66 protein-coding genes, 1 other RNA gene, 1 pseudogene and 1 riboswitch (1 of these 69 running past the window's edge) are annotated in these 53,665 nt (G+C 52.4%); of the genes and pseudogenes, 13 read left to right on the forward strand and 55 right to left on the reverse strand.

From position 1 onward, the window contains the following. The 26 genes from NNL38_RS16385 to NNL38_RS16510 all read right to left on the reverse strand — a co-directional run. A protein-coding gene (locus NNL38_RS16385) for an SGNH/GDSL hydrolase family protein (RefSeq protein WP_255391501.1) crosses the window boundary here: on the reverse strand, window positions 1-1,041 show its 5' portion. It extends 3,075 nt beyond the left edge of the window; the window shows 1,041 of its 4,116 coding nt (coding positions 1-1,041); the start codon lies at window positions 1,039-1,041; the stop codon falls past the left edge of the window. Continuing rightward, window positions 1,038-1,508, reverse strand: a complete 471-nt coding sequence (locus NNL38_RS16390) for a hypothetical protein (RefSeq protein WP_255391502.1) — start codon at window positions 1,506-1,508, stop codon at window positions 1,038-1,040. The genes NNL38_RS16385 and NNL38_RS16390 overlap by 4 nt, the downstream gene beginning before the upstream one ends. Then, window positions 1,505-4,423: a tape measure protein gene (locus NNL38_RS16395; RefSeq protein ID WP_255391503.1), complete on the reverse strand. Its 2,919-nt coding sequence runs from the start codon at window positions 4,421-4,423 to the stop codon at window positions 1,505-1,507. Before NNL38_RS16395 ends, NNL38_RS16390 begins: the two co-directional genes overlap by 4 nt. After that, window positions 4,416-4,745, reverse strand: coding sequence for a hypothetical protein (locus NNL38_RS16400; RefSeq protein WP_255391504.1), 330 nt, complete (start codon window positions 4,743-4,745; stop codon window positions 4,416-4,418). Before NNL38_RS16400 ends, NNL38_RS16395 begins: the two co-directional genes overlap by 8 nt. 5 nt (window positions 4,746-4,750) lie before the next feature. Next, a complete protein-coding gene (locus tag NNL38_RS16405; protein WP_255391505.1) occupies window positions 4,751-5,083 on the reverse strand; it encodes a hypothetical protein in 333 nt (110 codons plus the stop codon). A gap of 47 nt (window positions 5,084-5,130) precedes the next feature. Then, window positions 5,131-6,048 (reverse strand): hypothetical protein, encoded by a 918-nt coding sequence (locus NNL38_RS16410; protein ID WP_255391506.1) that lies wholly within the window; start codon window positions 6,046-6,048, stop codon window positions 5,131-5,133. Then, window positions 6,038-6,475: a phage tail terminator protein gene (locus tag NNL38_RS16415; RefSeq protein WP_255391507.1), complete on the reverse strand. Its 438-nt coding sequence runs from the start codon at window positions 6,473-6,475 to the stop codon at window positions 6,038-6,040. The genes NNL38_RS16410 and NNL38_RS16415 overlap by 11 nt, the downstream gene beginning before the upstream one ends. Continuing rightward, entirely contained in the window at window positions 6,475-6,903 is a 429-nt protein-coding gene (locus NNL38_RS16420) for a gp436 family protein (RefSeq protein ID WP_255391508.1), read from the reverse strand. Before NNL38_RS16420 ends, NNL38_RS16415 begins: the two co-directional genes overlap by 1 nt. A gap of 11 nt (window positions 6,904-6,914) precedes the next feature. Beyond that, window positions 6,915-7,346: an HI1506-related protein gene (locus tag NNL38_RS16425; RefSeq protein WP_255391509.1), complete on the reverse strand. Its 432-nt coding sequence runs from the start codon at window positions 7,344-7,346 to the stop codon at window positions 6,915-6,917. 73 nt (window positions 7,347-7,419) lie between these two features. After that, window positions 7,420-8,319: a Mu-like prophage major head subunit gpT family protein gene (locus NNL38_RS16430; protein ID WP_255391510.1), complete on the reverse strand. Its 900-nt coding sequence runs from the start codon at window positions 8,317-8,319 to the stop codon at window positions 7,420-7,422. 6 nt (window positions 8,320-8,325) lie between these two features. Continuing rightward, window positions 8,326-8,712, reverse strand: a complete 387-nt coding sequence (locus NNL38_RS16435; protein ID WP_255391511.1) for a hypothetical protein — start codon at window positions 8,710-8,712, stop codon at window positions 8,326-8,328. A gap of 2 nt (window positions 8,713-8,714) precedes the next feature. Beyond that, window positions 8,715-9,878, reverse strand: a complete 1,164-nt coding sequence (locus tag NNL38_RS16440) for a phage protease (RefSeq protein ID WP_255391512.1) — start codon at window positions 9,876-9,878, stop codon at window positions 8,715-8,717. A gap of 60 nt (window positions 9,879-9,938) precedes the next feature. Next, the gene (locus tag NNL38_RS16445; protein ID WP_255391513.1) at window positions 9,939-10,961 is read right to left on the reverse strand and encodes a hypothetical protein; all 1,023 of its coding nucleotides are present in this window, start codon (window positions 10,959-10,961) and stop codon (window positions 9,939-9,941) included. Window positions 10,962-11,164: 203 nt separating this feature from the next. Next, window positions 11,165-11,623 carry a phage virion morphogenesis protein gene (locus NNL38_RS16450; RefSeq protein ID WP_255391514.1) on the reverse strand — a complete coding sequence of 153 codons (459 nt, stop codon included), beginning with the start codon at window positions 11,621-11,623 and terminating at the stop codon, window positions 11,165-11,167. Next, window positions 11,623-11,814, reverse strand: a complete 192-nt coding sequence (locus NNL38_RS16455) for a hypothetical protein (RefSeq protein ID WP_255391516.1) — start codon at window positions 11,812-11,814, stop codon at window positions 11,623-11,625. Before NNL38_RS16455 ends, NNL38_RS16450 begins: the two co-directional genes overlap by 1 nt. A 4-nt stretch (window positions 11,815-11,818) precedes the next feature. Beyond that, window positions 11,819-12,046 (reverse strand): hypothetical protein, encoded by a 228-nt coding sequence (locus NNL38_RS16460; RefSeq protein ID WP_255391517.1) that lies wholly within the window; start codon window positions 12,044-12,046, stop codon window positions 11,819-11,821. 8 nt (window positions 12,047-12,054) lie between these two features. Next, complete coding sequence (locus NNL38_RS16465; protein ID WP_255391518.1) at window positions 12,055-13,485, reverse strand: phage minor head protein; 1,431 nt, start codon at window positions 13,483-13,485, stop codon at window positions 12,055-12,057. Continuing rightward, entirely contained in the window at window positions 13,485-15,056 is a 1,572-nt protein-coding gene (locus NNL38_RS16470) for a DUF935 domain-containing protein (protein ID WP_255391519.1), read from the reverse strand. Before NNL38_RS16470 ends, NNL38_RS16465 begins: the two co-directional genes overlap by 1 nt. A 12-nt stretch (window positions 15,057-15,068) precedes the next feature. Continuing rightward, entirely contained in the window at window positions 15,069-16,634 is a 1,566-nt protein-coding gene (locus tag NNL38_RS16475; RefSeq protein ID WP_255391520.1) for a terminase large subunit domain-containing protein, read from the reverse strand. After that, window positions 16,634-17,215: a DUF3486 family protein gene (locus tag NNL38_RS16480; protein WP_255391521.1), complete on the reverse strand. Its 582-nt coding sequence runs from the start codon at window positions 17,213-17,215 to the stop codon at window positions 16,634-16,636. Before NNL38_RS16480 ends, NNL38_RS16475 begins: the two co-directional genes overlap by 1 nt. Window positions 17,216-17,319: 104 nt before the next feature. Then, complete coding sequence (locus tag NNL38_RS16485) at window positions 17,320-17,616, reverse strand: VpaChn25_0724 family phage protein (protein WP_255391522.1); 297 nt, start codon at window positions 17,614-17,616, stop codon at window positions 17,320-17,322. Beyond that, the gene (locus tag NNL38_RS16490) at window positions 17,616-17,930 is read right to left on the reverse strand and encodes a DUF2730 family protein (RefSeq protein ID WP_255391523.1); all 315 of its coding nucleotides are present in this window, start codon (window positions 17,928-17,930) and stop codon (window positions 17,616-17,618) included. The genes NNL38_RS16485 and NNL38_RS16490 overlap by 1 nt, the downstream gene beginning before the upstream one ends. Then, entirely contained in the window at window positions 17,914-18,144 is a 231-nt protein-coding gene (locus NNL38_RS16495) for a TraR/DksA C4-type zinc finger protein (RefSeq protein WP_255391524.1), read from the reverse strand. The genes NNL38_RS16490 and NNL38_RS16495 overlap by 17 nt, the downstream gene beginning before the upstream one ends. Window positions 18,145-18,152: 8 nt before the next feature. Further along, window positions 18,153-18,701, reverse strand: a complete 549-nt coding sequence (locus NNL38_RS16500; protein ID WP_255391525.1) for a hypothetical protein — start codon at window positions 18,699-18,701, stop codon at window positions 18,153-18,155. A gap of 45 nt (window positions 18,702-18,746) precedes the next feature. Then, window positions 18,747-19,169: a DUF5675 family protein gene (locus NNL38_RS16505; protein ID WP_255391526.1), complete on the reverse strand. Its 423-nt coding sequence runs from the start codon at window positions 19,167-19,169 to the stop codon at window positions 18,747-18,749. A 323-nt stretch (window positions 19,170-19,492) separates the two neighbouring features. Then, window positions 19,493-21,060, reverse strand: a protein-coding gene (locus tag NNL38_RS16510) for an IS3 family transposase (protein ID WP_255387610.1) whose coding sequence is annotated in 2 segments (ribosomal slippage) — window positions 19,493-20,607 and window positions 20,607-21,060 — 1,569 coding nt in all. Because the reading frame shifts where the segments join, the coding sequence is not laid out codon by codon here. A 269-nt stretch (window positions 21,061-21,329) separates the two neighbouring features. Between NNL38_RS16510 and NNL38_RS16515 the strand changes: the two genes are divergently transcribed. Beyond that, window positions 21,330-21,683 carry a hypothetical protein gene (locus NNL38_RS16515; protein ID WP_255391527.1) on the forward strand — a complete coding sequence of 118 codons (354 nt, stop codon included), beginning with the start codon at window positions 21,330-21,332 and terminating at the stop codon, window positions 21,681-21,683. A gap of 140 nt (window positions 21,684-21,823) precedes the next feature. Here the strand turns inward: NNL38_RS16515 and NNL38_RS16520 are convergent, their stop codons facing one another. The 15 genes from NNL38_RS16520 to NNL38_RS16585 form a co-directional block, all read right to left on the reverse strand. Beyond that, entirely contained in the window at window positions 21,824-22,234 is a 411-nt protein-coding gene (locus NNL38_RS16520; RefSeq protein WP_255391528.1) for a Mor transcription activator family protein, read from the reverse strand. A gap of 309 nt (window positions 22,235-22,543) precedes the next feature. Further along, a complete protein-coding gene (locus tag NNL38_RS16525; RefSeq protein ID WP_255391529.1) occupies window positions 22,544-22,732 on the reverse strand; it encodes a hypothetical protein in 189 nt (62 codons plus the stop codon). Window positions 22,733-22,746: 14 nt separating this feature from the next. Beyond that, window positions 22,747-23,331 carry a gp16 family protein gene (locus tag NNL38_RS16530; RefSeq protein ID WP_255391530.1) on the reverse strand — a complete coding sequence of 195 codons (585 nt, stop codon included), beginning with the start codon at window positions 23,329-23,331 and terminating at the stop codon, window positions 22,747-22,749. Further along, a complete protein-coding gene (locus tag NNL38_RS16535; RefSeq protein WP_255391531.1) occupies window positions 23,324-23,476 on the reverse strand; it encodes a hypothetical protein in 153 nt (50 codons plus the stop codon). The genes NNL38_RS16530 and NNL38_RS16535 overlap by 8 nt, the downstream gene beginning before the upstream one ends. Then, window positions 23,469-23,936: a hypothetical protein gene (locus NNL38_RS16540; RefSeq protein WP_255391532.1), complete on the reverse strand. Its 468-nt coding sequence runs from the start codon at window positions 23,934-23,936 to the stop codon at window positions 23,469-23,471. The genes NNL38_RS16535 and NNL38_RS16540 overlap by 8 nt, the downstream gene beginning before the upstream one ends. A gap of 50 nt (window positions 23,937-23,986) precedes the next feature. After that, window positions 23,987-24,057, reverse strand: an RNA gene (locus NNL38_RS16545) — hammerhead ribozyme type II. Beyond that, window positions 24,058-24,246, reverse strand: a complete 189-nt coding sequence (locus tag NNL38_RS16550; RefSeq protein WP_255391533.1) for a hypothetical protein — start codon at window positions 24,244-24,246, stop codon at window positions 24,058-24,060. Between the two features lie 9 nt (window positions 24,247-24,255). Then, window positions 24,256-24,885: a DUF3164 family protein gene (locus NNL38_RS16555; protein ID WP_255391534.1), complete on the reverse strand. Its 630-nt coding sequence runs from the start codon at window positions 24,883-24,885 to the stop codon at window positions 24,256-24,258. A 13-nt stretch (window positions 24,886-24,898) separates the two neighbouring features. Further along, the gene (locus NNL38_RS16560) at window positions 24,899-25,297 is read right to left on the reverse strand and encodes an ArsR/SmtB family transcription factor (RefSeq protein ID WP_255391535.1); all 399 of its coding nucleotides are present in this window, start codon (window positions 25,295-25,297) and stop codon (window positions 24,899-24,901) included. 2 nt (window positions 25,298-25,299) lie between these two features. Further along, window positions 25,300-25,536 (reverse strand): Kil protein family, encoded by a 237-nt coding sequence (locus NNL38_RS24870; RefSeq protein ID WP_500797083.1) that lies wholly within the window; start codon window positions 25,534-25,536, stop codon window positions 25,300-25,302. Further along, window positions 25,533-26,060 (reverse strand): hypothetical protein, encoded by a 528-nt coding sequence (locus tag NNL38_RS16565; protein WP_255391536.1) that lies wholly within the window; start codon window positions 26,058-26,060, stop codon window positions 25,533-25,535. Before NNL38_RS16565 ends, NNL38_RS24870 begins: the two co-directional genes overlap by 4 nt. Continuing rightward, window positions 26,057-26,581, reverse strand: coding sequence for a hypothetical protein (locus NNL38_RS16570; RefSeq protein WP_255391537.1), 525 nt, complete (start codon window positions 26,579-26,581; stop codon window positions 26,057-26,059). The genes NNL38_RS16565 and NNL38_RS16570 overlap by 4 nt, the downstream gene beginning before the upstream one ends. Before the next feature lie 4 nt (window positions 26,582-26,585). Further along, window positions 26,586-27,293 (reverse strand): AAA family ATPase, encoded by a 708-nt coding sequence (locus tag NNL38_RS16575; RefSeq protein WP_255391538.1) that lies wholly within the window; start codon window positions 27,291-27,293, stop codon window positions 26,586-26,588. A gap of 50 nt (window positions 27,294-27,343) precedes the next feature. Beyond that, window positions 27,344-29,572 carry a DNA-binding protein gene (locus NNL38_RS16580; RefSeq protein ID WP_255391539.1) on the reverse strand — a complete coding sequence of 743 codons (2,229 nt, stop codon included), beginning with the start codon at window positions 29,570-29,572 and terminating at the stop codon, window positions 27,344-27,346. Beyond that, complete coding sequence (locus NNL38_RS16585) at window positions 29,565-29,792, reverse strand: helix-turn-helix domain-containing protein (protein ID WP_255391540.1); 228 nt, start codon at window positions 29,790-29,792, stop codon at window positions 29,565-29,567. The genes NNL38_RS16580 and NNL38_RS16585 overlap by 8 nt, the downstream gene beginning before the upstream one ends. Before the next feature lie 185 nt (window positions 29,793-29,977). On the opposite strand from NNL38_RS16585, the gene NNL38_RS16590 reads away from it, so the two are divergent. After that, window positions 29,978-30,724 carry a S24 family peptidase gene (locus NNL38_RS16590; RefSeq protein WP_255391541.1) on the forward strand — a complete coding sequence of 249 codons (747 nt, stop codon included), beginning with the start codon at window positions 29,978-29,980 and terminating at the stop codon, window positions 30,722-30,724. A 309-nt stretch (window positions 30,725-31,033) separates the two neighbouring features. Here the strand turns inward: NNL38_RS16590 and NNL38_RS16595 are convergent, their stop codons facing one another. Both NNL38_RS16595 and NNL38_RS16600 read right to left on the reverse strand, forming a co-directional pair. Continuing rightward, window positions 31,034-31,981: a S1 family peptidase gene (locus tag NNL38_RS16595; protein ID WP_255391542.1), complete on the reverse strand. Its 948-nt coding sequence runs from the start codon at window positions 31,979-31,981 to the stop codon at window positions 31,034-31,036. A 267-nt stretch (window positions 31,982-32,248) separates the two neighbouring features. Continuing rightward, window positions 32,249-32,767 (reverse strand): hypothetical protein, encoded by a 519-nt coding sequence (locus NNL38_RS16600; protein ID WP_255391543.1) that lies wholly within the window; start codon window positions 32,765-32,767, stop codon window positions 32,249-32,251. A gap of 237 nt (window positions 32,768-33,004) precedes the next feature. Here NNL38_RS16600 and NNL38_RS16605 point away from each other — a divergent pair, with 237 nt between their 5' ends. Beyond that, complete coding sequence (locus NNL38_RS16605) at window positions 33,005-33,577, forward strand: PhnA domain-containing protein (RefSeq protein WP_255391544.1); 573 nt, start codon at window positions 33,005-33,007, stop codon at window positions 33,575-33,577. A gap of 59 nt (window positions 33,578-33,636) precedes the next feature. Here the strand turns inward: NNL38_RS16605 and NNL38_RS16610 are convergent, their stop codons facing one another. Further along, a complete protein-coding gene (locus tag NNL38_RS16610) occupies window positions 33,637-34,284 on the reverse strand; it encodes an N-acyl amino acid synthase FeeM domain-containing protein (RefSeq protein ID WP_255391545.1) in 648 nt (215 codons plus the stop codon). 383 nt (window positions 34,285-34,667) lie between these two features. Between NNL38_RS16610 and NNL38_RS16615 the strand changes: the two genes are divergently transcribed. Then, window positions 34,668-36,236 carry an FAD-binding oxidoreductase gene (locus NNL38_RS16615; RefSeq protein ID WP_255391546.1) on the forward strand — a complete coding sequence of 523 codons (1,569 nt, stop codon included), beginning with the start codon at window positions 34,668-34,670 and terminating at the stop codon, window positions 36,234-36,236. 34 nt (window positions 36,237-36,270) lie between these two features. On the opposite strand, the gene NNL38_RS16620 is transcribed toward NNL38_RS16615, so the two are convergent. Then, window positions 36,271-36,630, reverse strand: a complete 360-nt coding sequence (locus tag NNL38_RS16620) for a VOC family protein (protein WP_255391547.1) — start codon at window positions 36,628-36,630, stop codon at window positions 36,271-36,273. A gap of 214 nt (window positions 36,631-36,844) precedes the next feature. Next, window positions 36,845-36,942: riboswitch (TPP riboswitch) on the forward strand. Between the two features lie 72 nt (window positions 36,943-37,014). Here NNL38_RS16620 and thiD point away from each other — a divergent pair. The 5 genes and pseudogenes from thiD (at window position 37,015) to tenA (ending at window position 41,126) form a co-directional block, all read left to right on the forward strand. After that, window positions 37,015-37,848, forward strand: coding sequence for a bifunctional hydroxymethylpyrimidine kinase/phosphomethylpyrimidine kinase (thiD, locus tag NNL38_RS16625; RefSeq protein ID WP_255391548.1), 834 nt, complete (start codon window positions 37,015-37,017; stop codon window positions 37,846-37,848). Next, a complete protein-coding gene (locus NNL38_RS16630; RefSeq protein ID WP_439651420.1) occupies window positions 37,848-38,618 on the forward strand; it encodes an ABC transporter ATP-binding protein in 771 nt (256 codons plus the stop codon). Before thiD ends, NNL38_RS16630 begins: the two co-directional genes overlap by 1 nt. Window positions 38,619-38,730: 112 nt before the next feature. Further along, window positions 38,731-39,459 (forward strand): annotated as a pseudogene (locus NNL38_RS16635) (ABC transporter permease); the annotation flags it as partial. Between the two features lie 28 nt (window positions 39,460-39,487). Further along, window positions 39,488-40,429, forward strand: a complete 942-nt coding sequence (locus tag NNL38_RS16640) for an ABC transporter substrate-binding protein (RefSeq protein WP_255391551.1) — start codon at window positions 39,488-39,490, stop codon at window positions 40,427-40,429. Between the two features lie 31 nt (window positions 40,430-40,460). Then, window positions 40,461-41,126, forward strand: a complete 666-nt coding sequence (gene tenA, locus NNL38_RS16645) for a thiaminase II (protein ID WP_255391552.1) — start codon at window positions 40,461-40,463, stop codon at window positions 41,124-41,126. 158 nt (window positions 41,127-41,284) lie between these two features. Here the strand turns inward: tenA and NNL38_RS16650 are convergent, their stop codons facing one another. From NNL38_RS16650 to NNL38_RS16670, 5 genes are all read right to left on the reverse strand, one after another. After that, on the reverse strand, window positions 41,285-41,941 hold the full coding sequence (locus tag NNL38_RS16650; protein WP_255391553.1) for a YdcF family protein: 657 nt from the start codon (window positions 41,939-41,941) through the stop codon (window positions 41,285-41,287). A gap of 82 nt (window positions 41,942-42,023) precedes the next feature. Continuing rightward, window positions 42,024-42,569 (reverse strand): YaeQ family protein, encoded by a 546-nt coding sequence (locus NNL38_RS16655; RefSeq protein WP_255391554.1) that lies wholly within the window; start codon window positions 42,567-42,569, stop codon window positions 42,024-42,026. A gap of 146 nt (window positions 42,570-42,715) precedes the next feature. Next, the gene (locus NNL38_RS16660; RefSeq protein WP_304414206.1) at window positions 42,716-43,042 is read right to left on the reverse strand and encodes a GIY-YIG nuclease family protein; all 327 of its coding nucleotides are present in this window, start codon (window positions 43,040-43,042) and stop codon (window positions 42,716-42,718) included. 80 nt (window positions 43,043-43,122) lie between these two features. Further along, window positions 43,123-43,788, reverse strand: coding sequence for a YceH family protein (locus NNL38_RS16665; RefSeq protein ID WP_255391555.1), 666 nt, complete (start codon window positions 43,786-43,788; stop codon window positions 43,123-43,125). A 174-nt stretch (window positions 43,789-43,962) separates the two neighbouring features. Next, a complete protein-coding gene (locus NNL38_RS16670) occupies window positions 43,963-44,910 on the reverse strand; it encodes a GGDEF domain-containing response regulator (RefSeq protein ID WP_255391556.1) in 948 nt (315 codons plus the stop codon). A gap of 276 nt (window positions 44,911-45,186) precedes the next feature. Here NNL38_RS16670 and NNL38_RS16675 point away from each other — a divergent pair, with 276 nt between their 5' ends. The 3 genes from NNL38_RS16675 (at window position 45,187) to NNL38_RS16685 (ending at window position 49,165) form a co-directional block, all read left to right on the forward strand. Continuing rightward, the gene (locus NNL38_RS16675; RefSeq protein ID WP_255391557.1) at window positions 45,187-45,639 is read left to right on the forward strand and encodes a DUF3069 domain-containing protein; all 453 of its coding nucleotides are present in this window, start codon (window positions 45,187-45,189) and stop codon (window positions 45,637-45,639) included. 227 nt (window positions 45,640-45,866) lie between these two features. After that, on the forward strand, window positions 45,867-48,251 hold the full coding sequence (locus NNL38_RS16680) for a fatty acid cis/trans isomerase (RefSeq protein ID WP_255391558.1): 2,385 nt from the start codon (window positions 45,867-45,869) through the stop codon (window positions 48,249-48,251). Window positions 48,252-48,493: 242 nt separating this feature from the next. Continuing rightward, window positions 48,494-49,165: a cytochrome b/b6 domain-containing protein gene (locus NNL38_RS16685; protein ID WP_255391559.1), complete on the forward strand. Its 672-nt coding sequence runs from the start codon at window positions 48,494-48,496 to the stop codon at window positions 49,163-49,165. A 242-nt stretch (window positions 49,166-49,407) separates the two neighbouring features. On the opposite strand, the gene NNL38_RS16690 is transcribed toward NNL38_RS16685, so the two are convergent. Beyond that, a complete protein-coding gene (locus NNL38_RS16690) occupies window positions 49,408-49,857 on the reverse strand; it encodes a c-type cytochrome (RefSeq protein ID WP_255391560.1) in 450 nt (149 codons plus the stop codon). A gap of 323 nt (window positions 49,858-50,180) precedes the next feature. Between NNL38_RS16690 and NNL38_RS16695 the strand changes: the two genes are divergently transcribed. After that, a complete protein-coding gene (locus NNL38_RS16695) occupies window positions 50,181-50,996 on the forward strand; it encodes a DUF2797 domain-containing protein (RefSeq protein ID WP_255391561.1) in 816 nt (271 codons plus the stop codon). A 90-nt stretch (window positions 50,997-51,086) separates the two neighbouring features. Here the strand turns inward: NNL38_RS16695 and NNL38_RS16700 are convergent, their stop codons facing one another. The 4 genes from NNL38_RS16700 to NNL38_RS16715 form a co-directional block, all read right to left on the reverse strand. Further along, entirely contained in the window at window positions 51,087-51,707 is a 621-nt protein-coding gene (locus tag NNL38_RS16700; RefSeq protein ID WP_304414213.1) for a putative ATP-dependent zinc protease, read from the reverse strand. Between the two features lie 96 nt (window positions 51,708-51,803). After that, window positions 51,804-52,697 (reverse strand): phosphotransferase, encoded by an 894-nt coding sequence (locus NNL38_RS16705; protein ID WP_255391562.1) that lies wholly within the window; start codon window positions 52,695-52,697, stop codon window positions 51,804-51,806. 189 nt (window positions 52,698-52,886) lie between these two features. After that, window positions 52,887-53,123: a DUF3389 domain-containing protein gene (locus NNL38_RS16710; RefSeq protein WP_255391563.1), complete on the reverse strand. Its 237-nt coding sequence runs from the start codon at window positions 53,121-53,123 to the stop codon at window positions 52,887-52,889. After that, window positions 53,120-53,569: a hotdog fold thioesterase gene (locus NNL38_RS16715; RefSeq protein WP_255391564.1), complete on the reverse strand. Its 450-nt coding sequence runs from the start codon at window positions 53,567-53,569 to the stop codon at window positions 53,120-53,122. Before NNL38_RS16715 ends, NNL38_RS16710 begins: the two co-directional genes overlap by 4 nt. Window positions 53,570-53,665: the final 96 nt, after the last annotated feature.

The following is a 53,665-nucleotide window of genomic DNA, read 5'->3' on the forward strand; positions in this document are numbered from 1 at the left end:
GCACTCGTATTGATAGTATTTCCCTGCTTGAACTGGCTCGCTGTCCGGCAATGTTTCATAAAGCCCATCACTGTCATTTTTGATGGTCATTCTGTTGCCATGCGTGTCATCATCGACAGTAAAAACAACCAATCGATAACGGTGTTTCACCTGGAGCAAAGAAAACGCGTGGCAAATGAAATGCTTCATCCACTTCCGGTCATAGCTCTCCGTTGGTTTGTAGAGGTCGAGATTCGGCTCCAGGCAACCGCGCATCAAATCTAACTTATTGACGGCCCCCAGAGTCTCTACGCTGTAATGCAACCAGGCATTGGAAAACCCTAGCGCCGGAGAGCCGCCGTTCCAAAGCAAACCCGTTGGCAACTCTCGGTAGTCAATCAGGACATCAATAAACTGGTTGAAACTGGTAAATGTGTTCAAACGAACCCAAACAGGGCCGTTTTCCCACCCTTGCGGTCGTACTTCAGGATCTAATCTGTAGTTCGTGCCCGACTCATCCCGGATATAAAATCGGTCGTTATAAACGCTATCGTTGCTGGCCAGGATCCATAAATAATGAGCCTGGGTTGGGTTGACCAGATTGTTTGCTTTTACATCTTTAATTGCCCTGACAATCACCGAACGATTTTGCTCATTTTCCACGATAGTAGGCCCAAGATCTTGGTACCACATGTTTGACTGAGAGTCAGACAGTCGCCGGATCTGTTGGTACAAATCATAATCCGAGCGCACCCAGCTGGCACCATTCCAGCCATAAAGACCGTTATTGTCACCATCATTCCAGACTTCAGCTAAGTATTTGTCTGCAGGCGGATGACCTGAAGCGATTAAGTCAGAATAACTTTGAAATGCCTGACGTCCCTGAATTAACGAATTAATAGCTGAAAATGAATCCTTAATATGTTTTGTGATACTAGGCTTCTCTACACCATCAATGATGACAGAGTCATTTTCCCCACCTTTAAGTATTAAATTCAAAAAGCCCAACAATTGGCGGTGAAGCTCAGCGATTTCCCACGGATTTCCACTGTAATCTGTCATTTCCAACTCTCCGTGTAATAAGTGCTCATATCGATGGCTTGAACGAATTCCTCGTAGGTGTGCGGGTACATCACCGCATCCAGGGTTTCAATGGCTGTCATGGTTGCAAAATCTTCTATCTCTACTTCAGCGCTGTATTCCCAGTACAGTCGGGATATCGGCTTACGACGGCTGAGTGGGTTCGTAATGAATCTCACTGTATGCTCTCTGAACCCTAACGGGGTATGAACCTTATCCCGAAAGCTCCGGGCCCCGTCGTCCAGGGCGTGGCGAATGAAGCCTTCGAATATCGCTGCCTGGCTCTTGTGGATCCGGTATACGGCCTGTTTCACCGTGGGCGGGTTCAGGCTGACGCGGCGCAGGCGGGTGTAGCCGGACGCCATCTTGGTTTTCAGGACATTGTCGGCCTGAGCGTAACTGAGGTCGCGCAATGTCGGGCGAGGAAGCCTCTCTGGATAAACGATCATTGGCCTCTCCTCTTCCAGCCGTACTTGGATTCGCCTTCCTGGGAGATCGGGCCGCCATTACGCAGGTCATCCACCACGGACTCCCTGGCCGCCGCCAGCCAGACTTTGAATTTCTGGCCGTCCTCGGTTGGCTGCTGTTCAACCTGGGCGATGGCCATGCTCTCGCCGCCCTGGTTAATGATGTCGAAGTAAATCGCCGCCTTGCCGGAACCAGCACTGGAAACGCCAGCAGCCTGGGCTGCCTGCATATTTCGCATCTGCTCCATCATCGAGACCATCCAGCGGAAGTTATCGGCCTGGTCGGTGTTGAGCACCATCTCGTTGGCTTTCAGCAGCCAGGTGCCCTCGTTCGAAGTCGGGACGCGATCAATCCCGTCGTGGGCCTGGCCCAGAATGCCTGCAGAAGCGGCAGCCGTTGCCGAGGCAGCCATCGGCATGGTGACGGATAACGCGGTTGCCATCGCCCCCGGCGCTGCCGCCGGGCCAACCACCGGAATCGCCGCCGTCGATTTGAAGGCATGGATACCGGCAAGCATGGCGGCAGACTGACCCTCAGCGGCCACTTGGGCCACCTGACTAGTTGCCTCCCCGGCCATAATGGTTTTCTCCAGCGCCCACATCACTAGGCGTTGGGCCATGATTTTACCGAGGGCAGCCAGCATCGAGTGGGCCAGCCCGGCGGCCATGCTGGTAAAGGCATCTTCCAGGCTCTTGCTTTGCATCACCGCATCCGCGAACGCATTGCCAAAGCCGGTACTGAAGTTATCGAAGGTCTGCCGCCACAGCTCATCGGTACTTTCGGCGGTCAATTTCATCGAGTCGTAGTAGCGCTGCCAGAATGCCTGGCCGGACTGGTCATCCTTGAGCCGGTCCAGCCGCTCTGCTTCCATGATCAGGGTTTTGGCCAGCTCTTCATTGACGCCCCGCAGCGCGCCGTGCTCCAGCTCCCAGCGAACACGGGCCGCTTCGCCGGTCTGGCCATAGAGCGCGATCTGGCTTCGCATCTGCGCCAAGCGATCTTCAGCCTGCTTGCGCTTCGCCTGAACCTGCTCTTCCACTCGGGCAGCCGCTTTTTTCTTGTCGATGTTCTGCGCTTCGAGGATCAGCTTATCGGCCAGTTCTTTGTTGATGCCCTTGAGCGCCCCGTGCTCGATGTCGTAGCGCACCTTGGCCGCTTCCGAGGTTTGCCCGAACAACGCCACCTGGCGCTGCATCAGGGCAAGCTGCTTTTCAGCCTTATCATCCTCATCACTGCCCCCGGTGCCATTTGATGAAGACTTCGGCTTATCCGGATCCACCCAGTTATCCGGCATGCCGTCATTAAATATGGCCGTCTGCTTGGCAGAGATTTGAGTCAGCTGCTGCTCTAGTTCCTGGGCGTGTTCATTCAAAACCTGAATACGGCTCCGGACATTCACCCGGTCCCCTGGATCCAGGTATTGCAAGTTCCCCGATAGCTGTTCGACTTCGCTCCGCGTCCTGCTCAGCTCTGAACGGACTTCACTCGCTGCCACGCCCAGCTGCGTGATCATGACCTTACGCTGAGCCTCATTGAGATCAGTAAAGCTGCCGGACAGCTTGCTCACCTCATCATCCAGATCAGACGTCGGCTTTTTCGCCTCAGACGCTTTCATCGCAAAGTAGCCAATCGCGCCCGCCGCCATCATCACGACACCCACCGGACCGCCCAGAAAAGCCATGGTTGCATTCAAGGTCCGTCCGGTAATACTCGCCGTCGCTTGCGCTGCAGAAAGCTGAGTGGTTGCAGCCGCTAACTGACCCCGTGCTACTGCCAGAGCTTTCTCACCACCGGTCGTTCTGAAAATGTAAGCATTCGACAACTGCAGCGCTTCTAGCCGAGCCACCTCCGCAGTGGTGCTCGCTATCGTCGCCTGGGTCTGCTTAATCAGCTCGGCATTCTGGGCTCGGGTCGCAATCGTCGCCTTGGTTTTGGCCGCCGTCATGTTGATGAGGGTGGCCGTGCCACGCCCGATGGCCAAAGCCATGGTGACTCCGACCGCCGTCGAGACCACCTCGGCATTGTCTGCCAATAGCCCAAGGCTGTCGGTCAGGGAAAGGACAACCGGGGAAAAGGTGTCTGAGATCGGTTGCTCGTAGGCCACAACCAACTCGGTGTAAGCTGTAGAAAGGTCGCCATAGAGCGCATTAACGTTGCCTGCCGTTCGCGCGGCGGCCCCCTCATACGTCGCCAGGGCCTTGACCAGGGTTTCGGCAAAAAACGCAGAGGTGACTTCACCATCATTGACCATCTGGCGGAAGCCACCGGCAGCCAGACCTGCCGCCCGGTCCATCCGGGTTAACAGCCCTGGTAGCGGCTCAACGGTTTGGTTCAGCTCTTCGGCCCGGACAATCTGGCTTGCCATGGCCTGCTGCAGACCGAACATCGACTGACCAAGCTGATCATTGGTCGCGCCATAGGTGGAGGCGGCATTACTCATGCCTTCGAAGATGGCCAGGGTCTGCTGACGGGTGATCATGCCCGACTCTTCAATCGAAGCAACGCGGGCATAGTTGGCCGCCATGCCAATCAGAGCCTTATTATGCTCATCACTGACCGCCATCAGATACTGTTCAGTTTCCAGCCATTGCTGCTGGCCACCGACCAGGGAAGTGATTTGGGTACGGATGTCCTGGTAAGCACCCAGCCGGTCCGTAGCCTGCTGCGCGGCGGCGATGGCAGAGAAACCGGCGGCAACACCGAGCAATTGGCTGCGCAGGCCGTGCAGCTGACCTTCCATCGCGTCTGACTGGCGCGACATGGTTTTCATCTGGCGGCTGGTTGTCACCGCCTGATCGCCCAGAGAGTTCACCGCCTGGTCCGCGCCCTTTACCTCACCAACGAACTGCTTGGTCTCGGCATCAAACTTAAGCTTGAATGTCAGGTTATTATTCACGGCGGTTCAGTTCCTCGGTCATCTCGTTGGCGATCAGTTTGAGCTTGTGGTAATCCTCCGGGTCGACTTCCCTGCCTGACAGGTCGACATCTGCTTTTACCTGGCAGGCATCCATGCCGAGACAGACCGGGCCGTTCCATTGCAGAAATGCCGGGATGCTCAGCCACCAGGTCAACACGGTTTGATGCTCTTCCCAGACCTCAATGACCTCCGGCTCGGCTTCGCTTTCGGGCTCAAGCGCAACACCCCAGCACGCCAGCTCTTCCTGCCAGGCTTGCTCATCTTGCGCAGTGTCCGGGCGACGGCGGATCGCCGCCCGCACCGCGTCTAGGAGTTTTTTGTGCTGGCGACTCCGCTCATCGCCTTCATGTAGCCCTGCAGCGCGCCTGCCGTGAAACTCTGGTTGCGGCACACAGCGGCCAAGTTTTGGGGATTGAAAGGCAAGGGTTGCCCCTCGGCGTCAAAGATACCGCTCCAGCCCCGCACCACTTCGGCAAAGAGCTTGTCATCACCTTGAGCACTGAACGTGCGAAAATCCGGTGCATCGAGTAATTTGAAATCCAGGGATACATCGTAGGTTTCGACCTTGCCACCATCCTTTGCGACCGAGATTTGGATCGGCCAGTCACGCACAATGCGCTCACTCACTAACTGAAACATTTGCTTTCCTTCTGTTTAAACGCCGGGAATTACTGTTTAAATCCCGTTTAACGGGTAAAGAATCGGTCGCTGTCGGCGATCACCGTCAGCGGAATACTGTAGGTCTGGGTGCCTTCCTGGTCGCCATAACTCGCCCGGCCAAACTGCACCCGCGGGCTCTGCCAGCCCACCTGGTTGCCCACCGGGCCATTGCTGAACACCAGCTCATGCTCATCACCGGCCTCGGCCAGGGCAAACACATCCAACTCGGACAGCTTCGGTGCCTCAATCACCATGGTGGCCGTCGGCTGGTAATCGGTGATCATCACCTCTTCATGGCCGACATACTCCTGGTATGGCACCTGGTTGGCCTGGTCGTATTCCAGGGAGATTAGCTTGGCGGCAACGCCATCGATGGTGAAGCTGGAGTTCTGAACCCCGATTTTCAGCGGGGTGACCCAGGCGCTGAAATCCGGTGTCGGGTGGGCGACTTCAGTCACCGGCACAAACAGGCCGGTAAACGCAAACTTGATCCCGCCGAAGCCTTTGGCCTTGGCGGAAAACGACAGGCTGCCACGGGAGCCGACCATCTGGTGCAGCGCCCCGGACTGATAGAAATAGAGCGTCAGGCTGCCCGTTGCATCTTCATCAATGCTGTACCAGGTCTCCGCCGGGCTGGCGCTCTCTTCCACCTTCCGCAAGCAGGCTTTCATCAACGGCCCCCAGGCCGCTGACTTCACCGGGTCGGTCGATGCTGCCAGGTCCACGGTAAATTCCGCCGTGACATAGGTTTCAGTCATGATCTGCGGCGATTGCCCCATGGCTCCGTTGTCATACTCCAAGCTCTGGGATTCGCCGGCTAACGGCGTCAGCGAAAATTCACGCCCCAAAACAAACTGCATGGTGGCTCCGCCGGCGACGGCATCCAGACCGTAGACACTCTCCAAGGCAAAGCCGATCACCTTTTTCTTTTCTTTACGCGCCATAGTTGTTCTGGTCCTCTGTATATTCGGTCACAAAATTGTCCAGCCAGCTGGTCCGGTTGCTCTGGATTGCCAGTATCCGGCCACCACCGAGCCAGTAAGGCTCAAACTCTGCCGCGCCCGACCAGCCGAACAGGCGTTTTCGGAGCGCTTTGCGCAGGGGCTGCAAGTCCGCCACCTTACCGTTGACGGCAGAAGCCACAATCACCACGCCGACCGTTGCCGTGACACTCTGGAGATACGGCCCGGAGCTACGGACATCCTGGCCTGGTGTTTCACCGGCCAGGAACACATACAGCGCCGGGTTACGGCTGCTGCTTTTGCTGTCCAGTTGGCTCAAATCACCGATTTCCCCCACATCCCGCCAGGGCGGCTTGCCCTCGGTGGTATCTTTCAGCCGGTCGATGGTGAGTTGGATCAGATCGGCCATCAGATAAACCCTTTTGCGTTCCGGCGGCCAAACACGCTGCCCGCACTGGTAATCGTCGCGGTGTGGTTTGATTCCGGACGATGGTGGTTGCGGTCCGTGCCCAACTGGAGCACACCGCGCCCTACCTTCTCCAGGTAGCCAATCGCCTCGGCGTAGCGTTTGGCAGCCTGGTGGTCTTCACCCAGTTGGTCGTCGTACAGGTAATAGCGGGAGAGATCACAGGCCACGCGCACCAGCACCTCCGGCATCACAGCCAGCGGCAGGTCGTAGCGCCCGCCCAGGTAGCCGTCTATCGTGGCACACGCATCCTTGATGGCCTGCTCCAGCACACTATCGACAATGCCACCGGCCTCACCGTCACGGTCCGTCAGTTGGGCCAACTCTTCCTGGCCAAACCGGGCAATGATGTCTTCACGGGTACAGTACATGGGCCTGCTCCTTATTCAGCTTGCTCGGCTTTTTCCGCTTCCATACGCTGGAAATCTTCCCAGGCATCGTCACGCTCGCTGGCAGTCACAGACCGGCCAACCAGCTTTTCCAATGCATCGACCTGCGGCTTGTTCGCGGTGGTGAAATGGTCCGGGTTGTCCGGCTCCAGCTTGCCAATTGCTGCAATCAGACCGTCAGATACAGGCTCTTGAACCACAGCCCCTGACGCACCGTCTGCCGGATCTGCTTGGGTAACCGCACCGTCCGTGCCCAATACCGCCAGGCGCGGATCGGCTTGCAGCATGGCCAGCTGCGAGCAGGTGATGCTGTTTTCGGGAATGATATTTTCACCTGGTTTGAAGGCCATACCGGCTCGGCGGTAGCCGTCATGGGCCAGGCTTTGAACAACCAACTTACTTTGAATAACAGTCTCTTCAGCCATGACATTGCGCTCTCCATATCACGTTTAAGCAGGGGTTAAACGGCACCGCAACGGGTGCCTGATTCGCATCGAGTTACGGCAACCAAGGCACCACAACCAGCTCAACTGCCTTGTAGTTGGTGTTGGATTCACCCTGAGCTTTGTTTTCAGCTTCCAGCACCTTCTTCGCCGCACTGCGGTTTGACGGACCGCACACCAGCACACTCGGGCTAATCCCCAGTGGTCGCCCTTCGTCGGACTTCAGCGACATCATGGCCGCAATGGCAGCATCGAAGTTGGTATCATTCAGCGTGGCTTTCGAGGCAAAGGCTTGCTGCCAGAAAGCTACGCCCCACTCACCCCGGCCATCCACGCCATACAGATACTCATCAGCCATAAACACATGGTCCGACTGACCGGCATCGGTCTTGGCTTTGATGTTGTAGTCTTTGCGCTTCTGGTAGATAAACGGCTTGAGCGGGCGGCGCGTATCGAACAGGAACCACGCCGGGCTGCTGCCCGCCTGCATATTCGAGACAGAGCCATCATCCCCGGTCTCCGGGTCCCTGACCGGGTGGTCGGTATCGAAGAAATACTGGCCGTCATAACACTTAGTGGAGAACCCGGCGGCCATCAGGGCGAACAACATCTCATCAGGATGCGTGGCACTGGCATACCCCATCTCCTGATACAGCGGCATGTAGACGCCGTATTCATCATCTTCGATGGCTTCAGCGGGGATCCCGACCGTGCTTTCAAACTTGCGGTTTTTCAGCGTGTAGTCGTGGGTCGATAGTTTCTTGACCTGGCGATCACCAATCCACTCACGCAGCTTGGGAAATTGACCCAACCAGGTATACGAGGTTTTCGAGGTTGTCGACGGCACCAGGGTGGCGAATTTTGACCACAGCGGTGTATAGGTCCCGCGTCCGTCGTTGAACGATGTTTTTACCGCCGTATACAGCGCGCTGAGGTTTTGCTGATTAATATCCATTGGTTGTTACACTCCCAGTTTGACCCACACACCATCATCATCGACCTGGGTAATGATCCCGGCAGTTGGTCGCGTGTTGGTGGCATGGTCGATTGATGCGGTGTCGTAATCGACGAAATACGCCTGGCTGCCGACGTGGCTCTGATCAACGTCTCCGCTGTTGCGAAGCTTGAACTCGCAGACATCGACTTCGATGCGCTGCTCGCCATCAGCGAGCTGGCTGTTATCCACGCCCATTGTCGAGACCCCGGCGCAGATATCCGTGGCAGACGCGGCAGCAAACGGAACAGCCAGACCGGCGGCCAGCATCACCACCACGTTGCCTGCAATGTACTGGTTCCCTTTCACCGGATACGCCCGCTTATTTCCGGCTCGTTTAGCAACAATTCCCATCGTTAAATTTCCTTCTTCGCCGCCAGAAAGGAGGTCTTATCGAGGCCGCAGGCTTTCAGCACCGCCAGCTCCTCGGTCGTCAGCGCCTTTTCCTGGTCACTCTTGTTTGGGGTTTGGGTGGTGGTCGTTTGCTGCGCCGACAGCGCCGCAATCGCCGGACGCTTTTCGAGCATGGCCGACAGGGCGGCTACACCCTGCTGCTGGCCGAACTGGGTCAGGTACTCGACTTCGGCTTCAACCACCTGGCCTTTTTCTCTGGCTCCCTTAATCAGGCTGTCGATACTGGTGGTATCCGAACCCGCCTTCAGCACAGCCAGCTCAGTCACCAGGCCGTGATAGGTTTCCACCGGCACAAACTTGGTCAGGTCTGTACCCTGGCCCTTCTCTGCCGTCAGCGTGGCGACCTGGGTTTCCAGTTCGCCGCTTTTATCCGCCTTGGTCTGCAGGGCATCGAGGGCTGTCAGGGCTGCCTGCCCCTGGGCCTCTGTCAGCTCGGCACCGTCGGCCAGTTCAATGCCCAGCTTGCCGAGCATTTGCTTGAGTAACTCGTTCACAAAACGATCCTCCGTTTGTCCATAGAGATTGATTTCTGCGTTTGGGGTGTTCAATCGAAGCGAGAAGTCAGCCGACTTTTCTGCATACAGGGCTGCCACCGACTCCATACCGACTACGCCGGGATCGTTGGTGATGGCAGCCATGCGCAGCAGCAGCGGGCGACCTTGTTTGTCGTAGGGGAAAACAGCCGACAGGAATGCATATTCGCCGTTGTCGATATGCTCCTGGGCAACCTTGGTCCAGTCCGGCTTGATATAAAGCCCCTGGCCATCGCGCCATTCAATGTCGGTTTCACTCGTCAGCCAGCCCGCAGCCGGGGCCGGTTTGCCGTTCTCAGCGGCGTGCAGTGTCTGATGCTCGTAGTCGATCAGCACTTTCGGGGCCGCGGCCTTGGTCGCCGCAATCATCTGTGCCGCCGTTTCAGCAGTCAGGTGCCAGTAGCCATCCTTGGTATCATGAGGGCGACCGTCACGAGCTTTGAACTTACCCGCCGGTAACAGCTGGACCCAACCGTCATCCTGCGTCAGGTCAGCGGACAGGACAGCAATATTTCCGGCTAGGTTGGCAGTTAAGACCGCCTGGGCGATTTGAGTGGGTTTGAATGTTTTCATAGCGCCATGATGGCGCTATGAAGGAGTTAGGTGGGGAGGAAGGGGTTCGGGAAAACTAAACTAAGTTTCGCTGTCTTCAACTGTCGGGACCTCTGCATAAATCACTTTTGCATGCTTAATATCACCATTTAGTTCACGAGCATTGACCTGCAATCGAATAGCTTGACGCCCCCACTCTCCTTGCTGTAATGCAACAATAAACTTCCTATCCATGGTTGTATCTTGAACTTCAGCAATGAAAATGTCACCAGAATCAAGGCTACGCAACTTCACCTTAAAGGCATCAGGATTTGAAGAATCAACATTAAGGATTCGATATAAACCATCCAAGCGAATCTCTTCTGATTTACTACGAGCGTTCTTCATAAGTTCAGTTGCAACTTCACCTTCCAGCTCAACTCCTTGAATCTGAACGGTCTCAGCATCACCCGAACGTTTAAACAACTCAGTCTTCGCATTATTACTAAACTGCGCAATGGTCTGAAGCCTTGGTTGACTTGCCACAACATCAGCCATAATTTGAGCTCGTTTAGTTTCTTGCTCTTGAGCGAACTTCAGGTGCTCAATAAGAGCCTTTTGCTCTTCACTCTTAACTTCCTGCGTTCTTACCTGGGCTCTGTGATCTAGATAATTCTTGTACCCAGAGTCAGCAAAAAACAATGTCGCGAAACCAAGAGTGATTAGCAGTATCGTTTTACTGTCCATCTTACCAACCAACTCCTTTCCTAAATTTTCCAGCACAGCTTCAAAGTCAATGTTAAAAATTGAGCTCCCTGGCTCAACCTTTACTCTGATGGTCAGCATATCCCGCTCCCGCTGACTTAACTTATTCGCCTTGGGAGAATTGTAGCGAGCCATTGCATAGCTACGGTATATTGCAGTTTGTAATTCGAGAAACCCTTTCATCAAAGAAGGCGTAATTGTCGAATCGTACTCATCACCAGTTAAGCGCATCTGAAAAACTGGCCAACCGCTGAACTGCAGTGACAATTCATCTCCTGACAAAACATCCTTATTCAGCTGCTCCAGCAATTCGTAAACCTGGTCTTCTGATTGAATTACAACTTGCGTGTTTTTCGGCATCCCTTTGCTCTCAAAGACAAAATTTTGTAGATAGTATGCATATCAACAGGACCATTCAAATCTACAACTCGATTTTCTATCAGAACCTTGCTCTAAGACAAGATAATTAGTGTTTAAATCCGTTTAACGGTGTTTAACTACTTCGCAGGAGTGCCGTTGTACCCCGTAAAGCGTTATCCGCTCAAAATGGATTTGAGAGCGCCCTAGTTCCCCATCAGAAAGTCACCGAGGATGTCGTAAATCTCCTCGATGTCATCCTGGGAAACGCCCAACCAGGGACGGGCAGGAATGGCTGCGTTTTGCGGGCGCATTTCGGGGGAGCCGCCGAAGTGATGAATTGCACCGTACTCATAGTTGGTGCCGAACTCGAATGACTGCGGTGTCGCCTGGTAGTTCAGCTCGCGATTCAAGTGCTGGTTCAGCACCAGGATCAAGTCCTGGTGCTTTTTCTTGCGGACTTTGTAGTTTTCGCTCAGTGGCTGCCACGGCTCACCGTCGGGTGACACCTGACGTGACCAGCGCTCATCATGGCTAATGAGGAGCATCTCACCAATATCCTGAAAGGCGGGTTGCAAATTGGCCCCAGCCTGCAGCAGTTGATTTATCCGCTCCTGGATGAGGTCCTGCCCCTCCAGGGTGATGGTATAGCGAGAGCCAGCCACTACAGCAGCCCCTCTTCACGGGCCTGGTTCAGCAATTCATCTTCGGCATCGGCCATCACCGCCTCCCACAGCTCACCAATCCGATCCGCTTCTTCTCCCCGCGCCTGCTTCTCCAACTGGTCGAGCTGGCGCAAGACTTCAATCGTTAACGGCTGTTTAAACAGGGCTTGCGCTTCCTTCAATCGTTCCATCTTGTTATTCCTGTGCTTCGGCTTCAGGTACTCTCCAGCCAGCTTCTTGGCTATCATCGCCAGTAGTCACGCGAATAAAACCATCTTGCGTTAATAGTTGATTAGCTCCAGCCACGCTCAGCTTTATTTCCTGTGCGGATTGGACCCATTGAATAAACTCCGTGGTGGAAAAACTTGAGCGTCCATTAGCATAAATTTCAACGATATCTTTCGTATCTACCTGTTCCATCATTGCCTTCCTCATTGTGCTGCCGCCGCGTTCACGGCCTCTGAGATAAATACAAACGCATCCGGTAGCGCTTGCTCTAATGCTTGCGGGGCCAACAACCAAGCCGCGAAATGCTCTGCAAACCATTCGCTGTCATTGGTGCCACCGTAACGGGTCAGGGATGGCCGCCCTCTGACCTGGGGCGGCAACTCCGGCTTCCCCGCTTTATAGTAGACCTGGTGGCCCATTTCGTGTGCCCAGGTGGTCACAACTCTGGCCGAAGAGTTCAGCTGGGCTTCTGCTGCAGCCGAAAAGGACCACACCCTGTCAGCCTTGCCCTGCTGGATTGCGGTCCCGATGGCACTCTGCAAGAGCAGCGGGTCCACCTTCGCCAGGTTGTCACTGGCTTTAGCCTTCACCACCACATGGTTCCAGCGCCCGGCGGTGAAACCATTGGTACGGCTCACCCGGCGAGCTGTGTAGTTCCAGTGCGGACGTGACAGACCCGACTGCAGATAGGCTTCCACATCCTCAGCAATGGCCTGTCCCTTCTTATTGCCGGTCATCTCACCCGCTTTGAGGAACAAAGTTTTCAAATCGTGCGATTTCAGGACCTGCTCAAATGCGGCCACTTGCGGCGTTGCCAGCCCGGCCAGCAGCGTACTCAACCCTTCAGCGCCAACACCTTTCACCGTCGAGAACGCATGATCCACCACACGCGGGGCCAGGCGTTCTTCCAGCGGCGGCTTCTTCGCCAGCACTTGCCGGGTCTGCTCGGTCAGCTCTGCGCTACTCCTTGGGGTGTAGTCAAAACCAGGATCGATGCCCTTGGGAATATCATGCACCTCGCCGGTGACCTTATCCACCCACTCATAGGTGGTGACTTTCGGTGCGCCGGTCACCGTCAGCCCCAACCGCTTCAGGTCCCGCTCACTGGCCGTGAACTTCTTGCATTTGCAGCCATAGCCGTTAATCGGGGTGTGCGTTTTCCACCAGGGGTCATCCAACGGGATCACCAGGTTGTTCCAGGACAGATGATCATGGCGGGGATGCTCCGAACCGGAGTGCTTATAGATGCCATACGGGCGGCGACTTTTGACCTGCTCAATTTGCTGCTCACGTCCCGCCGTGTATGCCTGGCGAATATTGGTCTCATAGATCACCTGGGCCCGCCAGTTCGCCGAGCCCCTGCTCTTCGAGGCGTAGGGTTCCCAACCATGGCGGGCCACGATGTCGTTAAATTGGCCTTTAAACCAGCCCAACGACTTCCCTTCGGCAATGGCTTTATCGACCGCCTGGCGAAAATCAGCCAGTAAATCAGTCTTCATCGCCCCGGCAACCATGAAGCCCCGGTCGTGCGCGTTCTGCCAGACATCGGTCCAGCGCTCCGACGGCACATTGGCTTTATGCCGGAAATAGGCGATCTGCTCCTGAAACGGCAGGCTGCCGTATTGCACCGGCATTACTTGCCGTCCTGAACATCAGTGATGCCAGCCAGCTCCGCAGCGGCCATAGCCTGGGCCATCACTTCACCCAGCTGCTCGGTACTGATCACCCCTTGCAGATTTAAGATGTCATCCCGAAGCTGCGTCAGTGACGTTGCCTGCGTGACGAGTTCCCGCACCGGCTCCAGGATGTTTTCCATCAAGCCACCCGCTTCAAGCTGCAATCGCTCTAACTGCTGGTCCGGGATATCTTTCTGCTCTGTTAGCGCTTTCAGGGCTGCCTGGCCTTGCGGCTTTGCTTCGCCGGGTGGTTCAGGTTGCTTCACCTGGCCCAAAACCGCTTCCCCATCTTTTGCCATCGGGATCTGCGTTTTTTCATGAACCCATTCCAGCGGGATCTGCATGCCCATCTGCACCAGACCAGGTAATGCGGATGACAGCACTTTGATGTCTTCCGCTTCCGTCAGCTCAAACTCAAAACGGGGGATTCGGTGCCGGGTGCGATAGCTCTTGCCGTTCAGCGCATAAAGCGGGAACACCAGATCACGGGTCAGCGTGGCGGCAATCCGTTTCAAGTCGAAGTCCCGGATTTCTTCCCGCACTTCGTTATGCACGTTCCCCAAGGCGTTGGTGCTGGTCTTGCCATCGGCCTGGCTTGTCAGCGTACCGCCCAGAATGGCTTTCGACTGGGATTTCTCACACCAGCCAACCATGGCCATGAACGGATCGCTCGCGCCGTCAGCCGCAGACTGAAAATCAATGTCCATCCCTTTCGGGATGATGCCCCCGGCATTATGACCAATCGACATCACTGCGCGCAGCAACGTTGCCTTTTCCCGCTCGGTTGCCCCTTCCGGGTATTTACCCAAGCGGATCGGCAAGCCATAGATTTCCAGGAACTCAGCCAGATCCCGGACGCTATAGTTCTTGAACAGGAACGGCCACGCCAACACCCGCACCAGTCCGCGGCGCGACAGATAGCCTGTTTTCGCTTGGGCTGTATGGGATATCCAGCCGAACGGTGTCAACTCTGCGCCTTCATAGCTGCCGTCTCGCAGACGAAGCAGGTTGCGATCATCCGGGTGCGTCTGGAACCAGGACGGGTCCCGATGGTCATAACCGGACACTAGCTGCATGCCTTCCACCACATCCCAGCGCAGCTCCAGGTTAGAGAACGTCTTCAGTGTTGCATCGGCCATATCAAAAAACGCATCTTCGAGCCAGGTAGCATCCTCCAGCACTTCCTGGAGCATATCGGCATCATACTTCTCGGCCTTGCTGGCATTGCGCGGCGGTTTGATGTTCCAGTCCACCCCCAGCATCGCCATCTTGCGCTTGCTCAGCTCACTCTGGATATGGGCGTCCTTCTCTTCCATATCCTCAGCCAGCTCGCACTGGGCAATCAGGTCGCCCTCCTCGGCCCGCTTCATGATCCCCGCCAGCTTTTGCGGTGTCAGGCCCGAAGATGGATGCTCGGCAAAATGCCGCTTCAATTGATGCAGCTTGGCATCCGTTTCTGTCTGCTGCTCGTTCAGCTCTCCCCGCTCAATCGGGCGGCCCCATAAATCTACAATTGCTGATGTCGCCACGTGCCCTACTCCCTAATAACAGCCCTGGTCAAATGCGTGGTAGGCTGCATATAAATCATCATCTTCATCCAGCTCTTGCTTCGACGGCAGCGGCGTGAACTCAATCGCTGCCCCATCCATCCAGCTGGCGCGAATCGCCATCGCCAGGCCGATGGCAAAGTCGCCGTGACGTTGCTTCCCGTCCTGGCCCTTATTCTTCCCCTTGTCGATTTTCGGGACGCCATTGATCACCTGAATTTGGCTCAGGTCATCCTTGATGTCTTCATGACGGGGGATATCGAGGTTCTGATCTTCAAATTCGGCCTTGAGCTTCGGCATCCATTCGCGATACCAGGGGTCATTGAGTGCAACCTGGTCCACCATCTCGGTGCCGTACTTCAGCGCTGCCGACTCAGCCAGGTAGCCGCCGTTCCCGGTGGCGTCAAACGCCATCCCACGCTTGCGGTGCAAAGCTTCAAGCAGGTAATGCAGGATCTGACGCTGGGCGTCATAGGTCATGTTGCGCAGTTCAACCACAAACGGTACGTACTTGCTCAGGTCCTTACGGATCCCCAAAGGGACGAAGATCGACAAATCCCCCTTACGGGCAAAGTCTTCGCCGAACGAGTGGGAGTGGCCGGGGTTGAGCTTATCCAGCTCCGGCTTTAAGACACGTTTACACCAATCATCCACATGGGCCTTGCGCTGGCCATCAGTCCATTCCATAAAGCCCTTCGGCGCTTCAATGGTCAGAATGGGAATACCGGGCTTCATCGCCGCATCAATCAGTACCGAAGGTACATACTGGCCGCTCGATGCCTTGGGAACGCAGTAATACTCTTCCAGAGCATCATCTTCGGTGGCGGTATCCTTGAGCAGGTTTGCTTTCCACTCGTCCTCTTTCTCCTGGGACCAGGCGACCTTCTGGACCTGGCAAATCCGCTGATACAGACCTTCCGCACAGGCATCATCCAGAGTGATGGTGTGAACGCTGTAGCGTTTCTTCCCGGCCCGGCTGTCCTGGATCAACTGGTTAAACAGGTTGTTGACACCGTTGTGGGTGCTGATTAAACGCACCTTCGCGCCCCACATGGTCAGCGCCAGGGCGGCTTTCAATACCTCGGCCAGGCGATCATGGAACGCGGCCTCATCGATGATCACGGTGCCCTGCATCCCCCGGAGGTTGGACGGGTTGGAGCTGAGTGCCTGGACCTTAAAGCCGGAATCGAAGTACACCACAAAGGTCAGGATGTCCTTGTCCTCATCGGTCAGCACTTCTTCCTGAACTTCGCTGGCGACTTTATCAAACGCCTTGGCCCACATGGCCACGGCGTCAATGAATTCCCGCGCCATCTCTTTGTTCGAGCCGACATAGAAGACATTGCTACCGCCTTCCCCTTTAGCGGTGCCAGCGGTCAGCGCTGAATCCGCCGCCTCGGCGAAGGTCAGGCCGGTCCGGCGGGATTTCTCGGCAATCTTGAGCACCGAATCATCTTCAATCCAGCGCTTCTGGTAACCCAGCAGCAACTCATCGGGATCAAACGCCTGAATGGCTGAGGCTGTGATTTGGTTGAGTTCAGGGCGGACGGCTTCAGACATCAGGCAATCCCCAGAATTTCTTTCTTGATGCTGGACACCGTCTCTGCAGTCATCCCGGCTTTCTTGGCCACAGCTTCGGCAGCTGCTGCCGCTTCATCCGCAAACGCTTTGCGGATCTCCTTCTCCCGCTTATGGCTTTGCATTGCGGCACTCTCCAGGCGCTGCGCTGCCAGCATGGCGTCTTTGATCATACCGATATCGACATCGCCCTCTTTTTCATTGGCATTCATCATCGCCTTGAACAGCTGGGTTCTTCCGATTTCCAAAATCAAGCGGGACACTTCGCCGGTCGGCTTATCGCCGAGCTGGCCAACCAACGCCTGGGAGACCTCCCGCACATCTCGCAAATCCTTGCCGATGGCTTCCATCCGGGAGGCGTAGCGGTTGAGGCCACTGCGGGAAGGCTTGATATCTTCGGGCAGGCCGAGCTGGTCAATATGATCATGCACCGCATCCAACACCTCTTGCTGGGAGTAACGGGCATCTCGCAGCAGCTCATCAAGCAGCCGCTTCACCTCATCCGGCAACAGGTCGATTTTGCTGCGGCGGCCACGGGTCGGCCTATCGGTTTTATCAGTCATCGTCCCCCCTGGTACTCAAACAGAGCAACAACCACAGCACGGCCAGCGAACTGGTAACATCAATGCCAAACCACACTGCAAGGAATAGGTATTCAATCGTCATGTCAGCCTCCCGGACGCGGCACTTTAATACCTGGTACACGAGCAACACCGCTGACAACATCGGCCCCACGCCCCGTTAGCTCGGCGACATAGAACGAAGCCATCTGAGTAATTTTCACAAGCCCCATTTCACGCAGCCATTCCAGCTGCATCTTTACCGCATCACGACTGGTCGGGACTCCGGCACGGTTCAGGCTATCGTGCAAAATGGATTCGTTTAACTGGAATCCGGGAACCTCTGCCAAGCACCGCAAGATCACCAAGCGCTGATGCTCAGACTGAATTTCTGATAACGCCATTACTTTTGCTCCTGTCTCAATTCGTTTTCGTACAGCATGGCCAGGCGGTTCTCGATACCTTTAAGCGAGACCATGATCGATTCATTCTGCGTGGCCACCTGTACCAGGCGCTTGTCCATTTCATGCCAGTCATCTGAAGACGGCACAGAAGCAATCGCCTTTTCCGCAGCCGCCATACGTTCTTCCAGTTTCCGGTGCTCTGCCTTGGTGACAAAGCGGTTCGACAGCCAGGCAAACGTGCCGATGCCAGCCAATGAGCCTACTCCGGCGACCAATGGCCAATAATTTCTAATTAACTCACCCACGTCGCCCATGGTTTTTCTCTTCTCTTATGGATTCACACGACACGCAACGCACCGCTTCAGGGGCTTTCTCCACCCGGCGCGGGTCAATGGTGATCCCGCAGCTCAGGCAATAGCGCCCGCCTTCATCTTCATCCGGTATCTCTACCGGCTTCCGCTGCCGGTAAATACATTCGGCAAGCCAGGCTTCCGTTTCGATGGCCGCCCTGTCTACAGCATCTGACATAGTGCTCCTTACGTAGCCGTTCCCTGGCCTTTCTCACGATGGCGCAGCCCCATGTAGGCGCCCGCTGGTGAGATCAAAAAACCGGCGACGGCAAAGTCAGGTCCGGGGCCATGGCCAAAGGCTCCGGCCAGGGACATCCCGATCACATAGACTGCACTGGCAACCGCACTGATGTAGGCGATGTTCGGGCGGCATTCGGCCACTTTGGGATTTGCAGAAGCATCCCCTTGCCGGATCGTCTGCTGGCCGGTATCAAAGATTTTTTCAACGTGTTCAAGCTGCCGGGCCTCTCGCTCGGCATCAATTTGTGCCAGCTCGACCTGAATTTTCTCCAGTCGGGTCAGTTCTTCCGGCGGCAAGGCTGAAAGCAGCTGCTCGACTTTGGCCTGGCGCGATTCCGATGACTGAAACGCCCCGGTGACTTGCTCGACCGTATCGGCAACCTTAATGGCTGTCTGGCTGCTTTCCTCCCCAAACAGCCCGCCAACCGTTTTAATCAGGGTTGGCCCAGCTTTGAGTAGGGTCGATGCCAAGCCGACGATGGTAAGTGGGTCCATTAATGCGGTACTCCTAAAATTAAGTGAATCCGAGTGCAGACATGACTACGCGTTGACAATTTCCAGCAGCCATTTCTTACCTCCCAGAAACGTCATCAGTCCATTGAACGCACTTTCCGAATTCATCACGGCCCATTCGCCTTTCCAGATCCCGAAGTGTGTTCCCGGTGCCATGCAGCCTTTCAGCTCACTGGCCCGGTTGGCGATATGCATCAGGCAATGGGTGCGGGTGCTCGGCCCGAAGCGGGTAACGCCCAGGGTTTGCGCTTCCAGGGCATAGCAAGTGCCCTTGCTCGGACTTTGGTGCGGGATGAACTGATAAGTGCCAGGCGGCACACAGGAGATATTCGGCTGGTTGTTCTGCCAGGGACATTCAACCATGCAGCACAACTGCTGGCCGTCCTGGGTATGTAAGGTAGAAAACGTGCCGTGCTCGAAAAGGCGACGTTTGAGTATGAGCTTGTCCATGTGCATCCCCGTAATCTGGTTGGATTACGATGATGTTATGGCGGTGCTGGTCGGGGGTGGATCGGAGAGATTTCCGGAAAAACTTCCTGTTGACGAAGACATTTCCGCAAGGGAATTATGGCAACTCTGAGGCAAAAATAAAGCCCGACAAGCGGGCTGTATGCTAACCAAGAGCTCTTGGTAACAAATTAGTTGTAATATGCAGATGTTGCTATCAGGACCACGCTAAACCAATAATCTCTCATTTGATGGACCTCAATGTGAAGTTTCTAACCAGACGAACACATGCGGTAGATTTCAAGGTAGTTGACCAGATTCTCTAATTAAGCGGCTCTTTTTTGACCGCCTTGTTGGTTGTTATCTGCCCTTTCAGGGTTTAGTGTTACCGCGCCGATCGGTGACCAGTCTCGAGTATCCTTAGCCCAACGCTCAGGGTGTTTGGCTTTTGCCAACTGATAAACAGTATGTCGCTTCGCCAACACCTTGGCATCCAGGTTGCGGTGCCTCTCCGCGGGCGTCACGAACTTAATCGCACTGTGGCGGTGCTCGTTGTTGTACCAGTTTACAAAGTTCAGCATCCATTCACGTGTTGCTGCCAGATCCTTGAAACCATGCGCTGGATAATCCGGGCGGTACTTAGTGGTACGGAACAATGACTCTGAGTAAGCGTTGTCATTGCTGACGCCGGGACGGTTAAACGATGTACTGATGCCCATTTCGTCTAACTTTGCGCGCAAGGTCAGTGACTTCATTGGCGCTCCGTTGTCTGAGTGCAGATAACGCGGTTTTACAAAGCAGCGTTCACTGAATGTCGCGCGCTCAATCAACTGAGAAGCTAGCGCACCACATTCACGGTCATGGACTTCCCAGCCAACGATCTTGCGACTGTAAATGTCAATGACCATATAGAGATACCAGTACAGGCCGCGGACATTCGATGGCAGGTAACTAATATCCCAAGTCCAGATCTCATTGGGCTTCGTCGCTACATGAGAGACTGGCTCCGTGGCGGGCTTGTGTGGTTTTGCCCGTCCTCGGTGGTGTAATTGATCATTGGCTTTCAGTACACGATATATGGTTGATTCACTAGCAATATAGTCTCCCTTATCAGCCAGTCGCGGCACGATTTGGCTGGGTGGTAAACTGGCATATTCAGCGTCATTGCAGACGTCCAGAATGTGCTGGCGCTCTTGCTTTGACAATTTATTCTTCGGCTCCGGTCGGATAGCCAGAGGGCGAAGATCAGCCAATACATGACCGTTTGACGTACGCCAGCGACGCAAGGTTCGTTCAGGCACTTGTATAAGTTCAGCTGTCTTGTACTGAGGCGCGCCATTAGCGACAGCTTCATCGAATAGCTGCAGTAACGTCTGGCGCTCATCGAGAGGGGTTAGTCGTCCTCGCCCTCGACTCCGTACAAGACGTTGAGCTTTTTTGACAGCACCAGCAGCGCAGCCGTTTCAGCAAGTGCTTTGTCTTTGCGGCGCAGTTCTGTTTCCAGTTTGCGGATGCGCTTTTTATCCGCTTTACGTTCAGTCTGCTCAGTTTTCTTGGACTGTTCAGCTTGAGCTGCGCCACTGATACAAGCGAGTTTCCATGCTTTAACTTGCTCGGGATACAGGCCTTTTTCACGGCAATATTGACTAAGTTCTGTTTCTGACAGACTGGCGGTTTCGATGACGGTGGCGAACTTGGCTTCTGCCGACCATTGTTCAGAGTTTTTTTCACTACCTGGCACAGGTTTACCTTCGGAACGGAGTTTACTGCGCCAATTGTACAACGTTGCTTCGCTGATGTGTTCTTCCGCGGCGACTTCCGGAATGGTCTTGTTATGCGGTGGCAGTAGCTTCTTTAAAATGGCGGCTTTTCTCTCTTCGGAATATCTTGGCATAGTATCCTTCGTTAGCCCTCCATTGCTGGATTTTTGGGCGATTTAAGATCTGGACATCTATCCTGACACCGGGGGCATGAGGCATAACACACAATACTATGAGGCAGATCCCTGTTTTTATGCATAACAGTGAGTAATGTTGTATTTTGAACGTGCACTTGAGTGTATTTGGTTGGCAGCTCATTATTATCTAATCGCCATACTCAGCACATAGCTGTCAAATTCGAGCTTAAAGTCTTTCATAAACGAATAAATTTAAGGAGATAAAGTTGAAAATAACTCTGTGGGAAGAAGTAAGAATTGATTCGGAAATCACACCGGAAATGCTTGAGGAGTTAAGCGTTTCAAGCATCCAAAATCGATTGGATAAGCTATCAGAAAAACTGCCAAAGTTTGCCAAGTTAGAGCCAAACGCAACAGACGTAATCAACAAAATCAAAGAAGTTGATTTACAACAGGCATTTGATACTCAAATACAAAATTTATATCGAATCCACAGTATACTTATTAACTTTGATGTATACCTTGACTTAATCTTACATAAATCACTAACAGATGGCTGGCAGAAAAATTACGAAAATGACGTAGAAAAGCTAAAGGCATTGCTCGCTCGTATTATGTGAAGTCTTACGCCCAGCTTTGCGTTAGCCGAACGGTCTTTAGATACCCATTTCCCATAGCACACATAAAGCGATCCAAGCCCATCCCTGTATGGGCTTTTCTTTGGATGAAAAAACTTTCATGGAAAGTTCTTCACCACATTTTAAAACAGCTCCCGCTGTCTGCGCTTCACTTCCGCCTGGCGCTGCTCTCTGAGGATTTCGGTGATCTGCCGTTCGGTCAGCTTATAGTGGCTGGCGAGCTGCTCAATGTTGCGGCCATTGTACTCACGCCAGATTGCGATGTTTCGCAATGCCGATTTCAGCTTTGTGCCGGTGGGAATGTAGATGTCACGGCCACCGAAGTAGTGGCCCAGGGCGATGGTTAGCTTATCGGCCAGTTCCGGGTCTTTCACATTGGCGCGGTTGAGTTCATTGTTCAGAACTTCACTGAGTGATTGCAACGTCGATGGCCAGCGTTGGCGGACGTTTTCATCTGCCAATTCAGAAACATTATTAATCAATGCCTCAAACTCTGAAGCCTCGGTTTGGAAAATCTCCTGTTGCTGTGACATACCCTACCCCCATTGATTGCCGATCACACTATTGAACAAGGGGAAGATCACCAGGGCAATACAAAACTTCCGCTAGCGCATAAAAAAACCGCCCGAAGGCGGCTATTCATTTACCTCACACGTACCACTGAAGCACCATTAAAAGGGCCAGAAGGGCTAATATCACCGCTACTAAAGCTAAATTTTCCGTTCTCGCTTCAATCAGTAATTTCAATAGCTCAATCAACTTCCACTCCTATCATCATAAGTCGAAAGTCAATCTTAGAGGTGGTAACAGCTCGTGCGAAACAACAAAAAAATGTTATAAAATCAATCCTTGGACTCAGCAAGAAACACCTGTTCAACGATGGCCCGCCCCGTATCAACACCATCTACCCGGCCATCACCATAATGAAATTCTGGTGTCCCTTCTTTTGACCGTGAACGTTCCCCCTTTTCGACTTGAATTTGCTCATCAAAAGCTTTGAGCACTGCGTCTAACAATTGGTCTTTATCCATCTCGAAATTTCCTTCTAACTGCTTGTCGGAACATCTTGTTTCTTCAACATCAACTCATATTCACCTATCACAGCGTCATACCCAGCAGGATGCGTACCAGCCTTGTTCATTGGCACGGGCCAGCCCTTCTCACGCATTTCTTCCACCACTTCGCGCCGGTGCCAGTTCTTCAAGGCTTCCAGCACTGTGTACGCCTGGTTTGCATCCAGCCAGCCAACATGATCCACGGCCTTCTGGTTCCCTCGACCTGTCATACGCCGAACATAGGCATCCAGGGCAGCCTCCGAGCGATCGCGCACGATGCCGTGCTGATGCATTGTGATCCAAACCGCCCGGATTTTGTCGATTTCGGCATGCTTGGCCTTGCCGGACTTCGGACTTAAACGGCGTTTAAACGTTGATTGAGCGTCGTTTCCCTTGCGTTTAAACCCCTGCATTTCCATCACGGCTAGCACGTTTTCCAGCTGTTTGATGTTCATTTTGCTGCAACTGGAGTGCTCCCCATTGGCAAACAACAAAGCGCGATAGGTATCATCATCCAGGGCCAGCTCACGCTTACCGACATGGATTAACTGGATGAGTCGATTTCGATTATTCATCACCAGCCCCCTCTGACAGACAGCGCACTGGCTCATTTCTCGGTTCAGTTCGCCAGCCTTCGCAGTGGTCATCCGCCCAGGCTTCAGCCGCTCCCCGGTCCATTTTAACCACGGACATCAGGTGCTCTATCAGATCGTTATCCATGGTTTGCCTCCATACAGCGGGCTTTGACCAGAACGAGTCCTTCGATGGTTTTAAACTGGCGACAAAGCACTGATGCTTTGGGAAAGTACGGCTCCAGCCAGTGAAGCCTTTCATGCGCATCTGGATAAATCTCTTTCACCCTTCTCTTTCCAAACTTCCTTTCTAATTTCTTGAGTTTTGCGGGTGAATAAAGGGACTTACTACGCGATTTCCATACCTTGCTCAGGATGCTCGGTTTATCCTGGCAATCGTCAAGTAGCCATTCGCCTTTGATCAGGTCGTCAATATAAACGGCTAAGACCACTCGACCTTCTGCCTTACGGGCGCGAGTCACTGTAACCTCATAGCCATCAAGGGAGAAAGCGACATTGCAGAAGAACCCTTCGATTTCCTTCTCGATCTCTTTCCATTGTTCTTTCGTAATTGTTGATCCCATATAAACCCCAAATTCAGGTTGCACGAATCCCCACGCTGGCGCGTGCATCAACGTTTAAATGCTATTTAAATTAGGTTTGGCTGCTCATCAGTACCCAGCCGCCACACTGGATAGATACCGCCCCCGAGGGGACGGCATTTCGCACTTACTCGCTCGGGGCCGGAATCTTACCCATCACCCACAGCAGGGCATCGCTGACGCCCTCGGCGTAGGATTTACCCACAACCTCAGCGTTAATCTCTTCCAGCTGCTGCGCCTTCTCCAGCTCGGTGAGCACCGCCAGGCGTGTATGAGGCGCGACGAACGGCATATTCAAGTGATTCATATTTCCCATCACGCCCCCTTACAGCTTGCTGATATCAAGCGGGATCTGTTTGTACGAGCCATTCTCCGTGCGCTCGTACAGACGCAAGTATGAGCTGGTGCCAATCACCTGGATTGAGTCAGCCATTGCATCAATAGCAGCCGTCCATTCCGGATCATCTTCATTAATATTGCGAAGGCCGAGCACCTGGTTCACATCAATATGGCCTTGTTTGTTCACCCGGAACGCCCGCTCAACCAGGGCCTTAATCAAATCATCAGCGCCTTCAGAGCGACGGTTAATGATTTCATCCAGCTTGGCCTTGCCAGCCTGCATCCGCTCATCAAAAACGCGTTGCTCACCTTTGGCCCGAACAAGGCGATATTTGCCGTCGAAGCTGGTCAAGGTGACATTCCCCTTCGCTCCGCCATATTTAACGTCGTACTCTTCCGCTGACAGGTCGATAAAATCGGCAACCTCTGCCATCGATTCAGACTTAAAATTAGCGAGTCGGGTTTGCTCAATCCGGGCCTTGGCCACAACCTTTTTCACCAATTCGTCGCGAATCAGATCAATCGGCTTAATACGACTTTCCGGCACCAAATCGCCCAGGGCGTTTTGTCGATATCCTTCAGGTACAGCAGGTGCTTTTGTTTCTTGGGTATTCATTTCCATTCCTTCACTACGAATTTGTTATTCCAATTTTTTGACCGCGTAATAAACGTTGATAGGCAATTGAACAGGCATCTTCTTTGGCTAACGGTGAAGTCCTTTTCTTATTTGCCTCTCCAGTGCCTTGTACATTCGAGCAGTACCGGCAAAGTCCGTTATCGACCACCCAACTGGGCCGTTCCTGCTGGCAACACTGGCACCGAATAAGCAGGCCATCCTTCTTGACCAGGTGATATCGATAATGTCGCTGATTACCAACTTTTCGCTTTTCAACAAAACCATGCTTTTCCAAATGATTGAGGTGATAAAGCAAGGTCCGGGGCGTCACATCGACAATATGTTTTGACAGCTCCGGCCGTGTCAGAGGCTTTTCCCGAAGTGCCGAAACGATTCTTTCAACAGTGCTCATCGCTACGCCCTCCAGGTAATCAAACACCCATCCATTGCAGCCACATTTAACTGACTTCGGCCCTGGCAGCCACTGGTCGTGATCGTGAATCCCGGACACAGGCTCTGCGGACGCTCGATTTCAATTACGGGTCGCATGTTCCCAACCCGAGTGGATAAAACTTGATAGCCATTTTTTGTTAAACGGCGAACAACATTTTCAATCAGAGCGTTTCGGGAAGTAACATTTCCTTTTATCATTGTTCACTCCTTGAATATTTCTTGCTCCAGAGCAGCTGGTTATACCTTGTTGCTAATTTGGAAAGTTCGGCTTCCAGCAGTTCATTTAGCCTTAATGAATCCCCTTTAGCAGTTCTACGTAAATAGGCCAGTTGATCATCTAACCGGTACACTTCATCTGTCGTTGTTCTTACTTCAATTGGTTTACCTTTAGCTGTCGCATCAAGGGATGAGTAAGGACATCCTGAGCGGCATGCCTTATAAAGACGAACTCTTTCTCTATTTGCAGACGAAAATGGCCGTTGCTGATTCTCAGAACATTCATCAATTGGAATTTCACCTTTCACAGGACAAGCCACCGTTCGTGACATATATTTACCTTCGACTTTCAACCGAATATCTTCGGTCGATCCTGGGTAAACACCACGCAATGTTTGACTTAACTTGGATGGGCTAATTCCAAGCTCCTTCGCGACTTTGTTCTGTGACTTCCCTGGCTTATCAACTTCCTCCTGTAGAACCGTCAACCAATCATCATTTCTCATGATTCCTCCTTAAAGGGGAAGAACTGCTCCCGATTTGGACAATGCACGCCATCTTCCAAAACCTCGGGGCACTTTGGCCCCAAGTCGATGTTCAATCGATAGGTATCTACATCAGGATTATTCAGCTTCCTAACAATTCGAGCTCGAACCAGATAACGAAGAAAATGCTCTGCTGTAGTGCGTCCTGCGGATGCTGTGGACTGCAAATCAAATAGGTTAAATACCTTCATGATTCTGCACGTATTCCATAAGCGTTGGTGAACACCTGGCCTTTCAAATTTCTTGGTCTTCATGACCTTCTTTCGCTGAGGTAATGGCGAATCGTCAGCTAAAATGAACACATGAGAAACAATGTCATCACTTTCCATGACCTTTTTTATCCGGTTATGCTTGATGAGAAACCTCATAAACTCACGAGCTGAAGTGCTATTCATCTCAGTAGCTGCCATCAACTGGTTTCCGGTGAATCCTTCTCTACCAAACTGACATATAAATAACCATCCCAGTTCACGCTTAGTCATTCAGCTAACCCCGTAAACCATGGAAAGGCTGGTCACCCCAGTCATCAAGCGTGACAATTTCCAAGTCGTTAGCTAAAGCGAGTGATTCAATCTTGCTTAAGCCAATTGTAATTCGGCGTAATTCACCTGAAGAGCTCATACGCAAATTATCTAATAGCTCCTCATCAACCTTAATACCGTCATCTAGCAGGTAATCAGCCATAGTAACGACATCTTCGAGGTCTGCTGGCCTAAACTCAACCCACTCCGAGATACGGTTATAAAACTGCTTTCTGGTGCTAATCCGTCGAGCAATTTGGTCCATCCCAATCAAGATAATGGGGATCTCAGTACCATCATAAATGTCCCGTACTGTTTCCAACATACGAGTGTCATTCATCAGATAGTCCGCCTCATCAATGAATAAGGGACGCTCAAACATGCTCATCTGCTCGATAATGTAATCGACACATTTGCTAATCCGGTACATTGGTGGAGCTCCAAGCTCCTCCACAATCCGGCTTGTTAAACTGATTGTCGTGTCATGAGCCCTGGCACTGACATAAACGCCGTTTACTTGGTTATATAAATACGTCGTCGCTGTTGTTTTTCCCGTACCTGTTGGGCCATGAATTAGACCAATGCCCGGAACCCCCATGGAACGTTGTAACAGGGTTTCAAATGCGATTTGCGTTGCAGCTACATTTTTAACTGGTGCAACTACTGATTTCATTGCTAGACTCCTTACGGCGCTGTTTCATTAAGATTTAGTGCTATGGCGCGTTATGCTTGCCGGCGGCGCGCCATTATTTCTTCAACGGTCTTTCGACCAAATGGATTATTACGCTTATAGTCTTCCAGGAATGACACCTCCTTTTCGGTTAATTCTCTACTCAATGTTTGCTCAGCAAGATATCTCGCTTTGTCATGTATATTCCTGATAACAAGACCCTTTTGCTGATTGATACTTTCTTCACGCCTCAGCAATGCTTCCTTTGCTTTCTCCAACCGCTCAAGCTCCTCATCCGATCTTTCAACGGATTTTGGCTTGTGTTGTGCGGCTTTGGTTAGAGCCTCAATAGCAGCGTTATCACTTAACTCACCTTGGTGACTAAATGCCTTGAGGTTATTTCTGGCTTTATCAGCAGCCAATGCCTCGGCATACTGCGTATCAATACCGAACTCTTGCTGAAGCTTTTTCGAACTTCTGCGGAAATCACTCAGCGCCTTAGTCTGCTGTTTCCTTTGCTCCCGGAATGCAGCGGGATCAATCGAGCGCCCAACCAAGTCCACATTGACGGCTTCAATGAAGCTATCCCAATTATCAAGCGGATAGAGCATGGCCCGGCCAACATCGTTCGGGTCCAGAAAGACACGGACTCGCTTCCGATCCCACTCTGAGTTCATCAACTCCGGCGCGGTATATTTCACATTCCCTGCTGATATCCGGCCGCGAATCACCGTCGCTTCTCCCACGTAGTTCAGGAGATAATCGAGACTATGTTCATCAGCGAGAAGACGCGGACGGTAGCCAGATTCGCTATACATTTGAAATGGTGTTTTACCATCCAAGCCCTCATGTGATGTGTGGTTGTACCGGTGCTCCAGCCAGTCATTCATCACTTCTTCCAACTCATCCGGTGTTAATGCCAACTCAAGTGCTTCCTGCTGGGCCTTTTTCTTCCCTTCACCAATACGCTGCGCAAAGGCTTTGGCAGCTTCAATCTGCTGACGGTCCGATACAGAGTGCCCTATGTATCCAGGCAATAGCTCCAGTAACCCCTGGCTGAGAGTGCCGAAAAAGCGCTCTATGTATGGCTTTTCCCACCCCGAAAATGCATTCGCTTTGGACTGATCAAACGCAAGCATTTCGAATACAGCACTAACGCGCTTCGACACATAGTCAGAGCCGTTATCGGTTCTTGCGATACCACCATCATTCAACATCCCCCAATCCATCAGGCACTTTCTCAGCAGTAAACAAATCCCTTCAGAGTTCGATGACGGCGATAGCAACAGCTTTGCCCGGCGGGTATACACATCAATGGCAGCAATGATGCTGTATCGCACCAACTTGCCTTTCACACGAAGCTGAACATCCGTTGGCGTACTGTCGAACTCCCAGCAATCATTCGGTGCCTGTAGCCAGGGATACATCTTGGCGAACAACGGCCGGTGCTTGCTGTTGTATGCATCCGGGTTTGTTAAGTAGGCAAACTTCGCAATATTGTCGGCCTTCCATTTACTCAGCCAGCGCCCGATTGATGAGGCACTCGGAACCACCCAATGCGGGTATTGCTCATGTTTCTCATTGACCATACGGAGCAACACATTTGGACGGTTGGCCAAGTGAGGTTTACCGGTGATCACCGCTATCAAGTAGTTTTGAAGCTCTTGTTGCTGCTCAACTATTCCTGGTCTTTTATTGGCAGAGTAATCACCCGCCAGCCTAGCTAAGCCCTGCTCATCAAGCTGTTTTTGCCACCGACGGCACGACGCACAGCTAATTTTGCTGACTGTTTCGTAAACCCATGGCTCAAGCGCTAACTCGCGATCGTTGTACTCAGTAACAAACAACTTTTCACCGACAGTGATCTTGCTTATTTCCGCGTAAGGCACGAGATACGTTTCTCTAGCTTTCACGATAAATAAACGAGCGTTCGCCTTGGTTTGCTTGTCCTCCGGCAGGCTGTTAAAAGCCATCAAGGACTTCGCTTTAACCGCTTGTTTACCTTTTTTCTTCGCTTTCTCTTCTGCCTCCATTTGAGCGACCAATTCTCTACCAGCGATAGCAGCAGGATCTGTCTTGCAAAGCTGTTCTACTTCCAGCTTGGCAAGGTATCCCCTAGTTTCTTCTGGGAAATTACTGATATGGAACTCAAACCCTTTACCTTTAGCTTTTTTACGGCACTCCCACCCTTCACTTTTTGAGCGCTTTCTCACACCAAAACTTGAACTTGGCATTCCTGGTAGACCCACGATTTCAGCAACTGAGAACCATTGTTTACTCATTTGCGCCTCCAACTAGATCTACCTCAAGAGTTTCAGACAACTTACTCATGATTTCCTTTGCCAGCTCTCGCTGAGGTTTTTGCCCTTTAGATGGCGCAAACCTATGTATGCAGTGCAAGACCGTGCGCGGGTTAAAATCATGAGCAATAGCCCAACTTCTAACTGTCCAACCCTTGGCACGTAACGCTCCATGTATTTGATTAACATTCTCTATTTTCATCGCGTTACTCCGTGCTATCCTGTTGTCGCGTTAAGCATGTTTCCAACTGCGACACATAAGACTCTATATGCCTTATGAGACACAATCAAGTCTTTTTGGGCGGATTCTTTTCTAATTAGTCGCACCCACACGCGCGAAAATGAAAAAGTTAAGAATATTCAGAGACTTAAGAAGAAAGACAACTTATGAATGAGAAAAGCAATACAGTTGCTTTTGATGAAGATGGAATCGCAACCTTTCCTGAGCGTCTAAAAGAACTGATCGGCAATGAGTCATTGCGAAAATTTGGACAGGCCGTCGGTATTTCAGAAGGTGGATTAAGAAAGTATTTACCTCCAGGCTCATCAAAACCAACATTTGACAAGTTAGTTGCGATAGCAAGGTACAAGGGGGTAAACCTCGAATGGCTAGCCACTGGTAACGGAGCCAAAGATGCTGAAATTAAGCAAGCAGGCCCCCATCTAGAGGGTTCGCGACACCAGGAAAGTGGCTATTTGAGCGTAGATGAGTTCAATGAAGAGTTTGTGCTTGTCCCTGGCTATCACATTCAAGTGTCTGCAGGGAATGGCAGCTGCGCTATTGATGCACCAGTTAAACGCTATTTGGCATTTAGAAGAAAATATATAAAATACAAGGGATTAGACCCAAAGCAACTTGCAATTGTCTTTGCTAAAGGCGATTCCATGGAGCCAACGATCAAGGACAATGACTCCCTACTAGTAGACCTAAGCAGTAGAACTCCAATCGATGGCAATATATTTGTCGTGAGGTTAGGTGATGAGCTTTACGCTAAACGCGTACAAAAGAGCTATGATGGTTCAATTAGACTGATCAGTGATAATAAAGAATACCAAACGATTGAAGTACCCAAAGAGGAATTAGGGCAGATTTGTATCATCGGTCGTGTTGTACAGCGCGCTACAGACCTTTAAATAGGTTCTCTGTTGCTTTTATCATTTCGGGCGATTTCTCAATTTGCCCGGAGTGAACGACAAAAGAGCCACTATTTTTTCATTTCTTGCGAATCGGCCAATCGCTTTGTTTTACCCTTGCTCCGCGGCCCTTGCTCCCCTGGCAGTGCTCTGAAATGCCACCAGCTGCGCCTCAATAACGATGCTATAATCCCTTGTCGTTACTGGCTTTCGCGGCCACCAGCTCAATCTGAGCCCTTCAGTCGTTCTTCTATCGTCGCCCACGAGATCCCAAGCGATCCCGGTTATTCCCACATCCCTATATCTTTTTCATACTTCATGGTTGGTTACAGAACCGCAGGTCAGTTTGCCCACCGGACCACCACTCACGATCCCCAATTGATACCAGTCGCCCTGCTGATCCTGAGCCCGAAGGGGCCCGCCACTGTCCCCTTTGCAGGAATCCGGCCCATATTCCAACGAATTCCCGTCCGAATCACGGATCACTTCCGGTGGCAGAGTACATATCTTGGTCCGATTCAAGGGGCTTTCCAGAATCAAGTTCAGTTCGTTCCCCAATTCCAGTCGCTTAAAGCATTCATCCATCGGCACAAAAGCTAAATCCGTTTTCAGCAATCGGTCAGACATCCCGCTACCGTCTGTTTGGGTGGAGCCCCATCCTGAAACCTGGGTATTTTCAGGCCGCGCACTTTCTGACCACTGTCGGCCTAGCAGTAAATCCAGTTCATCTGCTTTCTGGCTATCAGCCAAGCGCACCGTAGGAATCGTCGCCGCAATTTCCCGACCGACCCGCAACAGCGCTACATCGTGGTTCAGCGCAGTGCTGATCACATCCACCGTCTCAGTGCCGTCAGGTTGCGTCACAATTTTAACCACAGGGTTGGGTGTATACTCCGGATGCACCACCACATGCGACACCGTATACAAGCTTGCCGGATCTTCTATCGGGGCGTAGGTTGAACCGGCCATCACATTCAATGCGCTGGGTGGCACGACCTGAAACACGCCGCTTTCGGATTCAAACACGACGCAATGGGCAGCTGTCAGCACCCAATGACGGTCAATCACAGTCGCACCGCACAGGTGGCTTAACTGATCCGGTGCAAATCGAAGGGAAGCCATCCAGCCAAAATCTTCACCAGATAAAACCGGCTCACCGCCCACAACATACCCGGTTACCGGCTCCGCAATCGCCTTTCCGGCAGGGGATAACGTACTCGCTACGAGAACGGCAGCACAGACACTCTTTTTCAGCATGATAAAACTCCTGACTCAACGAGCACGAACTGAACCAGGGACCGTGATAGTACCTGCTGTTCGGAAATTTCACTTAAAGTCAGGACGTTAGCAGCATTCCCTCAAGCCCGGAACCGTCACAGAAATGGAATGCGAGTGGACCCGATGTTTGGTCGAAAAACACTGAAATAAAGCCGTCACTAGAGGTGAGATGGGTAGTAAAAAGCCGGCCAGGAATTCCCCCTGGCCGGCTCAATCTTATCATTGCAAGCTTATTACAGCCGCCGACTAGCTTTGAGGCGTTGGGAGTTGGCTACAAGAGATTTGATCATAGTCAATATCAACATATAGTCCGCCAAGATCTGCGGCCAGAGTTGGATAGAAGCCTGCATTGCTGGCATCTTCAACCCGGTCAAGATCAATGGTGTACACTGACAGGCCCAGCATATCAATCTCTTCAGGCAAACAACTATCAGCATTACCGCTATCACCGCTTTCAAAACACAATTCACCGGTAATATTGATCCGACCGCACGTTTCCCCTTCAATCTTAATCCCAAGGTTCTCCAACTCGCCTTCCGGGTCTATCACCGCCGGAACTTTTTCCTGTGCAGTGTTGGTCATTGCCGACGCAATCGCATCCATCCGATAGTACCCAGGTTCAACAGTACCCATCTGTGAAGCAACCCGCGCACCTGTAATGGTGAAAACCTTTGTATTCCCCTCTGCGAGATCTTTGAGATCCTCTTCATTACACCCGGCCAAAGCCAAAACAGATAAAAGATAAACAGCCTTCTTCATCATCATTCCTTGGTTACTTTGTTATTGATATAAGGCACAATAGATTGTAGAGCTTTCTTATCTCGATACCAGACTTCCCTCCTAAATCTAGCACTTTTTTGCCTACACCATCCCAAAAAGGAACAATTTCTGTACTGAATATCGTCACTCAAGCCGGGGATTTTAGGGGGCACAAGCGGTTTTCTTTTTTTCTCAAAAAATACTGGCATAATATCGCCACATTAAATCTACGGACAATTCCTTATGACGATTGAAAATATTGTGCAAGAACGTGCTGGTCACCAATGTGAACTGTGTTCATCCGATGCGGATCTAAGCATGTATGAAGTACCAGCATCACCAGATGCTACAGCTGCAAGCTGTGTCCTGGTTTGCGGAACTTGCCGTGGACAGATTGAAGATGCCGACACCATGGATCAAAACCACTGGCGCTGCCTGAACGAAAGCATGTGGAGCCAGGTGCCCGCTGTTCAGGTCATGGCTTACCGCATGCTGAAACGCCTGTCGGGTGAAACCTGGGCGCAGGATTTGCTGGACATGCTGTACATGGAAGAAGACATGATTGAATGGGCCGAGAAAGGCATTGCCCTGGAAGCCTTGGATTCAGTGCAGACCTTGGATGTCAACGGCACACCATTGCAAGCAGGTGATAACGTCACCATCATCAAAGATCTACCGGTGAAAGGTTCAAGTCTGGTGATCAAACAAGGCACTGCTGTCCGTGGTATTCGCCTGACCGATAACCCACTGCACATTTCAGGCAAAGCTGCCGGGACTAACATGGTGATTATTGCTGCGTACTGTAAAAAGATGTAACGCACAACACCCTTTCAGATGACAGAAGGCGCTTTCGGCGCCTTCTGTCATTTTATCGCTCACCCGGCAGCAGGAACTTCATCGCAATCCGGAAATGCCGGAATCAACCGGCGAATCGTGGCTTCATCCAAGTGCGCGTCAGCACTTTGGATAAATGCCTCAAGGTCCAACGACTTTGCCATCAGGGTCAAATCAATGGCCGTATTTGGCCGCGGTCCAAAATCACACAGACTTTTCATGCCAAGTCGTTGATAAAAGCGTTTATGTTTTTTACTCGAGCCGCAGACAATCGCCGTTCGTCCAAATCGTTCATCCAACATATAAATGCAACAAAAGAGGGCTAATGGCGCGAGCGAAGCCAAGCCCCGTACATCCGGTAACACAGCGAGGCGCCCCATTTCGACAATGGTGTCATATTCCTGCTCCAGGCGAGAAAACTCTGGCTCAAACCCGCCTTTACACGGGACCTGTACCCAACCTCGCGGACGGTGCAGCACACTGGCCCGGACGGTCGCGACCGGCTTCCCACGCTCTTTGAGTAAAAAGGTGAAGTTGTTCGGCGCCGCATCAAACGGATCGGTAAACAAGCCAGTCGTGCAGACCGGGTTATATCCGACCGTGGTATAGGCTTGATAACGAATGTTATACGCCGTGATTTTCTCTTCTTCAGTTACACAAAGCTGGGTTGTCAGGTTATCAAGTTCCATACATCTACACATCTAGCGACGACTTCAATTATCCAAGGCCTCTAATACTCATCACAGTAAGTAAGTGTTCAGGTATAGCGCAGAAATTCTAACGCAGTTATCGAGCGTTTTAACCCGCGAGGATGACCCCTTATCTACTACGATTGGTATAACCTGCCTCGGGAACCATAAATACCCTCCTACCCTACGCCGAACCACAAGTGCAATTAAGCAATTTGTTGTCGATTTGATTAATTTTGCGCATTTATTCAATCAGGTTCACATATCTTTGACAGCTTCGCTGCCGCCAATGGAATTTTTCTGCACAATATACTCCTAACACCTTGTTTTATTATGGCTTATTGACCACAAGAGCTGGCATTGAATCCGTAGGATGAAGGGATATGGAACTACACACGACGTTAAGCAAGATTTTTCCGCCTTCGCAACTCTCACAAGAGCCGGAGACGCTGCATGAATACAGTCTGGCCCTGAATGGCAGTCTTTGTACCCCGGCAGCGATTGTCTGGCCGGAGCACGAGTCGGAACTGCTCGCACTCGTGCAAGCGGCGAATCAACATGGGCTCACCCTACACCCGGTCGCACAAGGCAAGAACTGGGGCTATGGCACAGCGCAGGGAACGCAGCCGAATCAAATCATTGTCAACCTCAGCCGCTTATCCCGAGTTCTCGAAATCAATGACACGCAGGCCTACGTTCGAATCCAGCCCGGGATCACCCAGTCGCAGCTCTATCATGCCCTGCAAGAAGCAAGCAGTGAGTTACAGCTGGATATTACTGCCGCCGGCCTGCACACCAGCATGGTCGGAAATATCCTCGAGCGCGGGTTCGGCCATACCGACTACGCCGATCGTTTTGGTCATGTGCAATCCATGCGAGTGCTGTTGCCGACCGGTGAGATCATTACTACCGGCATGGGAATGTTTGAACACAGTGTGGCCAGCCACCTCTATCCCTATGGTACAGGGCCAATTCTTCAGGGATTGTTCAGCCAATCGAACCTTGGGATCGTCCTCGAGATGACGCTGGCGCTGCAACCGAAGCCAGCTTATCAGGCTACCGTCATTGTGATCTGCCCTCAAGAAGACGATGCGCCCAAAATGGTGGCCACCATCGGCAAACTCAAACTGGAGGGCGTGGTGACCAGCGGTGTGCATACCGTGAGCATGACCCGGGCGATGGGAGAGCAGGCACGCAAAGCACCTGGCGCCTGGGTACTGACCACCTCCCTGGCCGGACCGAAAAAAATCGTCAAGGCCCGGTACCAATACTTTAAGCAAACCTTAAAACAACAGATCCCCGGCGCAAAAATTCTCCTGCTCGACAATTTTCGCTGGCGACTGCTCGATCAGCTCAATCAGTATCTGAAATCGCCGCTGATTGACGGCCTCAAACTGGTGCTGGACCTCAAGCAAGGGGTACCGTCCGATGCCGCGATCCAGACTCTGCTGGACCACCCCACTGCCAGTTCTGCCATGAAAACCTCAGAATTTCCGGCCTGTTTTCGGTGGATCTGTGCAGTAAGCAGCCATTCCCGCGAGGATATTGCCAACATGCTCAGTATCTGCCGTCGCCTGTTCCGTGAATACGGTTATGAAGAGCGTTACAGCATGACCAATGTTAACGAACGGGCAGTGGTCCTGATCGCCAACATTCGCTTTGGCAAAACCGAACCCGAAATCGAAAAGGCAAACCGCTTCCACCACGCCATCGACAATGCGCTGCTCGCTGCCGGCTATTGCCCGTATCGCAGTGGTTCAGGGCTGTTTGACACCATTAAGCCCTTTGTGAACAAAGAACACCTGGCCCTGCTCGCTAAACTCAAACAGAGCCTGGATCCCAACCATATTCTGTCACCCGGCAAGTACTGGTTAGAGTACCCTGCCACCAAACCAACACCTGAAACATTGGCTGAGGCTGCCACTGAACCGCCTTCACAGCCGGTCGCCTAAGATAAAAACCTCCCCGCCGAGGCGGGGAGCTGCGTTATTGATCCGACCACACAGCCAGCTCATTGCCGCTGGGCTCCAGAAACTGAAAACGGCGTCCCCCCGGAAACGAGAAGATCGGCTTCACCATCGTACCGCCAGCAGCTTCTACCTTGGCCTGCGTTGCTTCAAGCTCAGCACTGTAGAGCACTATCAAGGCAGCTCCGTTCTGGGTCGAAGACTTCAAATCCGCCCGAAAAAAACCACCATCCACGCCCTGGTCTGAAAATGCGGTGTAATCCTCACCATAATCGGTAAATTCCCAGCCAAACGCTTGGTGAAAAAACTGCTTGGTTGCTTCCAGATCCACCGCCGGAAACTCGATATAGTTGATTTTGTCCTGATTTATCTGGCTCATCTTTATCTCCCTGACTGTGCCATGCCACCTTTATGTCAACGTGCCGCTATTGAACCATAGTCCTGTTCAACCGTAGACCACTGCGATGCAAACTTCCGCCCCCAGCCCGATAATTACACTTTTCACATTGCCCCTTGGTTAAAAACGTGGTTAGAATACAGCAACTTCTGGCACGAATATTTGTGTGTCCAGTCATTCTGAACAATCATTTTAGGTAAGTTAGTCGGGGAGCCATAGGCTGAGACCACTTCGGTGGGACCCGTTGAACCTGATCCATTTAATAATGGCGTAGGGAACTAGCAACCGTGTCTTCAGCCCCCTGCCCGATCCGTGCAGGCCTCTCTCAGACACCTGCTACCCTGCGCAACACCGTTAGGGGTAGTTATGGCCGTTCAATCAAAAACACCAATTACATTAACCATTGCCGGCTCAGACAGTGGCGGCGGCGCCGGGATCCAGGCCGATATCAAAGCTATTTCAGCCACCGGTGGGTATGCCTGCTCCGTCATTTCCGCCCTGACGGCGCAGAATACCCAAGGGGTCACGGGGATTTTCAACATCTCCCCAGAATTTGTTGCCGAACAGATGGACGCCGTTTTCAGCGATCTCGATGTCAAAGCCGTCAAAATCGGCATGCTCAGCGACAGCGCCATCATCCGCACCGTAGCGGCGAAACTGCGCCAATATCAACCGCCATTTCTAGTCATCGATCCGGTCATGGTCGCAACCAGTGGTGATCTGCTCCTGCAACAGGAAGCCATTGAGACCCTAAAATCTGAATTACTGCCGCTGGCTGATGTAATCACGCCAAACCTGCCGGAGGCAGCGGCCTTACTGGATGCAGAGATCCCGCACAATGAAGACGACATGGCCCAGCTGGTTGAAGCGTTGCGCGGCCTGGGCGCAACATCCGTGCTGCTCAAAGGCGGTCACCTGTCGCAAACGCGTGAAAGCACCGACTTGCTGATCCTGAGCGATCAGGTGCTCCGCTTCAGCCACCCGCGGATTGACACCCATAACACCCACGGTACTGGCTGCACCTTGTCCGCAGCAATCGCTTCTTTCCTTGCTCAGGGCTTGACACTGATCGAAGCCGTCCGCCATGCCAAAACCTACATTACCGAAGCCATCCGCCATGCCGATCAACTCCGGATTGGAGCCGGCCATGGCCCGGTGCACCATTTCTTTGACGGACATTTCCAGCCGGAGCGTTCATGATGTTGTCGCCAGCCGCAAGAACGCAATCACCCCCAGTACGCGTAAGCCTGAATCAGGCCTCGCTCCGCTACCGGGACGCAGACCATGACTTATTCGTTGATTTGAACCTGACCTTACCCGCCGGCCAGTGGACCTGCTTGCTAGGCAAAAGCGGTTGCGGCAAAACCACCCTGCTGCGGCATCTGGCAGGGCTGACCGATGATGTGATCTGGCAGGGCGAGCTGCTGACTTCCGATCAGCAGCTCCTGGATAACCGGGTTGCCTATATGGCGCAACAGGATCTGCTGCTGCCCTGGCTGTCAGTGCTCGATAATGTCTGTCTCAGCCAGCGGCTGGGGAGTAGTTCATCGCAGCCAAACACGACCAGAGCCATGGCACTGCTGGAAGCGGTTGGCCTGGCAGAGCAACACGCGGCACGACCGGATCAACTCTCCGGCGGGATGCGACAACGGGTTGCCCTGGCCCGTACCCTGATGCAGGACAAACCGCTGGTGCTGATGGATGAGCCTTTTTCCGCCCTTGATGCGGTCACTCGCCATAAGCTACAAAACCTGGCTGCTGAGTTACTCGCCGATCGCACCGTGCTGTTGATCACCCATGATCCGCAAGAAGCGCTGCGCCTGGGCCACCAGATCTACCTCATGTCCGGCCGACCGGCGCAGTTAACCCATCTGGATGCCCCACCATCGAATCCCCCCCGGCAGTTTGACGCCCAGATGGCAGCCCACCAGCAATCAATTATCGACCAACTGGAGCGTGATTATGGCTGATACTCATCCGCAGGTAACGCATCCGCAAGAAACACGGGGGGCACCAACATCGCTTCAGGCAGCACCGCTGGCGAAAACATCCAGCCCTCAAACCGGGATCTCCCAACACCTGCTGCGGGCACTAATCAGCTTTGGGATCATCCTCGGCCTGTGGCAAGCAGCGGTCATTGTCTTTTCGCTTCCCCCCTTCATCCTCCCGGGGCCGGTTGCGGTGCTCAACAAGCTCATGGCCCGGTTTGATGTACTCTGGCACCACACCCTGGTCACGAGTACCGAGGTCCTGCTCGGCCTGTTGCTTGGGCTGGCAATGGGGCTGTTCTTTGCTTTGCAAATGTTGCTATTTGCCCCGTTGCGTCGCTGGCTGCTACCAATTCTAATCACCAGCCAGGCGATCCCGGTCTTTGCCATCGCACCGATCCTGATGCTGTGGCTTGGCTACGGCATCGCTTCCAAAGTGGTGATGGCCGCGCTGATCATTTTCTTTCCCGTCACCACCTGTTGCTACGACGGCCTTCGGCAAACACCAACCGGATACCTGGATCTGGCCCGCACCATGGGCGCTACCCGCTGGCAATTGCTGTGGCAGATCCGCCTGCCTGCGGCCCTTCCAGCGCTGGCCTCCGGTATTCGGGTCGCCGTGGTGGTCGCACCGATTGGTGCCGTCATCGGTGAATGGGTCGGCTCGAGTGAAGGGCTGGGCTATCTGATGCTACAGGCCAATGCACGAATGTTTGTCGATGAGATGTTTGCCGCCCTGTTCATCCTGGCATTTTTCTCAATCAGTTTTTACTTCATTGCTGACGGTCTGCTGAAAAAAGCGATTCCGTGGCAAAACCAATAACACCGATTTCACACAACAGGAACTTGTTATGAAAAAGCAATTACTCCAGGGCGTTGCCGCACTCTCTTTATCGCTGGCATCATTCCAGGCTTCCGCCGAAAAGGTCTCTCTGATGCTCGACTGGTTTGTCAATCCGAACCACGGCCCGATTATTCTGGCCCAGGAAAAAGGCTGGTTTGCCGAGCAGGGACTAGAGGTCGATATCCAGGAGCCGGCCGATCCCAGCATTCCTGACAAGCTGGTCGCCGCCGGTAAGATTGACCTGGCCGTTTCTTATCAAAGCACTTTGATCTCCAGCACCGCCGCCGAACTGCCGCTGGTGCGCTCTGCCACCCTGATTTCGGGCCCGCTGAATTCGCTGATTGTGCTGAATAAGTCCGGGATTCAAAGCCTGAAGGATTTTAAAGACAAAAAGATTGGTGTCGCGATCGGCGGCAGCGAAGATGCCACCATCGGCACCATGCTGGCCTCTGCCGGTCTCGACATGGATAAAGTCCAGATCATTAACGTCGGCTGGGCACTATCCTCGTCGCTGGCATCAGGCAAAGTCGACGCCATCTGGGGCGGCCTGCGTAACTTCGAGCTTAATCAGCTCGAGCTGGAAGGTTATGAAGCCACGGCGTTCTACCCGGAGGAGCACGGCGTACCGCCCTACGACGAGCTGATTTTTGTAGCCAACAAACACAAATACGATCCGGAGACCATTGAGAAGTTTAACAAGGCGATTGAAAAGGCAACCGTCTACCTGATTAACCACCCGGAAGCAGCCTGGCAGGAGTTTATCGCCTATTCACCGGATACCCTCAACAACGCTCTCAACCGTCGTGCCTGGGAAGATACCCTGACTCGCTTCGCCCTGCGCCCGGGCGCTGTAGAGCTCAAGCGCTACGACGACTACGCGGCATTCATGAAGCAGCACAAGATTATCCATACGCTGCCCAAAGCCAAAGATTACGTCCTGACTTACTAATTCCCGTTGCATTGAATAAAAGGAAGAATCCATGAATCATCAAGACCTGATCAACGCCTGCCAGCAAGACTGGCAGGATTATACCGAGCACCCATTTGTGCAACAGCTGGCCAACGGTGAGCTGAACAAGCACGCCTACCTGCACTACCTGAAACAAGACTTTCTGTTTCTCAAGCACTACGCGCGGGCGTTTGCCCTGGCGATTTTCAAGTCCCGGACGTTAGCAGAAATGCGTGAGCCGCTACCGAGCCTGACAGCCTTGCTGGATACGGAAATGCTCCACCATGTTGAGTACTGCGGCAAATGGGGCCTGACCGAATCCGATATGGAAGCCGAGCCGGAAGATTTCGGCACAGTGAGTTACACCCGGTATGTACTAGATACCGGGATGGCCGGTGATCGGGTTGATCTGTTCGCCGCACTGGCACCTTGTGCGATCGGCTACGCCGTGATTGGCCAGCAGCTGCTCAATCAGGACAGCACCCGCTTAGATGGTAACCCATACCGCAGCTGGATTGAGCTCTACAGTGGTGACGAATTCCAAGCGGGGACGCAGGAAACCATCGAGCGACTGGACAGCATGCTGGCCGAGATCCCGCTCAACAGCCAACGCGGACAAAGACTGTGTGAAATTTTCCGAACGGCAACCCGAATGGAAGTCGCATTCTGGCAACAAGGGATGAATGCCGCGCGTTAAGCCAAGTCAGCTCTGTTCTGTCGGGCTCCTGTGATCAGGAGCCTGATATCCATTGCCCGTCAATGACCTGCAACAGCACCTGCATCGCATACTGCCTGACCTTACCCAGGGGTAAACCAATGTTGCCCGCACCGTCAGCTCACGATGCAGGCAACCTCTCATAAGGGGTCAGACTCGAGTAAATGCTCATTGAACCCAAGGGCGACCAATGACTGAAATGCCTGTGAGACATGGGTCGGGATATCCTGAGGCACCGCATAGCCCAGCAATGCATAGTGCATCAGGCGTTGCAGATCTCCGACCATCACATTGATCACATCAGAATAGGAAAGCTGCTCGTTCGGATAATCATCAAAACTCAGCGGCGGCGAGGTCACCACTACGGACTTATCCGGCCAGAGACGCATCATGGTGGCATAGCTACGGCGTTCCATAAACGGTTTTTGCACCACAATCATCCGATCCGGATCCAACCCTTTTTCTTCCAGCAAAGCACGAGAGAACTGAATATTCTCGCCCGTATTGGTTGATTGCGGCTCGATGAGAATGCAATGCTCCGGCACACCCATGTCGGCCGCGATTTGAGCAAAAGCTTCGGCTTCTGAGCGCTCAAACAGATCTTCGGTCAACGGCCCGACACCACCGGAGAAGAGAATAAAGGGCGCATATCCTTCCAGGAACAACTGAGCCGCATATTCGGCAACTCGGATATCATTACTGCACAGCACCAACAAACAATCGCCTTTTTCCAGCGGGTGGTTGAGTAAATGGTAGTCCCATACAATCTGAGCTTGCGTGTGCACTGGCGTGGTCATTATCCATCCTTTTTCATGTCGAGGTCCTTTCTCCAGCTTGCCCCATTTGGATGAAACTCACATGACAGCATTGACGATAAACCTACTTTCCGCGGTGCCACCACTCAGGGACAACATGACAGCTTCCGGCAGCCGCACTGAGCCAGGCTTGCTCCCCTTCGATGGTCAGTTGAAGCTGCATCGTCCGCTCCACCATCGCTTCCAGCTCCGTCAGCGCAGCATCAGCGATAAATACGACGGAGACATTGTCAAATTGCGCTACCTTGCTTTTCATCTGCTGCCACCACACCGAGGCGGCTTGATCGCCGTAGGCATAAATGATCACTTGTTGCGAGCGATGCGACGCGCGGCGAACCCGCTTTTCATCCGGCAGCCCCAGTTCAATCCATTGCTCAATTTCATCCATGAGGTTACGGCGCCACAAATCCGGCTCATCGGTATCAGACAGGCCTTTGGTAAACTGCAACGCTTCGTCGGCGTTCAGTCCCCAGGCCAGCAAACGCAACATCAGCCGCTGAATCGTCTCAGACGGATGACACGCCAGTGTATGGGACTGGTCGATATAAACATGACGGTCCAGATCTGCAACATTGAACTGGGCTTTATAGATTGTGGCTTTCAGTGCCATAACGAATTACCTGAAAAAAATAATAAAATGTGCGACAGCATGGGCAGCGACTGAGTCACAACTTGTCCCGCACGATAGGTCCCGCAATTTATTCTGAACCGCGGAGTATCCGATGTGATAGTTCTCGGGTGAGCGTCCCAGAACGGTTATTTCATCACGTCCTGCCAAGCCAAAGTCTGAGCCACAATAGACTCTTTTTGCGCTTTGGTCAGGCGCTTAATTTGATATTCCAGCTGCATGGCCGTTCGCTTTTCCCCCACGGACGCAGCCCAGGCCAGGGTCAACGGCCCTTTCCCGCGCAGATATTTCGCCCCTTTCTTGGTTCCCTGATGTTCACTGAAACGGCGCGCCACATCTGTCGTCACACCGCAATACAACTGGCCCGTCGTGGTTCGGATCAAATAGACAGACCAGTTCGCGATCAGATTTCGTTCAGGTGCTGCACAAGGTCGGGGACTCTGATCTTCTTTCATTGCTTTCATGCTAAATAAAAAGCCCGCAAAACGGGCTTTGAAACCCAATCTCATCTGTAAACTGGGGCAGGAGGATTACACTAGGCGCTGGTCAGTAAATCCAGTTGCGCTTTCAGCTCAGCAATATCCTGTTTCATCGCTGCGACTTCCAGCTCAAGCTGCGCAACGCGGTCATCTGCCGGTGACCCGCTGCCGCCGACAGTCTGTTCAACCTGGGCCAGACTTTCAACATCAACGTCGCCGCTGAACAAATGCATATACCGTGAATCACGCTTGCCTGCTTCACGCGGCAGTTTGACAATATACCCGCCCCGCTCCGGATCAGAGAGCTTGGCCAGAACAGCTTCGACTTCTTTTACGTCTGCAAACTCGCACAGGCGGTTGGTCCGGGTGCGAATTTCCCCCGCCGTTTGCGGCCCACGCAACAGCAACACACAAATCGCTGCTTTTTCCTGTGGCGAAAACTGCAGGGTGCTGAACTCAGTGTTACAGAATCGGTGCTGGTACTTGGCAACACGACTTCCGAAGCCGGTGACTTCCTGAATAAAGCGCTTAACTTTCAGACTTTCAACCGTATCCATGACCGTCGCCTCATCCAGCGCCATTACCGGATCCCGGTTGCTCTTTTGGTTACAAGCCGTGGTAAGTCCATTGAGGGTAAGCGGATATTGATCCGGTGTTGTGACTTCCTTCTCCAGCAAACAACCGATCACGCGTGCTTCAGTGGGTGAAAAGCAAATATCCATGGTTCTTCTTCCTTCTGATACCAATACTGATTCCAGTCTCGGCTTAAGCAACCCAGAGTGGGATCAGCACTGATTAAAAAGGAGATTAGCATGCCTTTCGCGAACAACAAGTGCTCAATGAATCAACCGGTTATAAAACAGACGATCCATCACAATGCCGTGCGCCAGCCTCACTCAGGTAAACTCTGCCGCGACAAAGCGGTTTCTTCCCTGCGCCTTAGCCTTGTAAAGTACTTTATCAACAATCTGATACATATTTTCCGGGGTTTCCAGCCCGGTCGGCACCCAGGCCACCATCCCCTGGCTCACGGTCACCAATTCAGCTGTCGTTGATTTCGTATGAGGGATTTCCAGTAGCCGAACACTCTGCTTCAGGCGTTCGCACTCTTTGACGGCCCGTGTTTTATCACAATGGCTGATCAGCACCACAAACTCTTCTCCGCCATAACGCGCCACCAGCTCACCGGCGCGGCTGAATGTGGTTTTCAGCTCCGCGGCAATACTTTGCAGGCAGCGATCCCCTTCGAGGTGTCCGTAATAATCATTGAATGCTTTGAAGTGATCCACATCGATCATAATGATAGACATCGAGAGGTTATTGCGGCCGTGCCAGGAGATCATTTCTGCCAGTTTTTGATCCAGAAAGCGTCGATTGGCTACTTTGGTCAGGCCATCTTCATTGACCAGTTGAGACAGCCGCTCATTCACCACTTCCAGTTGCTGATGCGTTTCTTTGAGCTCATGCCGCATCGTCGCAATACGCCGCATTGCCTTTAACTTCGCCACCAACACCATTTTATTCACGGGCTTCACCAAATAGTCATCGCCCCCCATATCAATCGCTGTCGCGATCATTTCCGGCTCATCGTGCCCGCTGAGGAATATAATGGGCACCCAATCCGGGTAGCGTTCACGAATTTGTTGCGCTACCTCAGTACCAGACATGTCCGGCATGCTAACGTCCAATAACACCAAATCAGGATCAAACTCTGGGTATTTTTCAATGGCTTCACAACCAGAGGCTGCAGCTTCAACGATATGACCGAGGCGTTGCAGGCGCATTGCCAACTGCATCCTTTCCAGGTGCACATCATCAACCAACAAAATACGCATTGCATCCATGGAAGCATCCTATTGATATAAAAAGATTATACTGATTATATTTATAGCACAGCCCGGCAAATTACCCAGCGATTCCCCCGCCATCGACTTATACACTTGATTGAACGTGACCCAGTTTGCATTTTTTTCGCATGACAGAACACGATACGAACAACCCATTGCTATATTTTTCTGAGTCAATCCAAGTCCTCGATTCAGAATTTGCAGTGTTGACTTTTAGCAACAGGTCTATAGGATGCCCCCTCTTTAAAACGATTCACAATGCAGGAAATAGCTATGTCTGACATTGAAAACAAAGAAGAACAGATCATTGATGAAACCAAACTGACACTTGACGATTGCTCGCCAGAGCTGCGTCAAGTTGTTGCGTTTGAAAAAGTGCCTGAAGAGCTACTGGACATGCTAGTGAACGTGTACAAAGCCTCTGAATCAATTTCACGTGAAGCCTGGGATCAACTACCAGCCAGTGCTCAAAATGTTCTGGACAATTTCGAGCAGTTCCACGCCCTGATCGCGCTGAGCCAAAGCTACTCGGGCATTGACTTCCTGGGTGAAATGGAAGAAACCGGCAAACCAGACGACATGAGTGACGAAGAGTTCACGGACTATAAAGCCGTGATGCTGGATAAAGTGCTGCACAACTGTGTCAAAGACATGTGCAAGCAGCTGAAAAAAGCACGTCGTAACCCGCCGATGAAGCGCGAGTTCCTGGCCATCTTTGAAAAATAATGGCTTCAAGAAGGGAAGCTTTGCTTCCCTTTTGGCACCCCACGCCGCTCATCCTCATCTTTCTTCTCCCATTCGCGCTGCCTTTGCTGCCAGACCCAGTTTTTTCTGGCTGCACAGCGGGCCGGCATTGGCCCAAACGCTAATTGAACAATGTTAAAATAAGTTCTTGAGCTGCTCTGTTGACAAGCTTTACAATGGCTTAATATCTACTTATCAGCACATTGTTCATGTCTTTATCACTTTTCAGGCACGGTAGACGTGTCGCCGTCACTCTCGGCACCCTGGTCTTTTCAGGCTGTGCAGTTTATGCAGGCTTCAATTATGACCAGTTATACGGGACACCCGAGCCGCAGCAACGTTTTGTCCCGCCTGCCACGCCGATGGCCCAGCGCTACCTCACCGAAGTCAAGCCAATCCTGGAAAACCGCTGCGTGGTTTGTCACGCCTGCTACGATGCCCCTTGCCAACTGAAGATGTCCTCTGCTGAAGGCATCGACCGCGGTGCTAGCAAAGACAAAGTGTATGAAGGAACCCGCCTATTGGCAGCCAATACCACGCGAATGTTCATCGATGCACAAACCACTGAACAATGGCGCGACAAAGGATTTACGCCGGTACTCAATGAGCGAACACAATCGCCGGAAGCCAACACCCAGGCCGGCGTGATGGCCAGAATGCTCCAGCTCAAACAGGCACATCCGTTGCCTGAAAAAACCGTGCTGGATGACACCCGCTGGGACTTCTCGCTCGATCGGGATCAGCAATGCCCGACCATTGAGGAAATGGCACAGTATGAACAAGATTATCCGCAATGGGGGATGCCTTACGGCCTGCCTCATATCGCGCCCCAAGAGCACGACACCCTGATGGAATGGCTGGCTGCCGGCGCGCCGATGGTCGGCGTCGAGCCCCCGAGTGCTGAGATCCAGGCACAAATTCGCTCGTGGGAGGGGTTCCTGAACGGCAACTCTCTCAAAGAACAATTAGTCAGCCGCTACCTCTACGAGCACTTGTTTGTCTCGCACCTCTACTTCGAGCAAGGTGACAATAAACCGGTCTTCTTCAAACTGGTTCGGTCCAGAACAGCCCCGGGGGAGCCGGTTGATGTTATCGCAACCCGCCGGCCCTTTGATGATCCGCAAACCGAACGGGTTTATTACCGTTTTGCTCTGGTTCGTGAAACTATTGTTGACAAAACCCATATGCCTTACGCGCTGAGCGATGCGAAAATGGCACGCTTTGAAGAGTTGTTCTTCGAGCCGGAATATAGCGTCAGTGTTCTGCCCGGTTATCAGCCGGAAGTGGCTGCCAACCCAATGCGCTCATTCAGTCAATTGCCGGCTAATGCGCGCTACCGCTTTATGATTGATAATGCCCAGAATACGATTCGTGGCTTTATCAAAGGTCCGGTCTGCCGCGGGCAACTGGCGCTGAATGTGATCAACGATCGCTTCTGGGTTTTTTTCGTCGATCCGGACATGGCAGATGTCCCCAGTGTAAACAAATTCTATGATGCCCAGGCTAAAAACCTCCGCATGCCAGCCGAGGATGAAAGCAACACCCTGCCGTTGACCAACTGGATCGCTTACTCCAAACAGCAGGGCCGCTTCCTGCGCGCGAAGAATGCCCTGCTCAATGACACATTCAAGCACGGAGAGCACTTAACTCCTGAGCTGATCTGGGATGGCGATGAGCACAATGAAAACGCGGTGCTGACAGTGTTTCGCCATTTTGACAGCGCGACGGTCACCAAAGGGCTGGTCGGCTCCCCACCGAAAACGGCATGGGTACTGGATTACTCATTACTGGAGCGGATCCATTACTTGCTGGTCGCCGGGTTCGATGTGTATGGCAACTTCGGTCACCAGTTGATCACCCGGATGTACATGGATTTCTTGCGCATGGAGGGAGAATCCAATTTCCTGTCCTTGCTGCCGGCCGAGGTACGTCGCCAGGAGCTGGCTGACTGGTATCAGGATGCCAATCAGCCGCTGGAGAAATTCCTGCAAGGGGATATCAATGAGTTTAGCCAGCCATCGGGGATCCGTTATAAAACAAAAGACCCGAAAGCCGAGCTTTACCAATTGCTCAAACAGCGGGTGAGCCCCGTCAGCAGCCAGCGTTATGCGCTCAATAACGCTCGACTCAGCCCACAGGCGATGAGCGCACTGCATCGCCTCGAACAACTACAAGGCCCTCAGGCAACCCTGTTCCCTGAGCTGACCTTCATCATGGTAGATCCCGCATCATCCGGTGCCACGCCTCAGCTGTTCACACTGGTTCGTAACAGCGCACACAAGAATATTTCCAGCCTGTTCGATGAAGAGTCCAACCGGGATTATCTGCAAGATGATGTCACCCTGGTCTACGGCCTGCTCGGCAGCTACCCGGGTGCCTTCTGGCACGTTAAGGAAGCGCAATTGCCTGCGCTGGTTGCACAGGCCAATGCCGTTCAGAACGAGCAGGAGTACCGTGCTTTGCTCGATCGCTTCGCCATTCGCCGAACCGACCCGGATTTCTGGGCTTTCAGCGATACCCTCAATGCGCTGTATCATCAGAACCATCCGATTGATGCCGGCCTGCTCGATTACAACCGGCTCCAGAACCGCTAACTTGCCCATCTACTCAGCCAATGCCTGCTGCGGCAGGCTTTGGCGGTTCGCCACTTTGTCTCTCACAAGTACCGTTCCGCGCGATGTCATACCGTCAGGCTTGCCCAATTTCAGCTCAGGCACGATTGGCAGGAGAGAAGAAATTGTAAAGATATGAAAACATACGCTTAATATCATGACGTAAGCGTTTGATTTTTGTAAAATACTGCCACTGGATACTTTAACCTGAGAGAATAGAGACCATGACAACGCCGACGCCTATCTGGGACAGTTTTGTCCGCGGTTACCACTGGCTACAGGCACTTTCTGTAGTTGGCTTATGGTATACCGGCACCGAAGGGTTGATGGACTGGCACTTTGCGATTGCATACCTGCTCCTGGCCCTGTTACTAACCCGGTTACTGTGGGGATTTATTGGCAGCGAAACCGCGCGCTTTCGCCACTTTGTTCACATGCCGGGCAAAGTACTCCACTACTTACGCTCCATGCATCATCGCGAATCCGAGCACCAGCCTGTCGTCGGCCACAACCCCGCCGGCGGTTACATGGTCATCACGTTTTTCCTGCTACTGACGATCCAGCTGACCACGGGGTTATTTGCCAATGACGACATTCTGTCCGAAGGTCCCTTCGCTCTGTATGTCTCAGCTGATACCAGCAGTTTCCTGACCCAGATCCACGCGTTGAACTTCAATCTGATCCTCACGGCTATCGGACTTCACCTGGGGGCCATCGCGCTGTACCAGCTCAAAAAAGAAAACCTGATCAAACCGATGATTCTGGGCACCAAGCCCCTGCCGGAAGCGCTGGCACCCAAAATTCGCAACGGCCTACTGGCCTGGGTGATTTTCGCCGCAGTTGGCGGACTGATCTATGTCTACTTCGCGCAAGACATTATTCCGTATTTGCTCTGAGCAACAGCCACAAAATACACCTTATACCAATCAAAGTAAGTGATCAGAAATAGCGCAGGAGAAATGTTTGAGAACAAGGCAGAATTTTTAGATAAGTAGTTATTCTACAATCAAAAATTCTAACGAAATTATCGAGCATTTTAACAAGCTAGGATGACCAGTTACTTACTGAGATTGGTATTATTAAAAAGGGTAAAGCCGCTCAGCTTTACCCTGATTCAACAACTGCCATCATCGCAATATTAGCGATACTTGTAATCGCTGTGGCAAGACTTACAGTTTTTCGCTGCAACCCCAAAAGCTTTCATCGTTGCCCGCTGATCACCTTCTGCAGAGACCTTGGCCAGGTTCGCCATATCGCCCTGGAACTTATTCAGCTTGGCAGTAAAGCCATCCCAGTCAGACCAGATCTCTGGACGGGCCTTGGTATCCCCTTTATCCGTCCCTTTCATTTGAAAGGCTTCCTCCGGCATCATCGTCAACTGCGAAATGAACAGCGCCCGCTTGCTGAACTGCGCCTGATCCCAGTCTTTTCGACCTTTCACCATCGCAGACATGTCACCAAAATTCGTTGCAATCATGGTGAAGGCCGACTGACGATAACGAATGGCATCTTCCGGCTTTTCAAACGGCATTGCTGAAGCACTGGTCGCTGCGAGTAACACACTTCCTAGTATGACTTTCTTCATCATTATTCTTCCATCTCTTTGTTTTTATGAGCACGAGAATCATACCAAGCCGCCACCATCAGTAAACAAACACGCCCTTAAACTTACAAACATTTACAATAATTCACTTAGGTGCATATGTCACTTCCACTGTTTTCGTTCCCGAGAAGTCTCTTCTTGACCAATCAGACAACCGCCGGTATCCAGATCCGAAAATATTAGTTACCCTAAAAAAGTGTGCCATTTCCCCTATCGAATTCAGAACTGGCGCCGCACACGATGACGATAAAAAAGATGAGGGCTGCACAGCAGATCCCGAACGGAAAACCGATTTTCAAGAGGATGCAATGTTAGGTACGTTGAGCAAAATGCAATCAACGCTGGGCGATGAGGTCGCATACACGCTGCCTGTCGGTGATGAGCGGCTGCCACTGAACCCGCTTATCGGAAAAGTGCTCAAGCTAAGTTACACCGGGAATATCTTCTGCGATGCCTGTGGCCGTAAAACCAGGAAGAGCTATTCCCAGGGCCATTGCTTCCCATGTATGAAGAAGCTGGCTCGCTGTGATATGTGTATCATGAAACCGGAAACCTGCCATTATGCTCAGGGAAGCTGCCGCGAACCGGAATGGGGCGATAGCCACTGTATGGTGCCGCACTATGTCTACCTGTCGAACACCTCCGGGCTGAAGGTCGGCATCACCCGCCATACCCAGTTGCCGACCCGCTGGATTGATCAGGGCGCCACTCAGGCGCTGCCGATCCTCAAGGTCAAAACCCGCCAGCTGTCCGGGTTGATTGAAGTCGCTCTGGCCGAGTTGGTTGCCGATAAAACCAACTGGCGCGCCATGCTCAAGGGCGATAACTGTGAACTTGATTTACAGGCCGAGGCCGAGCGTCTGATGCCGCATATCGAGACTCGAATCAATGAGCTGCTGGCACTATACGGTGAAGATGCCGTCGAGCGCCTCAATGAAGCTCTGGTGGAAATCCGCTACCCAGTGACGCAATATCCAACCAAAATCAGCTCGCATAACTTTGATAAAAACCCGGTGGTTGAAGGCACGTTGCTCGGAATTAAAGGCCAGTACCTGATTTTTGATACCGGCGTGATCAACATTCGAAAATTTACCAGCTATGAGGTGACAGTCGAAACACCGTAACCCGCCGCCAATAAACCATTCAGGCCGGGAACAACCCCGGCCTGAATGCTAAACATCACTTGCGCCAGGCAACAGCTTACGAGAAAGCCATTAGTTAGATTTCGGCTGTACAAACTTTCTTGATGCATCCACAGTGGCAACGTCCCGGATAAAATTCACGCCCAGTACAATCCCCTTGCCAGCCGTCAGGGCGAACTCAGTCAGCTCGTTCAACTCGCCCAACCGCGCTCGCACTTTCACCACCGCCTGCCGTTTTTGCTCACCGTTTTTTCGCTTGATCCAGCGCTCAACCGGCAGCTCAACGGACTTCCCACTGTTGTTAAACTTGATCCAGTCATGGCCATCCCGCTCAAACGATTGAATATTCGTTGCCCCCATGGTGGACAATTTGATCCCGGCGTCCACCCTGGCTCTGACGTACTGCTTGGTGGCATCCAGCCAGAGCCACTCTTCGGCTCCCAGGATCAACTTGCCATCCGGCGTCTCCGTTACCACGGGGGGCGGGGCGGGTTTCGGAGCCGGCTTGGGGGCTGGCTTCTCGGGCTGAGGCACTGGTTTGGCTGTTGGTTCAGCGGGTGGACGGGGCGTTGGCTGAGAAGGCGGAAGAACCACCGGCTCAACCACCACGGACTCCGCGGGCGTCTGCGGCGGCGTCACTTCAGACTCAGAAGCTGTCGTTTCAACAGCCTGCCGGGCACATCCGGCTAACATCAATGTCAAAAAACAAGCCGTCATTATCCTCATTCTATCAACCCTGAAAAATCGTCATAACACAATCATATGCTGAGAGATCCATCGCTCGCAAGTTTAAGCGCTGGCATAAGCGCGTTCAAACAGCTCGACTTTATGGCGCAGCCAGGCTTCATCGTACCAGCCAATGTTTTGGCTGTGCTTGGCATCCTGCCATACGCTGAGAAACCAACGCCGACACGCGAAACCATCTGCTGGTTTCATTTTTTGATGATAGCGCTCAATCAGTTTGAGATCCGGACGCACATCATCAAGTTGGCTTACATCAAACTCCCGGTGCTTGTAGCCGCAATCCAGCGGGTCAAGGAGCACAGCCACCCGGCCAGTATCCGGCTGGAACAGGACATTCCCAACATGACAATCATTATGGGTGAGGGAGGATTGTGTATTGATCGGGGCAAGGACTTCCGTGCGCCGTGCCCAGATCCGCGAAAATTGTGCTTTCAGGCGCGCTGAATAGGGAGAGCCGTCACTGAGAACATAGCGATAGACCGGCAACATCCAGGTCTCAAAAGCCCGGATCAAACAGGGATCATACTGATTCTCAGCCAGCTCAAACCCTTGCTGTTCACCATGTTCGTGTAACTCCAACAGCAGATCGGTGTAGTGCTCGCGAAACACTTCAACCAGTTTCGGATCATCCGGCAACGTATGCGCCGGCACACCGTCCAACCACTCGAAAACCAAGTAATCATGGCCGGATTCCCGACCAAAAAAAAGTACCGCCGGTATCCGGCACCCCATCACGTCGGTTAAACGCGATAGAGCACGAACCTCCTTGGCAAGCCGTCCAACCTCTTTGGAAAACTTCACCACCACTTTTCCTTTCGGAGAAGCCAGAAACACGACCGAGCCATAAAAAGACTCCTGAACATGACATAGTTCAGGTTGACAACCAAACAGGCACTGATAGGCAGACAGCGCGACCTGCTTGAGCTGTGGTCTCAACATAATCACTCCCATGTGATGCCCTCACGCTCAGGGCAAGCATCCCTTCCACACAAACATGCTTTAAAAGCATATGGTTATAATTATTCGTTACAAACAGACTGCTATATTTCATTCAGTGCTGCCAGACGTTCGAAACAAAATTATAATTTATGAGCTACAACTCGCAAAAATTTGTATCTATTTGAAAAATCAGCAAGATTCCACTGCAATACCCGTTGCTTCTGCCAACTCGGCTAATTGCGCTTCATTATCCAAACAAACAGACCAATTCACACCACTCCCTGATGCCGTGACGACGTTCGCACCACCAAGCAGTCGGATGTCATCGACCATCGCTTGCAACGTCACCCGGCCCTGCCCTTCAATACGGATCACCAGCTCACGTTGATTAGCAATGATTCGTCCTTGAGAAAACGTAGAATTCATTGTGCTGCGACCTCTCCCGATCTCTTTTTATGATTCAGTACCGCCATGGTCAGTCGGCTGGTACATACAAGCCGTCCACGTTCATCCACGATCTCGATTTGCCATACCTGTGTGGTTGCCCCCAGATGCACGGGCTTCGCCGTTCCTTTTACAATCCCACTGCGCACAGCCCGGATATGGTTTGCGTTGATGTCCAGCCCAACACAGTACTTTCCATCTGCAACACACATGTTCGCCGCCAGAGAGCCCAGTGTTTCTGCCAGTACGACGGAAGCCCCGCCATGTAACATCCCGAATGGCTGATGGGTTCGGGCATCGACGGGCATCACAGCACTGAGGCTTTCTTCATCATAATCACAGTATTCAATCGCCAGATGCTCAACCAGAGTGTGGGTTGAGGTCTGATTTAAGCTTTCCAGAGAGAACGGCTTTTTCCAAATTGACATCTTGATACCTACAATAAATGAATAACGCGTTGAATCCGCAACAGGTTACCACTCAGCCCGGCGAACCACTACCTGTCCTCCCTGGCAGATGAGTAA

It is taken from the genome of Photobacterium atrarenae (assembly GCF_024380015.1).
Lineage (GTDB): Bacteria > Pseudomonadota > Gammaproteobacteria > Enterobacterales > Vibrionaceae > Photobacterium > Photobacterium atrarenae.

What these genes read in the sequence shown, in the direction of transcription:
- NNL38_RS16485 (WP_255391522.1), bottom strand. Translation starts at nt 17,616, where the DNA reads ATGGCGTTATCAGAAATTCAGTCTGAGCATCAGCGCTTGGTGATCTTG.
- NNL38_RS16580 (WP_255391539.1), bottom strand. Translation starts at nt 29,572, where the DNA reads ATGAGTAAACAATGGTTCTCAGTTGCTGAAATCGTGGGTCTACCAGGA.
- NNL38_RS16460 (WP_255391517.1), bottom strand. Translation starts at nt 12,046, where the DNA reads ATGATGGAACAGGTAGATACGAAAGATATCGTTGAAATTTATGCTAAT.
- NNL38_RS16595 (WP_255391542.1), bottom strand. Translation starts at nt 31,981, where the DNA reads ATGCTGAAAAAGAGTGTCTGTGCTGCCGTTCTCGTAGCGAGTACGTTA.
- NNL38_RS16600 (WP_255391543.1), bottom strand. Translation starts at nt 32,767, where the DNA reads ATGATGATGAAGAAGGCTGTTTATCTTTTATCTGTTTTGGCTTTGGCC.
- NNL38_RS16630 (WP_439651420.1), top strand. Translation starts at nt 37,848, where the DNA reads ATGTTGTCGCCAGCCGCAAGAACGCAATCACCCCCAGTACGCGTAAGC.
- NNL38_RS16525 (WP_255391529.1), bottom strand. Translation starts at nt 22,732, where the DNA reads ATGGATAAAGACCAATTGTTAGACGCAGTGCTCAAAGCTTTTGATGAG.
- NNL38_RS16410 (WP_255391506.1), bottom strand. Translation starts at nt 6,048, where the DNA reads ATGGCGCGTAAAGAAAAGAAAAAGGTGATCGGCTTTGCCTTGGAGAGT.
- NNL38_RS16705 (WP_255391562.1), bottom strand. Translation starts at nt 52,697, where the DNA reads ATGTTGAGACCACAGCTCAAGCAGGTCGCGCTGTCTGCCTATCAGTGC.
- NNL38_RS16710 (WP_255391563.1), bottom strand. Translation starts at nt 53,123, where the DNA reads ATGAATTCTACGTTTTCTCAAGGACGAATCATTGCTAATCAACGTGAG.
- NNL38_RS16655 (WP_255391554.1), bottom strand. Translation starts at nt 42,569, where the DNA reads ATGGCACTGAAAGCCACAATCTATAAAGCCCAGTTCAATGTTGCAGAT.
- NNL38_RS16590 (WP_255391541.1), top strand. Translation starts at nt 29,978, where the DNA reads ATGAATGAGAAAAGCAATACAGTTGCTTTTGATGAAGATGGAATCGCA.
- NNL38_RS16700 (WP_304414213.1), bottom strand. Translation starts at nt 51,707, where the DNA reads ATGTTAGCCGGATGTGCCCGGCAGGCTGTTGAAACGACAGCTTCTGAG.
- NNL38_RS24870 (WP_500797083.1), bottom strand. Translation starts at nt 25,536, where the DNA reads ATGATAAAAGGAAATGTTACTTCCCGAAACGCTCTGATTGAAAATGTT.
- NNL38_RS16585 (WP_255391540.1), bottom strand. Translation starts at nt 29,792, where the DNA reads ATGAAAATAGAGAATGTTAATCAAATACATGGAGCGTTACGTGCCAAG.
- NNL38_RS16430 (WP_255391510.1), bottom strand. Translation starts at nt 8,319, where the DNA reads ATGGATATTAATCAGCAAAACCTCAGCGCGCTGTATACGGCGGTAAAA.
- NNL38_RS16555 (WP_255391534.1), bottom strand. Translation starts at nt 24,885, where the DNA reads ATGAATACCCAAGAAACAAAAGCACCTGCTGTACCTGAAGGATATCGA.
- NNL38_RS16685 (WP_255391559.1), top strand. Translation starts at nt 48,494, where the DNA reads ATGACAACGCCGACGCCTATCTGGGACAGTTTTGTCCGCGGTTACCAC.
- NNL38_RS16505 (WP_255391526.1), bottom strand. Translation starts at nt 19,169, where the DNA reads ATGGACAAGCTCATACTCAAACGTCGCCTTTTCGAGCACGGCACGTTT.
- NNL38_RS16405 (WP_255391505.1), bottom strand. Translation starts at nt 5,083, where the DNA reads ATGTTTCAGTTAGTGAGTGAGCGCATTGTGCGTGACTGGCCGATCCAA.
- thiD (WP_255391548.1), top strand. Translation starts at nt 37,015, where the DNA reads ATGGCCGTTCAATCAAAAACACCAATTACATTAACCATTGCCGGCTCA.
- NNL38_RS16650 (WP_255391553.1), bottom strand. Translation starts at nt 41,941, where the DNA reads ATGACCACGCCAGTGCACACGCAAGCTCAGATTGTATGGGACTACCAT.
- NNL38_RS16425 (WP_255391509.1), bottom strand. Translation starts at nt 7,346, where the DNA reads ATGGCTGAAGAGACTGTTATTCAAAGTAAGTTGGTTGTTCAAAGCCTG.
- NNL38_RS16475 (WP_255391520.1), bottom strand. Translation starts at nt 16,634, where the DNA reads ATGTCTGAAGCCGTCCGCCCTGAACTCAACCAAATCACAGCCTCAGCC.
- NNL38_RS16680 (WP_255391558.1), top strand. Translation starts at nt 45,867, where the DNA reads ATGTCTTTATCACTTTTCAGGCACGGTAGACGTGTCGCCGTCACTCTC.
- NNL38_RS16445 (WP_255391513.1), bottom strand. Translation starts at nt 10,961, where the DNA reads ATGCCGAAAAACACGCAAGTTGTAATTCAATCAGAAGACCAGGTTTAC.
- NNL38_RS16420 (WP_255391508.1), bottom strand. Translation starts at nt 6,903, where the DNA reads ATGTACTGTACCCGTGAAGACATCATTGCCCGGTTTGGCCAGGAAGAG.
- NNL38_RS16615 (WP_255391546.1), top strand. Translation starts at nt 34,668, where the DNA reads ATGGAACTACACACGACGTTAAGCAAGATTTTTCCGCCTTCGCAACTC.
- tenA (WP_255391552.1), top strand. Translation starts at nt 40,461, where the DNA reads ATGAATCATCAAGACCTGATCAACGCCTGCCAGCAAGACTGGCAGGAT.
- NNL38_RS16660 (WP_304414206.1), bottom strand. Translation starts at nt 43,042, where the DNA reads ATGAAAGAAGATCAGAGTCCCCGACCTTGTGCAGCACCTGAACGAAAT.
- NNL38_RS16465 (WP_255391518.1), bottom strand. Translation starts at nt 13,485, where the DNA reads ATGCCGGTGCAATACGGCAGCCTGCCGTTTCAGGAGCAGATCGCCTAT.
- NNL38_RS16690 (WP_255391560.1), bottom strand. Translation starts at nt 49,857, where the DNA reads ATGATGAAGAAAGTCATACTAGGAAGTGTGTTACTCGCAGCGACCAGT.
- NNL38_RS16695 (WP_255391561.1), top strand. Translation starts at nt 50,181, where the DNA reads ATGTTAGGTACGTTGAGCAAAATGCAATCAACGCTGGGCGATGAGGTC.
- NNL38_RS16435 (WP_255391511.1), bottom strand. Translation starts at nt 8,712, where the DNA reads ATGGGAATTGTTGCTAAACGAGCCGGAAATAAGCGGGCGTATCCGGTG.
- NNL38_RS16495 (WP_255391524.1), bottom strand. Translation starts at nt 18,144, where the DNA reads ATGTCAGATGCTGTAGACAGGGCGGCCATCGAAACGGAAGCCTGGCTT.
- NNL38_RS16390 (WP_255391502.1), bottom strand. Translation starts at nt 1,508, where the DNA reads ATGATCGTTTATCCAGAGAGGCTTCCTCGCCCGACATTGCGCGACCTC.
- NNL38_RS16670 (WP_255391556.1), bottom strand. Translation starts at nt 44,910, where the DNA reads ATGGATGCAATGCGTATTTTGTTGGTTGATGATGTGCACCTGGAAAGG.
- NNL38_RS16640 (WP_255391551.1), top strand. Translation starts at nt 39,488, where the DNA reads ATGAAAAAGCAATTACTCCAGGGCGTTGCCGCACTCTCTTTATCGCTG.
- NNL38_RS16500 (WP_255391525.1), bottom strand. Translation starts at nt 18,701, where the DNA reads ATGGACCCACTTACCATCGTCGGCTTGGCATCGACCCTACTCAAAGCT.
- NNL38_RS16715 (WP_255391564.1), bottom strand. Translation starts at nt 53,569, where the DNA reads ATGTCAATTTGGAAAAAGCCGTTCTCTCTGGAAAGCTTAAATCAGACC.
- NNL38_RS16535 (WP_255391531.1), bottom strand. Translation starts at nt 23,476, where the DNA reads ATGGATAACGATCTGATAGAGCACCTGATGTCCGTGGTTAAAATGGAC.
- NNL38_RS16550 (WP_255391533.1), bottom strand. Translation starts at nt 24,246, where the DNA reads ATGGGAAATATGAATCACTTGAATATGCCGTTCGTCGCGCCTCATACA.
- NNL38_RS16415 (WP_255391507.1), bottom strand. Translation starts at nt 6,475, where the DNA reads ATGGCCGATCTGATCCAACTCACCATCGACCGGCTGAAAGATACCACC.
- NNL38_RS16530 (WP_255391530.1), bottom strand. Translation starts at nt 23,331, where the DNA reads ATGAATAATCGAAATCGACTCATCCAGTTAATCCATGTCGGTAAGCGT.
- NNL38_RS16490 (WP_255391523.1), bottom strand. Translation starts at nt 17,930, where the DNA reads ATGGGCGACGTGGGTGAGTTAATTAGAAATTATTGGCCATTGGTCGCC.
- NNL38_RS16610 (WP_255391545.1), bottom strand. Translation starts at nt 34,284, where the DNA reads ATGGAACTTGATAACCTGACAACCCAGCTTTGTGTAACTGAAGAAGAG.
- NNL38_RS16520 (WP_255391528.1), bottom strand. Translation starts at nt 22,234, where the DNA reads ATGTCACAGCAACAGGAGATTTTCCAAACCGAGGCTTCAGAGTTTGAG.
- NNL38_RS16440 (WP_255391512.1), bottom strand. Translation starts at nt 9,878, where the DNA reads ATGAAAACATTCAAACCCACTCAAATCGCCCAGGCGGTCTTAACTGCC.
- NNL38_RS16665 (WP_255391555.1), bottom strand. Translation starts at nt 43,788, where the DNA reads ATGGATATTTGCTTTTCACCCACTGAAGCACGCGTGATCGGTTGTTTG.
- NNL38_RS16675 (WP_255391557.1), top strand. Translation starts at nt 45,187, where the DNA reads ATGTCTGACATTGAAAACAAAGAAGAACAGATCATTGATGAAACCAAA.
- NNL38_RS16480 (WP_255391521.1), bottom strand. Translation starts at nt 17,215, where the DNA reads ATGACTGATAAAACCGATAGGCCGACCCGTGGCCGCCGCAGCAAAATC.
- NNL38_RS16605 (WP_255391544.1), top strand. Translation starts at nt 33,005, where the DNA reads ATGACGATTGAAAATATTGTGCAAGAACGTGCTGGTCACCAATGTGAA.
- NNL38_RS16455 (WP_255391516.1), bottom strand. Translation starts at nt 11,814, where the DNA reads ATGGAACGATTGAAGGAAGCGCAAGCCCTGTTTAAACAGCCGTTAACG.
- NNL38_RS16565 (WP_255391536.1), bottom strand. Translation starts at nt 26,060, where the DNA reads ATGAGAAATGATGATTGGTTGACGGTTCTACAGGAGGAAGTTGATAAG.
- NNL38_RS16620 (WP_255391547.1), bottom strand. Translation starts at nt 36,630, where the DNA reads ATGAGCCAGATAAATCAGGACAAAATCAACTATATCGAGTTTCCGGCG.
- NNL38_RS16560 (WP_255391535.1), bottom strand. Translation starts at nt 25,297, where the DNA reads ATGAGCACTGTTGAAAGAATCGTTTCGGCACTTCGGGAAAAGCCTCTG.
- NNL38_RS16575 (WP_255391538.1), bottom strand. Translation starts at nt 27,293, where the DNA reads ATGAAATCAGTAGTTGCACCAGTTAAAAATGTAGCTGCAACGCAAATC.
- NNL38_RS16570 (WP_255391537.1), bottom strand. Translation starts at nt 26,581, where the DNA reads ATGACTAAGCGTGAACTGGGATGGTTATTTATATGTCAGTTTGGTAGA.